Origin of the sequence: Streptococcus pluranimalium (assembly GCF_047785705.1) — a bacterium.
GTDB lineage: Bacteria > Bacillota > Bacilli > Lactobacillales > Streptococcaceae > Streptococcus > Streptococcus pluranimalium_A.
This window is the reverse complement of sequence record NZ_JBLOJV010000007.1, coordinates 1-57,323: the sequence shown is the minus strand read 5'-3', so window position 1 is coordinate 57,323 and position 57,323 is coordinate 1. Positions and strand designations below refer to the sequence as shown.

General features: G+C 39.4%; 59 protein-coding genes and 7 pseudogenes (1 of these 66 running past the window's edge). 60 read left to right on the top strand and 6 right to left on the bottom strand.

Going from position 1 to position 57,323, the window contains the following annotated elements; translation table 11 throughout:
* The 8 genes and pseudogenes from ACMZ6Z_RS03250 to ACMZ6Z_RS03215 all read left to right on the top strand — a co-directional run.
* A protein-coding gene (locus tag ACMZ6Z_RS03250) for a DUF262 domain-containing protein (RefSeq protein ID WP_416131199.1) crosses the window boundary here: on the top strand, positions 1 to 609 show its 3' end. The gene continues 1,191 nt to the left of window position 1, outside the view; the window shows 609 of its 1,800 coding nt (coding positions 1,192-1,800); its start codon lies off the left edge, out of view; its stop codon occupies positions 607 to 609.
* A gap of 94 nt (positions 610 to 703) precedes the next feature.
* Positions 704 to 1,228: an SWIM zinc finger family protein gene (locus ACMZ6Z_RS03245; RefSeq protein WP_416131198.1), complete on the top strand. Its 525-nt coding sequence runs from the start codon at positions 704 to 706 to the stop codon at positions 1,226 to 1,228.
* A 569-nt stretch (positions 1,229 to 1,797) separates the two neighbouring features.
* Positions 1,798 to 3,183, top strand: a complete 1,386-nt coding sequence (gene vga(F) / locus ACMZ6Z_RS03240) for an ABC-F type ribosomal protection protein Vga(F) (RefSeq protein WP_416131197.1) — start codon at positions 1,798 to 1,800, stop codon at positions 3,181 to 3,183.
* A 309-nt stretch (positions 3,184 to 3,492) separates the two neighbouring features.
* Positions 3,493 to 4,515 carry an IS30 family transposase gene (locus ACMZ6Z_RS03235; protein WP_079851277.1) on the top strand — a complete coding sequence of 341 codons (1,023 nt, stop codon included), beginning with the start codon at positions 3,493 to 3,495 and terminating at the stop codon, positions 4,513 to 4,515.
* A gap of 176 nt (positions 4,516 to 4,691) precedes the next feature.
* Positions 4,692 to 4,775, top strand: a complete 84-nt coding sequence (locus ACMZ6Z_RS03230; protein WP_001814874.1) for a 23S rRNA methyltransferase attenuation leader peptide — start codon at positions 4,692 to 4,694, stop codon at positions 4,773 to 4,775.
* Between the two features lie 124 nt (positions 4,776 to 4,899).
* Entirely contained in the window at positions 4,900 to 5,637 is a 738-nt protein-coding gene (gene erm(B) / locus ACMZ6Z_RS03225; RefSeq protein WP_416131196.1) for a 23S rRNA (adenine(2058)-N(6))-methyltransferase Erm(B), read from the top strand.
* Positions 5,638 to 5,641: 4 nt separating this feature from the next.
* Positions 5,642 to 5,710, top strand: a pseudogene (locus ACMZ6Z_RS03220) (rRNA adenine methyltransferase); the annotation flags it as partial.
* A gap of 347 nt (positions 5,711 to 6,057) precedes the next feature.
* Positions 6,058 to 6,249: an Imm26 family immunity protein gene (locus tag ACMZ6Z_RS03215; RefSeq protein ID WP_416131195.1), complete on the top strand. Its 192-nt coding sequence runs from the start codon at positions 6,058 to 6,060 to the stop codon at positions 6,247 to 6,249.
* A gap of 575 nt (positions 6,250 to 6,824) precedes the next feature.
* Here the strand turns inward: ACMZ6Z_RS03215 and ACMZ6Z_RS03210 are convergent.
* On the bottom strand, positions 6,825 to 7,499 hold the full coding sequence (locus ACMZ6Z_RS03210; RefSeq protein WP_416131204.1) for a S24 family peptidase: 675 nt from the start codon (positions 7,497 to 7,499) through the stop codon (positions 6,825 to 6,827).
* Between the two features lie 89 nt (positions 7,500 to 7,588).
* On the opposite strand from ACMZ6Z_RS03210, the gene ACMZ6Z_RS03205 reads away from it, so the two are divergent.
* Entirely contained in the window at positions 7,589 to 9,379 is a 1,791-nt protein-coding gene (locus tag ACMZ6Z_RS03205) for an ImmA/IrrE family metallo-endopeptidase (protein WP_416131194.1), read from the top strand.
* A 347-nt stretch (positions 9,380 to 9,726) separates the two neighbouring features.
* The gene (locus tag ACMZ6Z_RS03200; RefSeq protein ID WP_416131193.1) at positions 9,727 to 10,296 is read left to right on the top strand and encodes a hypothetical protein; all 570 of its coding nucleotides are present in this window, start codon (positions 9,727 to 9,729) and stop codon (positions 10,294 to 10,296) included.
* Between the two features lie 39 nt (positions 10,297 to 10,335).
* Here the strand turns inward: ACMZ6Z_RS03200 and ACMZ6Z_RS03195 are convergent, their stop codons facing one another.
* The 5 genes from ACMZ6Z_RS03195 to ACMZ6Z_RS03175 form a co-directional block, all read right to left on the bottom strand.
* Entirely contained in the window at positions 10,336 to 12,291 is a 1,956-nt protein-coding gene (locus ACMZ6Z_RS03195; protein ID WP_416131192.1) for a DNA polymerase, read from the bottom strand.
* A 234-nt stretch (positions 12,292 to 12,525) separates the two neighbouring features.
* A complete protein-coding gene (locus tag ACMZ6Z_RS03190) occupies positions 12,526 to 13,074 on the bottom strand; it encodes a DUF2815 family protein (protein WP_204108528.1) in 549 nt (182 codons plus the stop codon).
* 4 nt (positions 13,075 to 13,078) lie between these two features.
* Positions 13,079 to 14,200 carry a DUF2800 domain-containing protein gene (locus ACMZ6Z_RS03185; RefSeq protein ID WP_416131191.1) on the bottom strand — a complete coding sequence of 374 codons (1,122 nt, stop codon included), beginning with the start codon at positions 14,198 to 14,200 and terminating at the stop codon, positions 13,079 to 13,081.
* Positions 14,193 to 14,516: a hypothetical protein gene (locus tag ACMZ6Z_RS03180; RefSeq protein ID WP_018374789.1), complete on the bottom strand. Its 324-nt coding sequence runs from the start codon at positions 14,514 to 14,516 to the stop codon at positions 14,193 to 14,195. The genes ACMZ6Z_RS03185 and ACMZ6Z_RS03180 overlap by 8 nt, the downstream gene beginning before the upstream one ends.
* Positions 14,491 to 14,697 (bottom strand): hypothetical protein, encoded by a 207-nt coding sequence (locus tag ACMZ6Z_RS03175; protein WP_416131205.1) that lies wholly within the window; start codon positions 14,695 to 14,697, stop codon positions 14,491 to 14,493. The genes ACMZ6Z_RS03180 and ACMZ6Z_RS03175 overlap by 26 nt, the downstream gene beginning before the upstream one ends.
* 216 nt (positions 14,698 to 14,913) lie before the next feature.
* Between ACMZ6Z_RS03175 and ACMZ6Z_RS03170 the strand changes: the two genes are divergently transcribed.
* The 50 genes and pseudogenes from ACMZ6Z_RS03170 (at position 14,914) to ACMZ6Z_RS02925 (ending at position 57,166) form a co-directional block, all read left to right on the top strand.
* A complete protein-coding gene (locus ACMZ6Z_RS03170) occupies positions 14,914 to 17,196 on the top strand; it encodes a phage/plasmid primase, P4 family (protein ID WP_416131190.1) in 2,283 nt (760 codons plus the stop codon).
* Positions 17,197 to 17,542: 346 nt separating this feature from the next.
* Positions 17,543 to 17,824 carry a VRR-NUC domain-containing protein gene (locus ACMZ6Z_RS03165; protein ID WP_014638132.1) on the top strand — a complete coding sequence of 94 codons (282 nt, stop codon included), beginning with the start codon at positions 17,543 to 17,545 and terminating at the stop codon, positions 17,822 to 17,824.
* Positions 17,805 to 19,181, top strand: coding sequence for an SNF2-related protein (locus ACMZ6Z_RS03160; protein ID WP_014638131.1), 1,377 nt, complete (start codon positions 17,805 to 17,807; stop codon positions 19,179 to 19,181). The genes ACMZ6Z_RS03165 and ACMZ6Z_RS03160 overlap by 20 nt, the downstream gene beginning before the upstream one ends.
* Positions 19,174 to 19,677 carry a hypothetical protein gene (locus ACMZ6Z_RS03155; protein ID WP_014638130.1) on the top strand — a complete coding sequence of 168 codons (504 nt, stop codon included), beginning with the start codon at positions 19,174 to 19,176 and terminating at the stop codon, positions 19,675 to 19,677. Before ACMZ6Z_RS03160 ends, ACMZ6Z_RS03155 begins: the two co-directional genes overlap by 8 nt.
* 198 nt (positions 19,678 to 19,875) lie before the next feature.
* Entirely contained in the window at positions 19,876 to 20,058 is a 183-nt protein-coding gene (locus tag ACMZ6Z_RS03150) for a DUF6900 domain-containing protein (RefSeq protein ID WP_014638129.1), read from the top strand.
* Between the two features lie 44 nt (positions 20,059 to 20,102).
* Complete coding sequence (gene metK / locus ACMZ6Z_RS03145; RefSeq protein WP_024399320.1) at positions 20,103 to 21,140, top strand: methionine adenosyltransferase; 1,038 nt, start codon at positions 20,103 to 20,105, stop codon at positions 21,138 to 21,140.
* 1 nt (position 21,141) lies between these two features.
* Entirely contained in the window at positions 21,142 to 21,507 is a 366-nt protein-coding gene (locus ACMZ6Z_RS03140) for an HNH endonuclease (protein ID WP_014638127.1), read from the top strand.
* Between the two features lie 298 nt (positions 21,508 to 21,805).
* Positions 21,806 to 22,267 carry a hypothetical protein gene (locus ACMZ6Z_RS03135; RefSeq protein ID WP_024399321.1) on the top strand — a complete coding sequence of 154 codons (462 nt, stop codon included), beginning with the start codon at positions 21,806 to 21,808 and terminating at the stop codon, positions 22,265 to 22,267.
* Positions 22,239 to 23,117 (top strand): annotated as a pseudogene (locus tag ACMZ6Z_RS03130) (ParB N-terminal domain-containing protein); the annotation flags it as partial. The gene ACMZ6Z_RS03135 and the pseudogene ACMZ6Z_RS03130, both read left to right, overlap by 29 nt.
* Before the next feature lie 111 nt (positions 23,118 to 23,228).
* Positions 23,229 to 23,942, top strand: a pseudogene (locus ACMZ6Z_RS03125) (hypothetical protein); the annotation flags it as partial.
* A gap of 27 nt (positions 23,943 to 23,969) precedes the next feature.
* Positions 23,970 to 24,350: pseudogene (locus ACMZ6Z_RS03120) on the top strand (DNA-methyltransferase); the annotation flags it as partial.
* The gene (locus ACMZ6Z_RS03115) at positions 24,347 to 25,627 is read left to right on the top strand and encodes a DNA cytosine methyltransferase (RefSeq protein ID WP_416131187.1); all 1,281 of its coding nucleotides are present in this window, start codon (positions 24,347 to 24,349) and stop codon (positions 25,625 to 25,627) included. The pseudogene ACMZ6Z_RS03120 and the gene ACMZ6Z_RS03115, both read left to right, overlap by 4 nt.
* Positions 25,628 to 25,699: 72 nt before the next feature.
* Positions 25,700 to 25,948, top strand: coding sequence for a hypothetical protein (locus tag ACMZ6Z_RS03110; protein ID WP_416131185.1), 249 nt, complete (start codon positions 25,700 to 25,702; stop codon positions 25,946 to 25,948).
* 1 nt (position 25,949) lies between these two features.
* Positions 25,950 to 26,402 carry a DUF4314 domain-containing protein gene (locus ACMZ6Z_RS03105; protein ID WP_416131184.1) on the top strand — a complete coding sequence of 151 codons (453 nt, stop codon included), beginning with the start codon at positions 25,950 to 25,952 and terminating at the stop codon, positions 26,400 to 26,402.
* A 200-nt stretch (positions 26,403 to 26,602) separates the two neighbouring features.
* Positions 26,603 to 27,034, top strand: a complete 432-nt coding sequence (locus ACMZ6Z_RS03100) for a hypothetical protein (protein WP_416131183.1) — start codon at positions 26,603 to 26,605, stop codon at positions 27,032 to 27,034.
* Complete coding sequence (locus tag ACMZ6Z_RS03095) at positions 27,034 to 28,335, top strand: hypothetical protein (protein ID WP_416131182.1); 1,302 nt, start codon at positions 27,034 to 27,036, stop codon at positions 28,333 to 28,335. Before ACMZ6Z_RS03100 ends, ACMZ6Z_RS03095 begins: the two co-directional genes overlap by 1 nt.
* Positions 28,317 to 28,715 (top strand): hypothetical protein, encoded by a 399-nt coding sequence (locus ACMZ6Z_RS03090; RefSeq protein ID WP_222292048.1) that lies wholly within the window; start codon positions 28,317 to 28,319, stop codon positions 28,713 to 28,715. The genes ACMZ6Z_RS03095 and ACMZ6Z_RS03090 overlap by 19 nt, the downstream gene beginning before the upstream one ends.
* A complete protein-coding gene (locus ACMZ6Z_RS03085; RefSeq protein ID WP_044693299.1) occupies positions 28,699 to 28,989 on the top strand; it encodes a hypothetical protein in 291 nt (96 codons plus the stop codon). The genes ACMZ6Z_RS03090 and ACMZ6Z_RS03085 overlap by 17 nt, the downstream gene beginning before the upstream one ends.
* A gap of 59 nt (positions 28,990 to 29,048) precedes the next feature.
* Complete coding sequence (locus tag ACMZ6Z_RS03080) at positions 29,049 to 29,522, top strand: phage terminase small subunit P27 family (protein ID WP_416131181.1); 474 nt, start codon at positions 29,049 to 29,051, stop codon at positions 29,520 to 29,522.
* A pseudogene (locus ACMZ6Z_RS03075) lies at positions 29,519 to 30,861 on the top strand (terminase large subunit). The gene ACMZ6Z_RS03080 and the pseudogene ACMZ6Z_RS03075 overlap by 4 nt, the downstream one beginning before the upstream one ends.
* A 70-nt stretch (positions 30,862 to 30,931) precedes the next feature.
* Positions 30,932 to 31,189 carry a type II toxin-antitoxin system Phd/YefM family antitoxin gene (locus ACMZ6Z_RS03070; protein WP_024418899.1) on the top strand — a complete coding sequence of 86 codons (258 nt, stop codon included), beginning with the start codon at positions 30,932 to 30,934 and terminating at the stop codon, positions 31,187 to 31,189.
* Positions 31,186 to 31,557, top strand: a pseudogene (locus ACMZ6Z_RS03065) (type II toxin-antitoxin system death-on-curing family toxin). Before ACMZ6Z_RS03070 ends, ACMZ6Z_RS03065 begins: the two are co-directional and overlap by 4 nt.
* 140 nt (positions 31,558 to 31,697) lie before the next feature.
* Positions 31,698 to 32,981, top strand: a complete 1,284-nt coding sequence (locus ACMZ6Z_RS03060) for a phage portal protein (RefSeq protein ID WP_416131180.1) — start codon at positions 31,698 to 31,700, stop codon at positions 32,979 to 32,981.
* Positions 32,974 to 33,669: a head maturation protease, ClpP-related gene (locus tag ACMZ6Z_RS03055; protein ID WP_416131179.1), complete on the top strand. Its 696-nt coding sequence runs from the start codon at positions 32,974 to 32,976 to the stop codon at positions 33,667 to 33,669. The genes ACMZ6Z_RS03060 and ACMZ6Z_RS03055 overlap by 8 nt, the downstream gene beginning before the upstream one ends.
* Before the next feature lie 18 nt (positions 33,670 to 33,687).
* Positions 33,688 to 34,894 (top strand): annotated as a pseudogene (locus ACMZ6Z_RS03050) (phage major capsid protein).
* A 2-nt stretch (positions 34,895 to 34,896) separates the two neighbouring features.
* Complete coding sequence (locus tag ACMZ6Z_RS03045; protein ID WP_416131178.1) at positions 34,897 to 35,154, top strand: head-tail connector protein; 258 nt, start codon at positions 34,897 to 34,899, stop codon at positions 35,152 to 35,154.
* On the top strand, positions 35,154 to 35,492 hold the full coding sequence (locus tag ACMZ6Z_RS03040; protein WP_003054988.1) for a head-tail adaptor protein: 339 nt from the start codon (positions 35,154 to 35,156) through the stop codon (positions 35,490 to 35,492). Before ACMZ6Z_RS03045 ends, ACMZ6Z_RS03040 begins: the two co-directional genes overlap by 1 nt.
* The gene (locus ACMZ6Z_RS03035) at positions 35,485 to 35,853 is read left to right on the top strand and encodes an HK97 gp10 family phage protein (RefSeq protein WP_044679082.1); all 369 of its coding nucleotides are present in this window, start codon (positions 35,485 to 35,487) and stop codon (positions 35,851 to 35,853) included. The genes ACMZ6Z_RS03040 and ACMZ6Z_RS03035 overlap by 8 nt, the downstream gene beginning before the upstream one ends.
* A 6-nt stretch (positions 35,854 to 35,859) precedes the next feature.
* Positions 35,860 to 36,186, top strand: coding sequence for a hypothetical protein (locus ACMZ6Z_RS03030; protein ID WP_222348624.1), 327 nt, complete (start codon positions 35,860 to 35,862; stop codon positions 36,184 to 36,186).
* Position 36,187: 1 nt separating this feature from the next.
* A complete protein-coding gene (locus ACMZ6Z_RS03025) occupies positions 36,188 to 36,757 on the top strand; it encodes a major tail protein (RefSeq protein ID WP_024418890.1) in 570 nt (189 codons plus the stop codon).
* Positions 36,758 to 36,768: 11 nt separating this feature from the next.
* A complete protein-coding gene (locus tag ACMZ6Z_RS03020) occupies positions 36,769 to 37,188 on the top strand; it encodes a hypothetical protein (protein WP_416131177.1) in 420 nt (139 codons plus the stop codon).
* A 182-nt stretch (positions 37,189 to 37,370) separates the two neighbouring features.
* A complete protein-coding gene (locus tag ACMZ6Z_RS03015) occupies positions 37,371 to 40,229 on the top strand; it encodes a phage tail tape measure protein (protein ID WP_416131176.1) in 2,859 nt (952 codons plus the stop codon).
* Positions 40,226 to 40,948, top strand: a complete 723-nt coding sequence (locus ACMZ6Z_RS03010; RefSeq protein WP_105115043.1) for a phage tail protein — start codon at positions 40,226 to 40,228, stop codon at positions 40,946 to 40,948. Before ACMZ6Z_RS03015 ends, ACMZ6Z_RS03010 begins: the two co-directional genes overlap by 4 nt.
* Positions 40,948 to 45,495, top strand: coding sequence for a phage tail spike protein (locus ACMZ6Z_RS03005; RefSeq protein WP_416131175.1), 4,548 nt, complete (start codon positions 40,948 to 40,950; stop codon positions 45,493 to 45,495). The genes ACMZ6Z_RS03010 and ACMZ6Z_RS03005 overlap by 1 nt, the downstream gene beginning before the upstream one ends.
* Positions 45,496 to 45,507: 12 nt before the next feature.
* On the top strand, positions 45,508 to 45,714 hold the full coding sequence (locus tag ACMZ6Z_RS03000) for a hypothetical protein (protein ID WP_256797839.1): 207 nt from the start codon (positions 45,508 to 45,510) through the stop codon (positions 45,712 to 45,714).
* Between the two features lie 5 nt (positions 45,715 to 45,719).
* Entirely contained in the window at positions 45,720 to 46,088 is a 369-nt protein-coding gene (locus ACMZ6Z_RS02995; protein WP_024418884.1) for a hypothetical protein, read from the top strand.
* Positions 46,066 to 46,461 (top strand): holin family protein, encoded by a 396-nt coding sequence (locus ACMZ6Z_RS02990; RefSeq protein ID WP_416131174.1) that lies wholly within the window; start codon positions 46,066 to 46,068, stop codon positions 46,459 to 46,461. The genes ACMZ6Z_RS02995 and ACMZ6Z_RS02990 overlap by 23 nt, the downstream gene beginning before the upstream one ends.
* Positions 46,462 to 46,467: 6 nt before the next feature.
* Positions 46,468 to 47,937, top strand: coding sequence for a LysM peptidoglycan-binding domain-containing protein (locus ACMZ6Z_RS02985; protein WP_416131173.1), 1,470 nt, complete (start codon positions 46,468 to 46,470; stop codon positions 47,935 to 47,937).
* A 106-nt stretch (positions 47,938 to 48,043) separates the two neighbouring features.
* Positions 48,044 to 48,205, top strand: a complete 162-nt coding sequence (locus tag ACMZ6Z_RS02980) for an SHOCT domain-containing protein (protein ID WP_024388662.1) — start codon at positions 48,044 to 48,046, stop codon at positions 48,203 to 48,205.
* A gap of 57 nt (positions 48,206 to 48,262) precedes the next feature.
* Positions 48,263 to 49,498 (top strand): recombinase family protein, encoded by a 1,236-nt coding sequence (locus ACMZ6Z_RS02975; protein ID WP_039694886.1) that lies wholly within the window; start codon positions 48,263 to 48,265, stop codon positions 49,496 to 49,498.
* Positions 49,498 to 51,060, top strand: a complete 1,563-nt coding sequence (locus ACMZ6Z_RS02970) for a recombinase family protein (protein ID WP_039694888.1) — start codon at positions 49,498 to 49,500, stop codon at positions 51,058 to 51,060. The genes ACMZ6Z_RS02975 and ACMZ6Z_RS02970 overlap by 1 nt, the downstream gene beginning before the upstream one ends.
* Before the next feature lie 73 nt (positions 51,061 to 51,133).
* Positions 51,134 to 51,748: a CadD family cadmium resistance transporter gene (locus tag ACMZ6Z_RS02965; RefSeq protein WP_039694890.1), complete on the top strand. Its 615-nt coding sequence runs from the start codon at positions 51,134 to 51,136 to the stop codon at positions 51,746 to 51,748.
* Between the two features lie 11 nt (positions 51,749 to 51,759).
* A complete protein-coding gene (cadX, locus tag ACMZ6Z_RS02960; protein WP_039694891.1) occupies positions 51,760 to 52,098 on the top strand; it encodes a Cd(II)/Zn(II)-sensing metalloregulatory transcriptional regulator CadX in 339 nt (112 codons plus the stop codon).
* A gap of 446 nt (positions 52,099 to 52,544) precedes the next feature.
* On the top strand, positions 52,545 to 52,682 hold the full coding sequence (locus ACMZ6Z_RS02955) for a hypothetical protein (protein ID WP_158531099.1): 138 nt from the start codon (positions 52,545 to 52,547) through the stop codon (positions 52,680 to 52,682).
* 143 nt (positions 52,683 to 52,825) lie between these two features.
* The gene (locus ACMZ6Z_RS02950; protein WP_000567889.1) at positions 52,826 to 53,071 is read left to right on the top strand and encodes a single-stranded DNA-binding protein; all 246 of its coding nucleotides are present in this window, start codon (positions 52,826 to 52,828) and stop codon (positions 53,069 to 53,071) included.
* A gap of 102 nt (positions 53,072 to 53,173) precedes the next feature.
* On the top strand, positions 53,174 to 54,043 hold the full coding sequence (locus ACMZ6Z_RS02945) for a nucleotidyltransferase domain-containing protein (protein WP_000228166.1): 870 nt from the start codon (positions 53,174 to 53,176) through the stop codon (positions 54,041 to 54,043).
* Positions 54,024 to 54,758: a class I SAM-dependent methyltransferase gene (locus ACMZ6Z_RS02940; RefSeq protein ID WP_000662263.1), complete on the top strand. Its 735-nt coding sequence runs from the start codon at positions 54,024 to 54,026 to the stop codon at positions 54,756 to 54,758. The genes ACMZ6Z_RS02945 and ACMZ6Z_RS02940 overlap by 20 nt, the downstream gene beginning before the upstream one ends.
* 32 nt (positions 54,759 to 54,790) lie before the next feature.
* Positions 54,791 to 55,654 carry an aminoglycoside nucleotidyltransferase ANT(6)-Ia gene (locus ACMZ6Z_RS02935; RefSeq protein ID WP_002294505.1) on the top strand — a complete coding sequence of 288 codons (864 nt, stop codon included), beginning with the start codon at positions 54,791 to 54,793 and terminating at the stop codon, positions 55,652 to 55,654.
* A 43-nt stretch (positions 55,655 to 55,697) separates the two neighbouring features.
* Positions 55,698 to 56,225, top strand: coding sequence for a phosphoribosyltransferase family protein (locus tag ACMZ6Z_RS02930; protein ID WP_002294507.1), 528 nt, complete (start codon positions 55,698 to 55,700; stop codon positions 56,223 to 56,225).
* Positions 56,226 to 56,356: 131 nt separating this feature from the next.
* On the top strand, positions 56,357 to 57,166 hold the full coding sequence (locus tag ACMZ6Z_RS02925; protein WP_002294509.1) for an ANT(9) family aminoglycoside nucleotidyltransferase Spw: 810 nt from the start codon (positions 56,357 to 56,359) through the stop codon (positions 57,164 to 57,166).
* Positions 57,167 to 57,323 lie beyond the last annotated feature (157 nt).

The following is a 57,323-nucleotide window of genomic DNA, read 5'->3' as shown; positions in this document are numbered from 1 at the left end:
AGACAGATTCGAACTTTGCAATCTGCTTTACGTATAACATACACTTCTCCAAAAACAATGCATTGGATTTCATTGGTCTTATTGAGTTATTTTAATGATGAAAATGCAGATGTATTAGAGATTCTTGAAAATTATGCTCAATCAAAAGTTGATGCAACTAGATTTGAAACGGCTTCTGGATTTGGATTTGAACGAATCGTATTTAGTTATTTAGATTATTTGCTTTACCGAGATGGCTACTCATTCAATGGTCATGAAATAATACATCCGCTATCGAATGACTGGCAATTTCAGTTTAGAAGTTCAATTGAACATTTCTACCCTCAACATCCAACTGAATTGTCCCCTTGGGCTGATGCAGATCTGAATTGCTTTGGTAATTTAGCCTTGATTACGGTATCTGGTAATTCTACTTTTAATAATGCAATGCCTGTCGGAAAAGCAAGTACAAACCCAGGGATTATTGCGCAGAGTTTGAAGTTGAAAATCATGGCTGAAATGATGGGACAAAATAATAATATTTGGGATCAAAAATTGGCGCACATCCATCAGGACGAAATGTTTAATATTCTTAAATTTAGAGGGGGAAATAGAGTAGGTAACATTTAATCAAATAAGCTGTTTCAAAGGTCTATTAGTAGCTTAAACTCAAGAAATACGCTAGGGTTTTAGAAATAATTAACTAATAAAGGAAGGCAGTTCTATGAGTATTTGGGATGATTTAAAATTGGTTCATTTAGCCAGCCAAGCTTCTTTTAGTAGAGGATTTGGTTATTATCAAAGTAAATGTACCTTGAATAGTGAAGAAGTTGGAGAGGGGATTTATAAGGGGCAGGTTAGTGGTTCTAAGGATAAGATTTATGATGTTATCATAGATATCTATCATCCTAGAAAATCAATCTGTACCTGTCCATTTGCGACTGGAAGACGAGTAATTTGTAAACACATGGTTGCATTATATTTTTCCCATTTTCCAGAGCAAGCTGAAGCTGTAATTGCAGAATGGGAAGAGCAAGAACGTGAAAAAGAAAAACGTCACCAAGAATGGCAAGCTGAATATTCTGCTTTTCGACAGCAAAGGCTTGAGGAAGTTACGGCTTATGTTTGGAGCTTAAATAATGAACAAATCAGAGAAGAATTAATTAAATCTCTGATGAAAGAATTCGATAATAACTACCCAGATGATGATGAATATTTTTATGAAGATGAAGAGGATTACTATTTTTGATGGAAAGTTATTTCTTAATCTTGAAAAAATTTTCCTACGGTTATTTTTAGTAACTATAAATAGTATTGTATGATGCATGGCGTTTTAATGATTTGACAAATTCATTGAACTTGTTTAGAATAAATATATAAAATACGTGAGGTGAAGTTACATGAATAATTAAGCTGCTTATTAGTCGTTCTTAAAACTTGTTGAAAATCAATTATTTGATAATTTAGTCATTTAGTTTGCTTTTAGTACTTGCTCCAACAGTCTAGGAATAGACTGTTGGAGGTCGGAAATAGAGCGAATGATGTTCGCACCAAAAGCTGCAGGCTGTACTGAAGTACGGCAAAGCGAGTTCAAACAATCCAGTGGAGTGTTTGAAGTTGGAAATAAGGAAACGATGTTTCCTCTTACGTCTAAGTAATAAAAGATAAACTAAATGACTACACAAGGGATAAGACTGCTCATAAGGGCTTACTATTCGTGTGGCTTTTTCCATTGGAAAAGGTCATGTTTTGCATGGCTTTTTTCTTGTGTCATTTTTTGAAGAATAGAAGCCCTTTTTGTGAAGAAAAGAGGTCTATATGGAAGTAATGAAATGTATTCAATTAGAGAAGGAATTTGCGGGACGTAGTTTGTTTACAATCCAGCAGTTGAGCCTTCAAACTGGTCAAAAGGTTGGTTTGGTTGGAAATAATGGTGTTGGCAAGTCTACTTTTTTGAAAATCTTACTAGGACTGGATAGGGATTTTGCCGGTCAGATTGAGGTAAAAGCAGACTGGGCTTATGTACCCCAGTTACAGGAAAGGAGCTCGCTTTCAGGTGGGGAACAGGTTTGGAAGTCTATTCAAGAGGCTTTTGCCCAAAGACCACAGTTGTTAATCATGGATGAACCGACTGCCAATCTGGACCAAGAACACCAGGAAAAGCTAATCAAACAAATCAAACGCTATCGAGGTAGTCTACTAGTTGTTAGTCATGATCGGCATTTTCTCAATCAAATAGCCAGTCACATTTGGCATTTAGAAGAAGGAAAGGTTCAGGTTTATACAGGAAATTACGAGGCGTTTGTAGAAAGTCGCCGAGCTAGGCGAAAAGGACAGCAGGAGGCCTATGAAGCCTATCAGAAAAAAGTCGCTCAACTAAAAAAAGCCCAACAAGAGCGTCAGGTCAAGGCTCAGAAGATGGGGAAGAAAAAGAAAGGTATTTCTTCCTCAGAGTGGAAGGTTAGTGCTATGATGGGTTCCTATGATAGTCAAGCCAAGTCAATGGCTAAGTCTGCTAAACAGTTAGAGAAAAGGATTGAGAGGTTGGAAAAGGTTAGTCAGCCCAGAAGGGAGGCTCATATTAAAATGGAATCAAAAGGGGCCTTAGATACTGATTTACATAGACTATTTCTTTTGCAAGCAGGTCAAGTTTTGATGGATGAAGTGCATCTATTTGATTTCCCTCAGATAGGGATGACGTTTGGAGAGAAGTTAGCCTTAGTGGGGTCAAATGGCTGTGGAAAAACAAGTTTTGTTCGGAAATTGATTTCAAAAGAATTAGAAGGCTATTACAATCCAAAATTAAAAATTGCTTATTTTTCCCAGGGTTTGACAAGTCTCAATGAAGAAGAAACAGCCTTTGTGAATGCTAGCTCGACGTCGCTTCAAGATAGGGTAACGGTTCTCAATTTATTGGGCATGTTGGGACTTTCTTACGATAAGGCCCAGCAGAAGGTAGCAAATCTGTCTGGTGGTGAACGTGTTCGGCTTTCCTTGGCCAAGGTCTTGTTATCGGATGCCAATCTTTTAATTGTAGATGAGCCTACAAACTATTTGGACATTACAGCCATCGAAGCTCTGGAGAAATTTTTGCAGGAATACCAGGGAAGTGTCCTCTTGATTTCCCATGATCAGCGGTTTGTTGAGAGTGTTGTGCACAGAAAATGGTTGGTTGAGAATAATCAGCTAACTGAGCAACCATAGATGTACTCGCTTATTCTCTATTTTATGACATTGATGTATTGATATTTTCCTTAGAAGGAAAGAATTAAATATAGGGTATTTTTGATAGAAAGGCTTAGAATAAATAACGGCGTAATAGTAGAAAAGATTACAGGTAATTACCCACTATATTTTAGCGAGAAGTATGGCGTTAATTTAGAAGCTGAAAAGAAATTTGCAATTGTAACAATAAATAACAAAAATCCCGTGTTGTAAAATGAAGTGCAACAAAAAAGACATGCTCGTCTGATATACTAGAATTCCCCAACTCAGTATAGAAAGCAGATGAACATGTCCACTAATCATTCTACCAAAAAATCGTTATACTCACACCTTTCAGCCTCTGAACGCGGAGAAATCAGCGCCTATCTCAAGATGGGTAAGAACCCCTCTGAGATTGCTCGTCTGCTTGGGCGTCATCGCTCAACCATCAGTCGTGAAATCAAACGAGGAAGTGTTTCTCAGGTTCAAGATAAGAACGGGAAACGAATCTACTCAACGGTTTACTTTCCAGATAGTGGTCAACGTGTTTATGAAATCAATCGTCGAAAAAGTGCCTATCATAAACTATCATACTGCTCCCAGACATTCTTCAAGGAACTTGAGAAAGCCCTGAAAACGAAACCTCGTTGTCACAGTGTTGATAGCTTTGTTCAAACTTACCGAGAAAAACATCCACTGGAAGTTATCCCTTCCACCAAGACAGTGTATCGGTACATCAAAGACGGACTGTTGAGGGTTAAACCGATTGATTTACCTAAGATGGTGTGCATCCGAAAACGGTCTAAAGTAAGGCCTAAGGCCACGAAGAAAATCTTAGGAAAATCCATTGAAGAACGTCCAGAAACTATTACTAATCGCTCTGAATTTGGACATTGGGAGATTGATTTGGTTCTTGGCAAGAAGACCAAAGGGGAAGCTGTTGTCATGACTCTAGTAGAGCGTCAAACACGATTTGCCATCGCTGTAAAACTGGCTAATAAACAAGCAGAAACTATCAATAGGGCTGTTAAGAGCCTACTATCACAGTACCCTATTCGCTCTATCACATCGGACAATGGCTCAGAGTTCAGTAGCTTGTCAGACTTAAAAGGTGTGGAAGTCTATTTTGCCCATCCTTATGCTTCTCATGAAAGAGGAACAAATGAAAATTTCAATGGTCTCTTGAGAGAGTTTCTCCCAAAAGGTGTCTCTCTTAACTCACTAACGACAGAAGAACTCAATCACTACGTCTCTGCTATCAATGACAGACCTAGACGACTTCACAAGTATAAAACCGCAAATATTTTGTTTGGGCTAGCCCAAACAGCTTAACCTCTGGAACTCTAGTTATCAATGAACTTGTTGCACTTGACTTGACAAGTGGGGAAAATTTGAAAATTAAAGAAATGTAAAAAAAAAGCCTAGCAAAAAAAGCTAAAATTTTGTATAATAGGAATTGAAGTTAAATTAGATGCTAAAAATTTGTAATTAAGAAGGAGGGATTCGTCATGTTGGTATTCCAAATGCGTAATGTAGATAAAACATCTACTGTTTTGAAACAGACTAAAAACAGTGATTACGCAGATAAATAAATACGTTAGATTAATTCCTACCAGTGACTAATCTTATGACTTTTTAAACAGATAACTAAAATTACAAACAAATCGTTTAACTTCTGTATTTGTTTATAGATGCAATCACTTCAGGAGAGATTACATGAACAAAAATATAAAATATTCTCAAAATTTTTTAACGAGTGAAAAAGTACTCAACCAAATAATAAAACAATTGAATTTAAAAGAAACCGATACCGTTTACGAAATTGGAACAGGTAAAGGGCATTTAACGACGAAACTGGCTAAAATAAGTAAACAGGTAACGTCTATTGAATTAGACAGTCATCTATTCAACTTATCGTCAGAAAAATTAAAACTGAATACTCGTGTCACTTTAATTCACCAAGATATTCTACAGTTTCAATTCCCTAACAAACAGAGGTATAAAATTGTTGGGAGTATTCCTTACCATTTAAGCACACAAATTATTAAAAAAGTGGTTTTTGAAAGCCGTGCGTCTGACATCTATCTGATTGTTGAAGAAGGATTCTACAAGCGTACCTTGGATATTCACCGAACACTAGGGTTGCTCTTGCACACTCAAGTCTCGATTCAGCAATTGCTTAAGCTGCCAGCGGAATGCTTTCATCCTAAACCAAAAGTAAACAGTGTCTTAATAAAACTTACCCGCCATACCACAGATGTTCCAGATAAATATTGGAAGCTATATACGTACTTTGTTTCAAAATGGGTCAATCGAGAATATCGTCAACTGTTTACTAAAAATCAGTTTCATCAAGCAATGAAATACGCCAAAGTAAACGATTTAAGTACCGTTACTTATGAGCAAGTATTGTCTATTTTTAATAGTTATCTATTATTTAACGGGAGGAAATAATTCTATGAGTCGCTTTTTTAAATTTGGAAAGTTACACGTTACTAAAGGGAATGGAGATAAATTATTAGGTATAGGGCACCTCTAATAACTACCAATTAATTCACCTCAAAATGAAATTAGAAAAAAACAGCGAAATTTTTAAATCTATTTCTTATCGATACAAATTCCTCGTAGGCGCTCGGGACCCCAACATGAGGAAATGTTTTTATAAAAAAAGGTTTTAGTAGTTCTGATCAATTGGTCATTTGCGAATGTGAAGATGGTATGTTTTATTTCCAAAATCAAGATTCTTTGAATAATGAGTTACCTGTCTTTAGGGATGAGGAATATTATGCAAGTGATTTTATAGAGTTTCTGCTAAAAAGAATTGCGGAGTAACTGTTCTAGGAACCCCAACTTCATTGATTAGGAGATAAGTCAATGATAGATATACCTGATTATGATAATTTATTAATTCCTCCTGTTATAGTAAGTGATGATTATTGGAAAAAGGGGTATTTCTACACTATATCAAATATTCCTTTGACTGAGGAAGAAAAATCCATTGATTTTGGATTTTTAAAATTCATTTCAAAACTAATTTTTTCTGTAAAGAAAATGGGGAAATCCTAGAAAAGGAACCTAAATTATTAGGAATCCATGGATTAACAACTATTACAGGGATTGCGACTGATGTAGAGAGAGTTGATCATAGATCCCACATTACTAGAAATAACAAATGAAAAAGAGTAGTTGCTACTAGATAAATGTAGTTTTTAATCATAGTAGTTTACATTATGCTAGAAGCTGGCTATCTTCGAGAGTATTTGTTTTGATATTTTTGGATTTCTTTAAAAAGATAGTTTGGGATTCGATGGTTGATTTAAGAGGGCAAATTTGCCCTCTTTTTGAGTTTATTGTATAATATGATACTATTGCTTAAATATCCTAAAAATCTGTATCAGGTTGATGGTAGACAGGTAACAAAATTTAGAATACTGCTATAACTTCTAATGAAGAATCTGTTATTGCTGATTTGCCATTCAGAGAAGGGTTGGGGCGATTATCAAGCAAGGTGCTAAAGAGACCGATTCCCAGATTATTATAAACTCGATTAGCTATTCAGAGTTACATCAATTACTTGTTGGATAGGAAGTATTTATAAAATACTCAAAAATCCCTTGAAGAATTAATTTCTTCAAGGAATTTTACTGTTCCATAGGCATAAAGTTCCCAACTATTTTCCCCACAATCCTTGGTTCATCCTCTGCTAGGGCAAATTTGTCTGGGTAATCCTTATTGATGGAGACCAGACGGAAGCCGTTGTCTTCAAGGTAGACTTTCTTGATGTAAAGTTGTTCATTCCAGGCAATGGCGTAGACTGCCCCATCGTAGTCAAAGCCTCCCTCTCTGATGAGGACGACTTCCCCATCTTGGTAGACCGGCTCCATGGAATGCCCTGTGATCCAAGTTGCCACATCGTATAGGTAGTCCTTGTCCGTAAAGACTTCTCTGGTCTCATATTCGTCGTAGAAACCAGCCCCGTTGCCTGCAGAGAGGGCGATATTATCAAGAACCTGTACACTAAAGAGAGGCACAACTTTTTGTGCCCTGAGAAGGTCGTGAGTTAGCTCATCGACCTTCTTTTTGTTGACTTTGTTTAGCTGTTTGTAGAGGGTTATGTGTGGGTGCTCTTCCTGAAGGTCACTAGGCTTGATGTCTAGAACTTGAGCCAGTTCCTTGAGATGTTTCTTATTGGGGACAGTTTTGCCTGTCTCCCAAGCTGAAAGGGTAGCTCTCGTAACTCCTAGTTGATTGGCGATAGTGGTTTGAGATAGTTTTTTTGCTAATCGATGTTCTTTTAATTTATTGGCTGAAAACATGGTTTCTTCCTCTTTTGTCAAGTTATAACTTGACAATATTATATCATAGGATATAATAGAATTCAAGAGAAATGGAAGGCAGGTTTCGTATGCCGATTGTAAAGTTTGTGATTGAGCACTGTTCAAAAGCGGTTATTGAGGATATTAAACGTCTTATGGAGGAGAATAAGTCCCTCTTTACAGTGACTTCAACCCCTGGGCTTAAGGTTGTTCACGACATTTTTTATCAACGTGCAGGTGTGATTTCCGTGCATCCTCGATTAAAGACTGCCAATTTAATTTTACTTCATGTTAGTCTTCAAGTAGAATCGGAAGGATGTTTTGGCTTTGATGGTTATGATGACTGGTGTCAGGTGACTTCAGAGCTGACACTGGATTACTATTTGTCCTTTCATAAATCTAGTGGCTACGACTTACTATTCGTAAAAGCTAGGGCTGGTGTGAAAGACAATTATGATGAGATAAATTCTTTGAGGCAAGACCTGATTCCTTATATTTCATCTGCTCGTTATGAGGACGAGGCGGAGCGTTTTCTTCGTGAAATTTATCCAGAAGCTCTTGCTAGCCCCATGCCAATTGATGCCTTTGATGTGGCATCACGATTGAATCTGGAAGCTAAACCCCACGCTTTTGGTAGCTGCGGTCAGGTATTAGGAAGGACCTATTTTAAGTCAATCAAAGAAGATACTGGCATGGTTGCGGAAGGGACGGTTCTTTATGAGACTAATCATGGCAATGCTGGTCGTCTCAGTAATACGATTATACACGAGTGTTTCCATTGGTATAAACATAGGCACTATTTTGCCTTGAAGAACCTATTAGAGTCGGATCAATCTGTCTATAGTGATACGAAGACTGCATGGTATTGGTTGGAGAGACAAGCAAAGTCAATTACTCCTCGAATCCTCATGCCAAAGGAGATGTTTCTTAAGAAAGCCAATTCTTTGATAGAGGACTGGAAAACTTACTCTCATTTTGGCTATCTTTCTATTTTGGACCATGTGATTTCTGAGTTGGCTGACTTCTTTCAAGTATCCCGTCAGTCTGCTAAAATTCGATTGGTTGAATTAGGTTTTAGGGAAGCAAAAGGTATTTTAGAATACATTGATGGTGCTTACCTTCCTATCTTTGCTTTCGGAGATACGGAACTCAAGAACAATCAGACCTTTTCGATTTCACTTGCTGAACTGGAGCGGTTGATGGAAGAGGATGAATCGTTCGCAAAGGTGTTGAGTTCAGGTCTCTATGTTTACATCGAATCTCATTTGGTCATGAACTTGCCAAAGTTTGTGACAAAGGATGAATGGGGAAATTTAGTTCTTACAGAAGAGGCACGGTATCATTTAGATGAGTGCGCCTTGCTGTTTGAGTATCACCGTGCAGATGGCAATCAGAATGAGATTACCTACCAAGACTTTGTCTTGAACCGTGCTCAGTTCAGTAATATCTCCTTTGAGTTGGTCTATCACAATGGCTATGAAAATTCGACCAAGGAAAAACAAGAACAAGCCCTTATCAAGCAGTTGGAAGAGGAGGATCAGATTTATAATCAGTTATCTAACGATTTTGAAGCTTCGATGAAGGTTGTCAAGAAATGGCGGAAGGTGACTTACAAAGAAATTGGAGAAGAACTTAATTATACAGAAAAACAAATTAGTCGCCTTTTCAAAGGAGAGGGTAGCTTAGAATTATTTATTCTCGTTTGTGTATACCTGAACCTACCACCCAGTATTTCTAAACATCTGCTAGAGAAATCGAAGTGGAAATTAGATCCAGGTAACATTACTCACCGTCGCTATCAACTGGTATTAAATACATTGCATAGCCAATCAGTTCCCCAAGTCAAAGCATTTTTAGAAAAAATTGGTATTTCAATCTAAAAAACGGACATAAGTTAGTTCGTTTTTTGTACTTTTTGCATTCAATTTGGCAAGTATCCTAGTCATTTTTATGGGAAAGTATTATTTTTAGAAGGTTAGTGAATCGGACATCAAGGAGTCTGATTCTTTTTTTATTTGTGTGAGATACTAAAAATATAAACAAACCTAGTTCATGACTTGCTACTGATCCTAGCGAACCTCAAAGTTATGAAATAGGGTTACACAGTCAGTCTGTGAGGTTAGCTGACCGATAACATAGAGGAAAGTAACTATGCGGTCAAGAATATTTTTTGCATGCCTTGATTTGTCATGTGTGCTTTCGGTATTAACTGGGAAGCCAATTAATCATGACAATCAATGTCAACTTTTTCAACTACTGTCAAGCTCAATCTTCATCAACTGGAGTACATCCAACTGAAAGTGAAGTACTAGCACCTATGTTTGTACAGGATTACAACATGACCTCACACCATTCAGGGTTGCTACGTGGTACGTTTCGTCAATGTCGTATCATGGGTATTCCAATACTAACTGCTTTTGTTCCAGTTGCAGAAGAGGATTATGAACAGATGGTCTGGTGGTATAATAACTCAGTTAATGATTATCTCAAAGATTTTCGTAAGCCTAGTAAAAATGCCCCTAAGATTTCATCTTGGGAAGCATTCACAGAGAAACAAGATTTACCAAATATCGATGATGGGATTGAGCTTTATCTATTCATGGATCAATTTGAGTTTTTGAAATCAAAACTTGTAGAATCAAATTTTCAAGCACCAGAAATTTTGGAATTGCTATTTGATGGTTATGAAAATAAGGAAATCTTTGAAAAGCTAGGAGTACAGAAATCTGCTGGCTATAAGAAAGTAAAAAATACTCAGAAAGAAGGGTTAGAGCTTTACAAAGAATTAAATAAATAACAGATTCGCCATCTCAATTTCTGAGGTGGCGATTTTTTGCTAGTCCTTTTGATAGAATAAGCATTCGTATCCGTCGGCACGAAGGTTAATATCAGACATCCAGTCTGGTGCTATCCCCATCAACGATGCAATCTCATCAAGCTTTCGTTCCATTGGACATTCTATAATAACTTCATCATGTACATGTCCTACAATCTTGAATTCTTTTAGTTGTTTCAAAGCAAATGCAAGAATGTCTCTACTGATAGCTTGGACAATGTTCTCAACAAATTTTGGACCATAACTTTCTAGTCTCTCCCAACGTTTGGCAGTTCCAGTTCCTTCGTAAGTGACAGACTCTCCACCGAACTGGTTCTCGCCAATTCTTGGCTTGATATATGCTAGTTTGCGACCAGAAGGAAGGGTGATGAACAATATGCCACTTTTGACTTCAAATTGAATATTTTGAGTAGATGTTGGAAGTAGTTCCTTTACAGCAATCTTAACCGCTTTGTCGACATCCCACCATAAGAGAACGATATTGGGATTTGCTTGTCGCCAAGAGTTCACTAGTGGTTGGAGTTCTTCCTCCGATAGTCCCATATCAATTGCTCCCATGGCTTTGAGTGCACCGACTGAACCACCATATCCGCAAGCAAGTTCCGCAATTTTCCCTTTTTGTCTCAATTCAGAATTTTGTCCGTGTTTTTCAACTGGTACTCCAAACATCTGAGAAGCGGACATACAGTAGATGTCTTTTCCCAGTTCAAATACCTTACTACGCCATCTCTCCCCTGCCAAGTGGGACAGGATTCGAGCTTCGATAGCTGAAAAGTCGCAAACAATGAATTTCTTTCCTTTACTAGGGACAAAGGTCGTTCGGATAAGTTGAGATAAGGTATCTTGTGTGTCGTAGAGTAGCTCAGTAGCTTCTAAGTCACCTGTTCTGAAAAGTTCTCTAGCTTCCTCTAGGTCAGGAAGATGGTTCTGTGGTAAATTCTGAAGCTGTACCAAACGGCCAGCCCATCGACCTGTACGGTTAGCTCCGTAAAATTGAAACATCCCCCTTGCTCGACCGTCCTTACAAACACAGTTCATCATGGCTTGATATTTGGATACACTTGATTTGGCGGCTTGCTGACGAAGTTTAAGAACTTGAGCAGTCGTATGATCAACCATTTTGAGAAGTTCTTTCACCGCTTTTTTGTCGAGTGAATCTGTAGTTACTCCATGTTCACGTAGCCAGCCAATCATCTGTAGAACAGAGTTGGGATTTTCTAGACTTGTTAAAGCTTTCAGTTCCTCTTGGATTTGAGCTTTGCTCTCTGTATCAATTTTGATTGCTGCTTTAACAAAATCAACATCTATGCCAATACCTCGGTCGTTGATAATCTGATCCTGGAGGTACTCATCCCAAACAAAATCAGGTACTGGGAAGTTTTTCAGTCGTTCCTTGATGGCCAATTCGACCTCAACATCACGTCTGTTGTAATCGATAAAGGTAGCCCACTTGTCAGGCGCGTGATGAGGAAAGTTACGAACTCGCCCTCCATTGACTTTGGTAGGCTTACAAGGTACGCAAAAGTAGCGAATGAGGTCAGCCCCCTCTCTCATCTTTTTGTCTTTAAGTTTGAGAACTGTTCCAACCCCTTCTAAGGAAAGTGGGAGTCCTAAATAGGCGGACCAAATCATGCTACATCTCCATGAATTAGGCGAGAGAAATCCATCTGATAAGAATTCAGGATGATATTTCTTGAGCCAGTTGGATATGCAAATTCGCTCAAATGAAGCGTTGAATGCCCATTTTATGACACTATCATTCACCAAGGCCTCAAGGATATCTTGTGGAAATTTCTCTTTAGTTAAGTCATATACAGTAACTGGTCCATTATCGACAGATACCGCAAACAAAAGGATTTCAAAACTGTCATCTTCCGCATAGCGATAGACACCAGATTTTCGTAAGTCAATTTCACAATAAGTTTCGATGTCTATACTGATCTCTTTAATTGGCATAGTTTGTCCTTTCTGAAAAAGGTGACAGAAGTACTGCCACCTTGAGTTCTATTTGTTTTTTCGACTGAGTGGTGTTTGACTAAGTTTTTCTTTATTTTGCTTTGCCTTTCGTTCCATTTCATTTCGAATGTCATCTCTAATGGTCATATATCCGAAGTATAGTCCGATAAGCACCCAGAGGCTCATAATAGTACAAGTTAAAATAGTATACATCATTAATCTAATTCTCTCTTTCTAGTTCAAAAAGTCATCATCGTCTTCTGTCGCAAAATCATCTTCAGCACGAGTGCGACCACCGAGGGGCTCGCCATCACGCAATTTTTGCAAGTTATTCAAACCGCAAGCAATCCCTTTATTGCCATTGGAATTAAATGCGTAGAAGGTAATAGAAGCACGTCCGTAGATGCCTGAATACAATTCTGATGTATCAATGATTTCTTGACGATTTCCGTCAACCACCCCAGGTTTGTGTGGAGAGTTGGCATTCACAAAGTAAGCATTTTTGTATGCTTCATCATCAGGGCGTTCAAGGTCACCATCACGAAGTGGAGTTTTCAGAGTAGATAATGCAGGTACAGATTTACCGTTGCCCTTAAGTTTTGACTCACCTTCTTTGTATGCTTGCTCAATAGCGGCATTGATTTTGTTAATGGTTACGGTATCCTCTTTTGGGATGATGAGAGAGGCACTGTACTTGGGAGTGCTACCGTTAATCGACTTTGGCTCATTGGCATTTAAGTAGCTGAAGCGAGTGTTTGGTCCTGTAATTACTTTAGTTGTCATATAGTTAATCCTCTTTAAATTCATGTTTTGCTAGGTTCATCTCTTGACGGCTATCGTCAATTGGAACGAGTGTTGGTTTACCACTTGGCTTTACTATGAGACCACCAAGGAGGTCATTAAAGGTTTTCTTGCCGAGGAGTTTGGTCATGGCAGTGATAGTGAGCAGTTTCTTCTCGTAAGGGTCGAAGCCAGCTTCAATCACAGCTTGACTCACGGCAGCTTCGTCTGAAAATTTACGAACAGAGCGACCTTCAACCAGTTTGTATCCTGGGATGTGATGTCCTTCGGTCGCTTGATTTAAAGCATATGCTTTGATGTCATTTGCCCATGAAATCAACAAATCTAGTTTAGGCAAAATCTCTGCAATGTCCTCGTTATCTAGTGTTTCTGGCTTTGCAAACTCCATCTTAGCTAGTGCCAAATTATCCTCAGCACGTTTGCGACAGACATTCTTGAGTTTGCAGAATTGGCAGTGTTTACCAGACTCCATTTCTCCCTCACCTTTGAATGCAAGTTCAGCTTTTGGAGCGAGTTCATTTTCAGCCCATTCAAGCAACTCAGTCTTTTCTATCTCAAAGGTAGATATGTTATGTTTTCGTGGTTGAAAGATGGTCATGGTGACTTTATCAAAATCATAAAGCCCATCAAACATCTCAAGAGCACCGAGGGCATAACACATCATTTGTGGGTTATGGTCTGCATCAACTAGAACACCAAGTCCGTGCTTATAATCAATAACCTGAAGAAGTCCATCTGCCACAATAAGGCAATCTCCAGTTCCAAATCCTTCAGGTACCCACTTAGAAAAGTCCAGTCGTTGTTCGACAAGAACTGTAGGGTCACGAGAGTAACCTCTAGCTTTCTCGACTTGTTCCATGACATAGTTGCGATATTCTTCTGCGCAATACTGCATTTCCTCGTTGTAATATGCTAAATCCTCAGTTGGATCACGCGCATTCCTACCTAAAGCTTTCTCGACTAGATAAGCACATAACTCGTGAGCATCCGTACCTTCAAGGGCAAACTCAGAGTTTACATCTGGCATATCTTCTGTTAATCGAACAGATGGTGGGCAGTTCAACCATCGGTGTGAAGCAGATGCGGATAGAATGGCATGGTTAGTCATTACCAATCCCTCCAGCTTCTTCAAGGACTGCCGCAAAGTGTTTAGGGTCAAGAGCTGATAGAGAAGAAGCACCGTAAGTATTTAGAAGAGCGCGAACCTCATTTTTAAACCCGTCTTTAGCTTTGGTCGCAAGGGCTGCACGGACATCCTCCAATTGAATTTCCTTTTGTGGTTCAGATTTGGGTGATATTGGTTCAGGAACTGTTTCATCATCAGTAGATAGGAGTTTTTTGAACTCATCCACCAATCGAAGGTAGTACTTTGCGGTTTCTTCCATATCATGAATTAGTCTATTCAGTTCTTTCATTTTGCTCATTACTTTCTTCCTCCATAATTTTTTTAGCGAGTAGTTTTGAGATGACGCTGATAGCGATGAGAGTATCAGCTACGTCTTCATCAGGTTTGATGTATGGTCCGTTTACCATATTTGGTCCTCCTATCTTACTAAGTAAGGTTTTTATTAAATTTTCCACTTTGCAAGAGATTTTTTTAGACATACCTCTTACACATTACTAAGTAGAACCAAGTGATGTTTTTCCGTTAGATTTGAAAAAATTTTTGAATATCAAAAAAGTTTCCTGTGCAATTTAATAGGAAACTTCTATTTTTTTGAATGTTTTTTTCTGAAAGAGCGGAAAAATTTGTCAGATTCTTACTTAGTAAGTTAAGAAGATATATTTCTAAAATTACTGCAAAAATATGGAGGGTGCATAATGCAATTTACCTTATCTCATTCAGGACAGAATGGGGTTCAGACAACCACGGTCTATCCCAATCAAGTTACTATTACTGATGAAATATCGCTACAAACTGTTGCGCAATTTGACCATGTGGCAGGGCTGTTTTTAAACAATACACGCTCAAATGCAAATTTCATTAAGTCGGACGTTTTGGTCATGGATATTGATAATGACCATTCTGAAAATCCAGATGAATGGATGACGGTCGAGCGATTAAAAGAAATCTTTGCGGATTACAATTTTGCCTTGGTAACTAGTCGAAGTCATATGCAGGCAAAGGCAGGAAAAGCTCCAAGACCAAAATATCATATTTACTTCCAAATCAATGAGGTAACTGATAAAGATGTCTACGTAGCTATGAAGGAAGAACTTTGTAATCAATACAAGTTTTTTGATGATAATGCCAAGGATGCGGCACGTTTCTTCTTTGGAAATCCAAATGCACAGGTTATATGGCATGATTCATGGCTAACTATAGATGAAGATTTGTTTCAAACTGTTTCTATTGATGACGAGGAAGATTTCGATGCAGACTTCTATACTCCTCCAAGTGGACCGATCCAGCAAGGGAGTCGTAATTCAACGATGTCTGTATTTGCAGCTAAGATTGTCAAACGGTTAGGCGTGACCCAAGAAGCTAGGGATGGTTTTGATGAGCAGGCACAGAAATGTGTACCACCACTTGATAAAGCAGAGTTAGATTCCATCTGGGGTAGTGCTGTGCGATTTTACAATCGAACCATTAAGCAGTCACAAGATTATGTATCACCTGAGGCCTATAACCGAGAAGCCATGCGACCTGATGACTATACCGATATTGGTGAAGCAGGACTGTTAGCTCGTGAATATGGAGACCGAATTGCTTTTACTCGTGAGACTGACTATCTTGCTTTCAATGGGAAACACTGGGTGGAGGATGAGCAATTGGCCATGCGACAGGTTCATGTTTTCTTGGATGAGCAACTAGCAGTGGCAGATGCCAACCTAGAGGATAAGACAAAACGGCTCATCAAAACAGGTATTTCAGAGGAGCTGATTTTTAAGGGGGTTAAAGCCATTGAAAAAGCCCTTGATGGACCAAGTCAATCATTAGCCTTTAAGGAGTACAAGAAAGCATTTGACTTCCATAAATTTGTCATGAAATATCGTGATTATCGCCATCTCTCAGCTATCGTTAAAACCGCTAAACACATGGTTCGGATGAGTGTGTCTGAGTTTGATAACAATGAAATGTTGCTCAATACTCCTAAAGCCACCATTAACTTATCCCAGGGCTTAGCTGGTGTAAAAGATCATGATTCAACTGACTATATCACTAAGATGGCAACAGCTTCGCCAAGCGATAAGGGAAAAGGCTTGTGGCTAGAGACTCTAGCAACTTTCTTTTGTGGTAATCAAGAACTAATCGACTACGTTCAGATGGTGGTGGGTATGGCTGCTATCGGTAAGGTTTACCAAGAGCACCTTATTATCGCTTACGGCAGTGGGGCAAACGGCAAGTCTACCTTTTGGAATACCATTGCACGAGTGCTGGGCAACTACTCAGGCAAATTATCGGCAGATGCTCTAACCATGAGTGTCCGACGAAATGTTAGCCCTGAAATGGCAGAGTTAAAAGGAAAACGTCTTATTATTGCATCTGAGATGAGTGAGGGAATGCGGTTGAACACTTCAATGGTTAAACAACTTTGTTCGACAGATGAAATCTTAGCTGAGAAGAAGTACAAGGCACCATTTCATTTTGTGCCATCACACACGCTAGTTCTTTACACCAACCATCTACCAAAAGTAGGTGCGAACGATGATGGGATTTGGAGACGTCTGATTGTCATTCCTTTTAATGCCAAAATCACAGGTCGGTCAGATATCAAAAACTTTGCGGACTACCTGTACGAGGAAGCATCCGAGGCAATTATGTCATGGATTATTGAAGGTGCAGAGAAAGCAATCAATGCCAATTTCAAGTTAACTCTGCCAAAGGTTGTTGCTCAATCTGTGTCTGCCTATCGAGAAGCTAATGATTGGATGGGACAGTTTCTTGGTGATTGTTGTGAAATCGGCGACCAATTAACTGAGAAATCAGGAGAACTTTACTCAGCTTATCGAGCTTATTGTGCTGGTATCAATGAGTACACGCGCAGCACAACGGATTTTTACACAGCTCTTGCGAATGCTGGTTTCACCAAAAAAAGAACAAACAAGGGTGTTATGGTAAAAGGTCTACAGTTGAAATTAGATGACGATTTCCTTGATTAAATGTGTAAAGCAGTGAAAGTTGCCTCTAGCAATAGGAGGTGTTAGTGCATGTCGTGATAGTTAAGTCACAGAGCGATTATCAGAGTAGCTAAAAGTTGCTATTTTTAGTGAAGAGAAAAGTTTATACAAAACTGTCACGACTTACACTGGGGTTGAAAAGTGCATGTCGAGAATGTCACATACAAAAGTTGCCATAGGAAGATTTAAAGTGCAGGTTTAGTAGGTCTTTTCTATAACTTAGATATAAGAAAAAATAAAAAAGATAAAAGAGATATAGGAAAGTAATGTAACTGACTATCGTGAGATACACTTTTTCCTTGGCGATGTTTTGACGAGAGGATTTATTATGCGAGAAAAAATTGTAGAACAGAAGTTAGTGAGTGAAGTGAAAAAGCGTGGTGGAGTTTGTCCCAAGTGGGTATCACCATCTTTTTCTGGTGTGCCAGACAGGTTGGTGTTTTTACCAAAGGGCAAGTTTGGCTTGGTGGAAGTAAAAGCGCCTGGTGGAAAGCCACGGAAATTACAGGAAGCAAGGCATAGGCTGTTTGAGCGGTTAGGTTTTAAGGTTTATGTTCTTGACCACATTGAGATGATTGGAGATGTGCTAGATGAAATTGACATTACATAACTATCAAGTAGTCGCCAAGGACTTCATCATAAGTCACCCTAATGCAGCGGTCATCTTAGACATGGGGATGGGAAAGACAGCTACAACCTTGTCTGCGGTGAATGAGCTGATGTTTGATAGGTTTGAAGTCGCTAAGGTTTTGGTCATTGCCCCACTTCGTGTTGCAAACACGGTCTGGAGTGACGAGATTGAGCAATGGGCGGAGTTGCGTCACTTACGGTATTCGAAAATCGTGGGTACTCCCAAGCAACGAAAAGTAGCTCTTCAGAAAGATGCGGATATCTATATCGTCAATCGTGAAAACCTCCCTTGGTTGGTGGAACAATGTAGTCCCTATTTTAAGTGGGATATGGTAGTGATTGATGAATTGAGTTCTTTCAAGTCTTGGCAGTCCAAACGCTTCAAAGCTTTCATGGCAATGCGTCCTTACATGAAACGTATCGTTGGTTTGACTGGAACACCTAGTTCAAACGGACTAATGGACTTGTTCGCTGAGTTTAAAGTCATTGACGGAGGAGAACGTCTTGGTCGATTCATTGGTGAGTTTCGTAGTCGCTACTTTGAAGAAGGTCGTCGCAATGGAAACATTGTTTATGAATACATCCCTATGGATTATGCGGAGTGTCAAATTCAGGACAAGATTAGTGATATTACCATTTCCATGAAGGCTCTAGATTATCTAGATATGCCTGATTTGATTTCAACCAAGAAGCTGGTGCGTATGTCAGAAAAGGAAAAAGAAAAGTACAGTCAGTTTAAGAAAGAGTATGTTTTATCAGAGTTGGATGGATTAGAAGTAACTGCTGCCAATGCAGCAAGTCTTACGAACAAGCTAGTTCAGTTGTCCAATGGTGCTGTATATTCTGATGATCATACAGTCGTGCCGCTTCATGAACAGAAACTAGATGCCCTAGAAGATATCCTTGAATCCGCAAATGGAGAAACTGTCTTAGTGGCCTATTGGTTCAAACATGACTTGGCTCGGATTATTGGTCGTTTAGAAAAACTCAAGGTGAAGAGTCGGGTGTTGAAAACAGAAGAAGATATTCGCGAGTGGAACAAGGGAAATGTTCCAGTTGGCTTACTTCATCCAGCTGGAGCAGGTCATGGGTTGAACCTCCAAAAAGGTGGTCACCACTTGGTCTGGTTTGGATTAACGTGGTCTTTGGAATTATACCAACAAACCAATGCACGACTTTGGCGTCAAGGCCAGGAGGCTGAGACAGTTGTTATTCAACACATTGTGACTGAAGGAACGATTGATGAGGAAATCCTCAAGGCACTAGAAAACAAAGATGCACAACAAGAACGGCTGATTGCAGCTGTAAAAGCACAAGTAGGAGGGGCAGATGGATAAGGTGGATTATATTGCTAAGAACTATCAAGACATGAAAATGAAGTTACAGTTAGTTCAAGAGAAATTGCTCAACTATCGACCAATCTCAGAGGATAGTGTGATTCAGTCATTAGTATTTGAGAAGTCAGAGCAAGAAATGGTCAAGAAAAGTAAAAACCATGGTCGTAGTGAGCTGATTTCCCTTAATTTTAGAGAAAAACAAGAACAAGAGAATCAAGAGTACCTCAGTAGTTTGCTTAATACCTATTACTGCTTAAAAATGGATCTTTATTACTTTGAGTTTGTTATGGAGTTATTGCCTGAGGATTTGAAACCATTAGCTAATGATTTAATTTACTTAGGCAAGAGTTGGACTGAACTAGAAGAGATTTATGAAATCAGCCATTCAACACTTGCTTATCGTAGGCGTAAGATTCTAAAACAATTACGCAAGTGTTATCGTTGGACATCAAAAAGTCTTGAACTTAAGGTGGAAGATTATCACATTCCTATCTAGTGATGGTCGATTGCACTAAATTGGTACTAAATTAGCACTACATTAGCACTAAATTTGTACTGTTTTAGTACTGATTTTCAACCTAGACCTGTGATATACTTAAGATGTCAAAAAAGATAAAAAATACCCAGTAATGACTGGATATATCTCCTTTTTAGAGTTAATATGTACACAACAAAAGAAGAGGAGAACAATACAATGACAAAACGCCAAGAAGAAAAACTCAATGCACTTTTAACAGAGATTGCTAAAGAAGAACTACTAGTTGAAACCTTGGAAAAACGTTGGAGTGACAACCTCGATTTCTACGATGTTTCGGTTTGGGGAATCAAAAGAGCATTGGAGAGAGCCTACGAAGCAGGCCGACAATCAGTAAAATAAACCAAAGCCTAGCCCGAGGGTTGGGCTTTTTGCGTGGAGGAATTATGATTATTACTAGTGAACAAGTGTCGGTTGGACACCCAGATAAAATCTGTGACCAGATTTCAGATGCTATTGTGACGGAGTGTCTCAAGTATGACAAATCAAGTCGAGTGGCAGTTGAGACTTTAATAAAGGATAACCATGTTGTGGTAGCTGGTGAAATTTCTACTAAACATTACTTTAATCTCGAGAACATTGTTCGACAGGTTGTCGAGCCACTAGGTTTGAAGAATGTTCGGGTAACTAACCTACTTGGACTTCAGAGTTCCGATATTGCCCAAGGTGTAGACAATGGTGGAGCTGGTGACCAAGGAATGATGTTCGGTTATGCGACAGATGAAACACCTGAGTACCTGCCACTTCCTTATGTTCTAGCAACTCGAGTCCTTGAGAAACTGATGTCACTTGGTCACCCCTTACTTGGAAAGGACGCTAAAGCTCAGGTATCCTACGACTATGAGAAGAGACGGATTGATACATTTTTAGTTTCCATCCAACATACCGAAACGGCTGACCTTGACAAAGTGAAGCGAATTGTGATGGAAGCCATGATGTCGGTGGCTCATCGTTATCGTCAGAATCTAGATTTCAAAGTTCTAGTCAATCCAACTGGACGTTTTGTTCTTGGTGGCTCATTTGCGGATGCAGGAGTGACTGGACGTAAGATTGTGGCAGATACATATGGTGGTTTCGCACATCATGGTGGAGGTGCCTTCTCTGGAAAAGACCCAAGCAAGGTTGACCGCTCAGCCGCATACATGGCACGAAAGATTGCCAAGGATATTGTTCGTGAAGGCTATGCCAAACGTTGTGAAGTTCAGCTTGCCTATGCCATTGGAGTAGCAGAACCTGTGTCGGTTTACGTAGAAACCTTTGGAACCAGTCGCTACACCACACAACAACTGGAAGGAATGATTCGTGAGCGGTATGATTTAACACCAGGAGGTATCATTAAGAAACTTCATCTCTTGGATGTAGACTACACCGAGACAACTTGCTTTGGACATTTCACGAAAGACTATCTACCTTGGGAGAAGTAAAATGCCACGAAGACCAAGCATACCTTGTAAACAAAATGGTTGTCCTAACTTAGTATCATATGGTCAGAAGTATTGTGAGAACCATAAAGCAAACCACCAACTGGATTCCAAGTCAACCAAAGCCAAAGGATACAATGCCCAGTGGAACAAAGCACGACTTCGTTACTTAAAAGTTCATCCACTCTGTGTTCAATGCAAAGCCAAAGGTCGACTGACCAAGGCAACGGTCGTTGACCATATCACACCCCACCGAGGTGACCAAGAACTCTTTTGGAATCAAACCAACTGGCAAGCACTTTGTAAGTCTTGTCATGACAGAAAGACTAAGACGACTGATCGTTATGTGGAGTATTCGTATCGATTTTAGTCTTGGAGTTTCGTTACAAAAGTATCTCATTTTTCGCCCATTGGGGGAGGGGGGATAAAATCTCTAAACCCTTGGGAGACTAAGACCGACGCCCCCTCAAACGTGCAATTTCGCAAAATTCGCAAGTGGGTACATTTAAATCGCTCAATTATTACGTTTGTTCCCACCGTTATCACGTTTCTAATGTGGGGATGTAGCGTTCCCTAGTATGTCATTTTGGTAATAAAATAGTGAAAAAGGCTAGAAACAATGTAGAAAATAGTTGTTTTTAGTCCTTTTTTGCTGGAAAGGAAAACAAATGGACGAAAGTCAACGCAAACAAATCTGGAAAATGCGAGCAGAAGGTCTTGGCTATGGCTTAATCGGTAAGGCTACAGGACTATCTAGAGATTCTGTTAAAAAATACTGTAAACGAAATCCAGCATTGCTTGGTCATGGAGCGGCGACAAAGCAAATGGCAAAAGCCGACCAGATTGATGGACTCCGTTGCCCTCAGTGTTATCAAACACTTAAAATTCATAAAGTAGGAAGACCAAAGAAGTTCTGTTCGGATAAGTGTCGTAAGGTTTGGTGGACAACACATTCTGACGAACACGATAAATCAAAAACCGCATATGAAGATTTGACTTGCCAGCAATGTGGCAGGTCATTTTTATCTTATGCCAATCCAAATAGGAAATTTTGTAGCCATTCGTGTTACATTCAATCACGCTTTTATAAAGGAGAAACCAATGACAAGCCAACCAACAATGGAAATTAGAGAAATTCGATTGTCTGAATTACACCCAGCCTCCTACAATCCTCGAAAAAAACTTAAAAAGGGTGATAAGGAGTATGAAAAGATTAAGCAAAGTCTACTCAAGTTTGGCTACGTTGACCCCATCATCGTCAATAAAGACTTGACGGTAATTGGTGGCCATCAACGATTAACTGTATTGAAGGACTTAGACTATGAAACCGCCAAATGTGTCATTGTCGATTTATCTAAAGAAGATGAAAAGGCACTGAACATTGCCCTTAACAAAATCACCGGTCAATGGGACGACCAACTTTTGGCGGACTTGCTTTTGGATTTACAGGAATCGGATTTCAATCTCGACCTGACTGGTTTTGAACCACCAGAAATTGACGATATCCTGTCGAATGTTCATGATAAAGACCTATCAGATGATGACTTTGATGTTGAAGAGGAATTGAAGAAACCCACCTTTTCAAAACGAGGGGACATTTGGCAACTTGGTAAGCATCGAGTGATTTGTGGAGACTCTACGAAAGCTGAAACTTATGACCAACTTTTAGGTGATAAAAAGGCAAATTTGGTTGTGACAGACCCTCCCTATAATGTTGATGTAGAAGAAACAGCTGGAAAGATTCTCAATGACAATATGCCTGATAGTGACTTTTACCAGTTTCTTTTTGATATGTTCACTCAAGTAGAAAAACATATGGAGTCTGATGGTTCAATCTATGTATTCCATGCGGATACAGAAGGACTGAACTTCCGAAAGGCATTTAAAGAGGCGGGATTCTACCTCAGTGGGTGTTGCATTTGGAAGAAGAACTCCTTAGTTCTTGGACGTAGTCCCTATCAGTGGCAACATGAACCATGTCAGCCAGCAGGTACGATTGTTCAAACTATAAATGGTCCCGTTCCAATAGAAGACTTAAAGGATGGTGATAGGGTCATTAGTTACAATTCCTATTCAGGAACAATTCTGGGGATGCGTAATGGTGGCTATGAGATAAAAACAGCTTCTCGATATTATAATGGCACCTTATACGGTATAAAAATTGGAAATAAAATAACGTGGGCTACGGATAACCATCAGTTTTCGGTTCGTTTTAATGAATCAACAAAAAACAATTATTGTACCTATCTTATGCGTAAAGGAGACCGTTGGCGTGTAGGGATTACTGAACTCTATAACTCGAGGGGATTTGGTTTGAAAACGAGACTTCGTGGAGAGAAAGGTGAAGAGGCTTGGGTCATTGATGTATTTGATGATAAAGTAACAGCCCAGTGCCACGAACAGTTATTAGCCCTCAAGTACGGTATTCCTTATACTCATTGGGAAATGGATAGAGGACTTCCAAAGAAAGAAACTCAACGCACATCTCATCATGTCGATATGATTTATGATAACTTGGATAGCCAAATTCAATTAGATAATGCTAGACGTTTGCTTGTTGACTATGGTCGAAATATCAAATACCCACTCATTCACAAAGGAAATGGACATGAGGCATTTAGTAAACGAGTAACTGCTCGCATCAATGCTTGTAATCTGATCCCTCAAATTATGCAAGTTCCAATTCCAAAAACTTATGAAAAGGAAACGAGAGAAAATTTTTACTGGGGCGTAATTGATGAGGTTCTTACAAAAGGATTCAGTGGACCTGTTTATTCTCTTGCTGTTGAAAAATATGAACATTATATTGCAGATGGAATTGTTACTCATAACTGTCTTTATGGCTGGAAACAAAAGGGAAAACATCAATGGTTCAGTGACCGTAAACAAACAACCATTTGGGAATATGACCGTCCAAAATCTAGTAAAGACCACCCAACGATGAAACCAATTCCGCTCATGGCCTATCCTATTCAAAATTCATCGATGCGAGGAACGCTTGTCCTAGATCCATTTCTTGGTTCTGGTTCAACCCTAATGGCTGCAGACCAAACTGGAAGGGTTTGTTACGGCATTGAGTTGGATGAGAAGTTTGTGGATGTCATTGTCAAACGTTTTATAGAGTCAACAGGAAATGACAACGTGACGGTATTGCGTGATGGCCAGACTTTGACCTTTGATGAAGCCTATTCAATGATGGAGGAGACGGTATGACCTTAACTTTTCTTGATTTCTTTGCAGGAGTGGGTGGTTTTCGTCGTGGTTTGGAATTAGCTGGTTTCAAATGTATCGGTTACTGTGAAAAGGATAAATTTGCAAGAAAATCTTACGAAGCAATGTACGACACGAAAGGAGAATGGTTTCATGACGACATCACAAGCATTGACCAAACACAACTTCCAAAAGCAGATCTCTGGTGTGCGGGAAGCCCTTGTCAAAATGTGTCTATCGCAGGAAAGCGAGCAGGCCTATACGGTGAGCGAAGTGGACTATTTTTTACATTTGTTGACATCCTCCAAAGCCAAGAGGAAGAAGATAAACCCGAGTGGATACTCCTTGAAAATGTTAAGGGACTTTTATCAAGTGGCGGGGGACGAGATTATCTCGACTATCTCTCTATCTTGGATGAAGCAGGGTACGACCTCGAGTGGCAAGTGTTCAATTCAAAAGACTACGGAGTTCCCCAAAATCGAGAACGCATCTACACTCTCGGACATCTTAGAAGCAGAGGTCGACGAAAAGTACTACCTATCAGCGGAGAAAGCGGTAGCCATCTTAAGCAACTTGTAGGTGGCATGCAAAGCTATCGTGTCTATGACCCGAGTGGAATTGCTACAACTCTTGTTGGTGAGGGTGGAGGACTGGGTGCTAAGACAGGTCTTTATCTTATTGACCAATCTTTGACAGAACCAAAGTTGACAGATGAGGCACGATGTATCACCGCACGATATACTGCTGGAGCTACAAAGCGGACTGCGATGAATTCTGGAGTACTCGAAATTCAACCCATTCTGACACCAAATCGAATCAACAAGCGGCAAAATGGACGTAGGATCAAGGAACAGGATGAGCCAATGTTCACATTGACCTCTCAAGACCGCCATGGCGTTCTTGAAGGTATCAAGGTCAGAAATGGTACAAAGCAAGGTTATCAAGTTGCAGAGGTTGGAGATTCGGTGGATTTATCTTATCCCAACTCTCCAACGAGACGAGCAAGAGTTGGGAAAGGAATCGCCCATAACCTCTCCTGTGGTGGTCAAATGGGCGCTGTGGTTTGGAATGATCGAGTTGTAAAAATCAGACGCTTAACCCCTCGAGAATGTTTTCGACTACAAGGTTTTTCGGATGATTTATTCGAGAAAGCCCAGGCAGTAAACTCCGATGCCCAACTGTATAAACAAGCTGGAAATGGAGTGACGGTAACAGTTGTCTATGCCATTGGATGTGCCATTCTAGCAAGCGAAGAATTATCGAAAATATCATCAAAATAATCGAGAAATGACTGGATATATGTTTCCTTTAGAGTTAATATGTACACAACAAAGGAAGAGGAGAACAAAACTATGACACCAACACTTGAAAAACTTTACGAAATCTATCCAGCAACGGAAAGCATCATTCCTTACAAAGATTGGGTCATCGTTGCATCGAATGGATATAAAGGAACAGAAGTTGAGATTTATGAAATCGTTGATAGCCTTGAAGAATTTGAATTATTTGAATGCCGACTTAACCGCATATACAAGGAATCAATAATTGTTACGGATCTTGGTCACGCTGTCAAGTGGGCATTCGATATGTTTGGAGAATAACATGGACACAAAAATTTTCAATAACCTAAAGACAATCTATCCGGTTGGTACAAAGGTTAGATTAGTAAAACTGGATGATCCACATCCAGTTCCTAAAGGAACACTTGGTACAGTTATTGGAGTGGATGACATTGGCTCACTCTTAGTTAAGTGGGAAAATGGCAGTTGCCTGAATGTTTTATATGGAATAGACCAAGTTGTTATTGTAGAACCTCAGAAGGTGGCCTTTATCCGAGTGATTTATGACTATCTGATTCATGGTTATAATGGGTTTGTCTTTGATAGTGGAAAACAGCCAGTTCCCTTAACCCATGAAGAGGTGATTGCTTTAATGACTCGAAAAGATGCAAAAGAAGAGATTGATGTGTATGTGGACGAGTGTTCTTATTTTCATCTCGAACCAAGCCTTCAGTTAACGATTGAGGAGATTGAGCGAGTGATTCGGCAAGAATAATCAACGAAGTTTTTTAATTTAATAAAAAACTAAGATAATGCTCTCAATTCAGTGTAAATAGTGTATCGGAGGCTCATATGACACGTAAGCATTTATTGACGATGAGTATGTTAACAGAAACATAGAGAGTAATAAGGACTTAAAAATTATTACTACACTTTAAAAATAATGTATAATAGAAGTACAAGGAGGTCTATCAGATGAAACGACTGATTAGTATTGTAGCTAGTATTTTAGTAGTGGGGGGATTAGTGATGTTTTTTAGTTTGAATGGTGATAAGCAACTGAGTAAAGAAGAACAACGTAACCGTGAGTATGAAGTGAGCCTAGTTAAGGCCTTGAAAAATAGTTATCGAGATATTGAAGAAATTCGTCTCAGTGAGCCGTATTATTCTGAAAAGCCAAGATCATGGTCTTGCACTGTTAATATTATTTTTGAAGATGATCAATCAATCACATATGGAATCAATCATAATTTGACATACGATAAAAATTTCGACGGAATAATGTATAGTGATAAAGATGAGGAGATTGATGCATTATGGAAGTTTTTGAATTCTAGAAGAGGTCAGACACAAGCAGAAAATAAAGTAAGAATAATATTTTCTAATGGAGAGAGTGGAGTTGAATAATGACATTTGAGTATACTGATGAACAACTAAACAAATTGAATTGGGATAAAAATGTTTATAGTGTCAATAAGGATTTTTCAAATCGTAACAAGACGAAGCAAATAGTCAAGGAACCTAATAACTCTGACCAAAAAAATATCATTGAGATTAGTTCTCAACAATTTCAAGTCGTTGATACAAAAGTTGATTCAAAGACTGGCTTCGATGGTATGGCAGTGGCGCCTATAGTTAACGGTAAACCTGATTATAACAGCGTAGCGGTGATTGTGGCTGGTACTGATCCAAATGCAAAGGATATTGGAATATCTCGTATTCATGTAGATCCAATAGGGAATTTAAAAGTTTCAGAATATAAAACATCACGTGATTTAATAACAGCTGGTATCGCTACTTTTTCCAAATCTGGTTCACCACAATATAGTGTTTTAGATGGCTGGATAGATGAGCTACAAAATAAAGAAGACTACAATATTATTAAACTATCAGGTTATAGTCAAGGGTCCTATGTCATAAAAGCAGGAGCTAAGTATGGTATTCCAACAACGACGTTCAATGCGTGGTTTCGGTATAGTTCTTTAACAGTAGAAGAGCAGGAGTTTATCCGAACACATCCTGAATTATTTATTGATTATCGTAGAAGAAAAGACAGTGTGGTAGCTTGGAATGATAGTAATGATCCATATATTACAGGATATGATGATAGTTTTGGCACAATTCGCTGGTTAGATGGAGATGATCATGATATAAAGGCGTGGGAAGATGATCTTGATTCAAAGACTGGCCGAGTTATAGATCCGAAGACGGGTAGGCCTCTTGTTGAAACTACGATTAGTGCTCTTCAATCCCATTTTTGGGCGATGCAATCTTTTAAAGGACTCCAATCTAAATGGTCGACTAATAATTTTAGTTTCGGAGAGGAAGAACAGTTCCTTGATGTTGCTCAAAGTTATGTGATTGGTAAATCCATGGCTGATGCGGCTAAGGCAGGTTTGGATGAACTGACCTCTCTCAAGACCAAGGCGGACGCTGAGGTAGAATCTATTTGGACCAAGGTTGATTTTTCTATCTACTCTGAGTTGTCAGCTTGGGAAGTCAGAGATATCTTTGCTTCATATGGTGTGACTCACCAAGAAATTGTTAGTGACTTTCATGATTATACGCAGAAAAAAGTCAAGAAGATGGAAAAACTGTCTACGGCATTTGATACCTTAAAAACCAAGCTAGATGAGGCTGTTGAGTCAAAGAAAGCTTTAGATGGTAAATTGGCAGGAGAGTTTAGCGCATGGCACGAGAGTCTGTAGAAGAACGAACACTTATTATCCGTCAAAAAGAGCGTGAATTGATGGAAAAAGAAGAAGGTTATTATCGTCATAAGCGACTACTGGAAGAACGCTCGGTTGATTTAGACGACCGTCGCCGTCGACTCTCTCATTTACTGGAACAGGAGAGAGAAAAGATGAGCTTGCTTCTGAATCGCTATCAAGCTCATCCTGATGAAGCCAGTGATTTTTATCGAGACCTTCAAGGATTAGAAGAGGCATCAGAACAGGTCTATAGGCAATCGATTCAAAACTTAGAGGAAGAAAAGCAAGCGGCAATGCGTCGTTTCCATTTAGAAAAAGATCAACTAGAGACAGAATTACAAGGTTTGAGGAGGGAAGAAGATGACGACACTAACTAGTTACTATACACAAGATGATAGTGATGCGGAATTGCGTGAGCTTATTCGCTCATTGCAAAAGCGTGCTGCCCATGTCCAAGCCAGTTTGATTCGTGGTGATTATAAAAAGGTCAAAAAACAGTTTAAGGCAGATGGCAAGGATATTGTTTTGAACACACAGACGGCTTTGAACACTATCAATTCTCAGATTGATACAGCTATTAGAGGTCAAGCAGGGACGGCACTCCAACAAACCGTTGAGGAGACTCTGCCAAAGTATGAGGATGTTTTTTAATAATAGGTATGAGGCTTCAAAATTGAGGCCTTTTCTTTTGTCCTAAAGGAGGTGAGTATGTGGCACAAAGAGGACGCAAACCAAAACCAACACCTCTAAAGCTCTTAGAGGGAAACCCAGGCAAACGCCCTCTGCCACAGGGGGAGGTTAGACCAGTCTCAAAAGCCCCACGTTGCCCACAGTGGCTTGAAGATGATGCAAAGAAGGAGTGGAAACGGATGGGAAAAATTCTCGAACAAATGGGAATTTTAACAGAAATGGACATGACTGCATTTGCAGGATATTGTCAAGCTTACGCACGCTGGAAAGAGGCAGAAGAGTTCCTTTCCAAGCATGGCTCCATTATCAAAACTCCTAATGGCTATCTCCAACAAGTCCTTCAAGTCTCTATCAGCCAGACCAACCTCAAAATCATGCTTAAATTTTGTGAACAATTTGGTTTGACACCTTCAGCCCGTAACCGTCTAGCAACGATGGATACGGAAGTTGGTACTGGTGATGAAATGGAAGATTTGTTAGGAGGAATTTTATGAGCTATCATTATGAACCAAGTCCATTCATGCTTCCAACCTCACACTATGATAAGGCAAAGGCTGATAGGGCAGTAACATTTATCAATAACCTCTCCCACACCAAAGGCAAGTGGGCAGGAAAGCGATTTGATTTGTTGCCGTGGCAGGAACAGATTGTCCGTGACTTATTTGGAATTGTCAAGGAAGATGGCAATCGCCAATTCCTAACAGCCTACATAGAAATTCCAAAGAAGAATGGTAAGTCTGAGCTAGCAGCGGCTATCGCTCTTTATCTACTATATGCGGATAATGAAGCCAGTGCGGAAGTTTATGGTGCGGCTTGTGACCGAAACCAAGCGTCAATCGTGTTTGATGTGGCCAAGCAGATGGTGCAGATGAGTAGCCCCTTGGATACGAGTTGCATTCCAAAGCATTGGATATTCTGAATGGTAGAAAGAAGGATACGTCATTCTATCCAGTGGTTTATGGATTATCCGATGAAGATGATTGGAATGATGAAGCAAACTGGAGAAGAGCCAACCCTTCACTAGGGCATACTATTGGTATTGACCGTGTTAGAGAAGCCTACCAACAGGCACTTGATAACCCAGCAGAAGAAAATGTCTTTAAGCAGCTTCGTCTAAATATGTGGACAAGTTCCAGCGTGGCTTGGATTCCTGAACATGTCTATGCCAAGGGAAATGATCCTATACAATATGAAAGCCTCAAGGGTCGTAGTTGTTATGCAGGTTTAGACCTTTCTAGTACGTCAGATATAACAGCTTTAGTCTTGGTATTTCCTCCTAGATTCGAAGAGGAAAATTATATCGTACTGCCTTACTTTTGGCTACCTGAGGATACACTGGAACTGAGATGTCGACGTGACCATGTTCTATATGATGTTTGGGAGCGTCAGGGCTACATCAAAACTACAGAGGGTAATGTTGTTCACTACGGTTTTATCGAAAAATTTATTGAAGACTTGTCAGAAATTTATCATATCAAGGAGATAGCCTATGACCGTTGGAATGCGACACAGATGGTTCAGAATCTAGAAGGGATGGGCTTGACCATGGTGCCTTTCGGTCAGGGATACAAGGATATGAGTCCACCATCAAAGGAACTTTATAAACTTATGATGGAAGGCAAGATTCAACATGGTGGGCATCCAGTTCTGAAATGGATGGGACAAAACGTAGTCATGAGACAAGACCCTGCTGGTAATATCAAGCCTGATAAGGAAAAGTCAGTCGAGAAGATTGACGGTATTGTAGCACTCATTATGGGACTGGACCGTTGTATTCGTCATCAAATCGATGAAGGAAGTGTGTATGATGAACGTGGTATTTTAAGTTTTTAGGATGAAAATAACCTAAATAGGTTGAATATATCCTAAAAAGTGGTAGAATAGAGAAAAGGAGGATATTACCATGCAAATCAATATTGAAAACTTAGTCTCTATTTCTGAAGCAAATCAAAACTTTTCTAAGGTAGCTCGTATGGTCGATACGAATGGTACTGCAGTAATTTTGAAAAATAACACCCCAAAGTATGTATTAGTGGACTATCAGAGTCTAATTAAAGAGGAACAGGCAAGCCCTACGGTTGTTGAACAATCAACTTTGGATGAAGTTGCGACTTCGGTTTTATCACGCCATCTTGATGCATTTAAGGAATTGGCAAAATGAAAGTATTAACTGTTGAACAGGTTATTGAATTACACACTAGGTTAATTCAAGCTACTGGGGGTTTAGATGGTGTTAGGGATGTTGGTTTAATAGAATCTTCACTATCTTCAGCTTTTAGTACTTATTTTGGTGTTGAGAAGTATCCAAGTATTGAAGAAAAGGCTGCTAGACTTTGTTATTCGCTAGTTAATAATCATGCCTACCTTGATGGGAACAAGTGAATTGGAGTTTTTGTCATGATTATTTTCCTAGAATTAAATGGCATTGTGTTAAATCAGACTGATGATGAAGTAGTGAAGCTAGGACTTGGAGTAGCTTCATCAGAATTAGATTATGATGCAATTTTAGAATACATTCGGAATCATTAAAACTTTTCTTATTGAGGATATAACTTCAAGAAAGTGATAGAACATGGTATCTTCTTGAAGAAGGAGAGATGAAAACCATCTAAGAATAAACGATAAGCACTTCAATCGAGGTGCTTTTTTCGTACTCAAAAGGAGGAACTATGGGACTACTAGATTTACTGGGACGTAAGCGTGCTAGAGATAAACCACGAAATAGTTATGAAGGTCAGGATTTTTCATATCTGTTTGGACGAACGAGCAGTGGGGAGAATGTGGATGAGTTTAAAGCTATGCAGACGACTGCTGTTTATGCTTGTGTCCGTATCTTAGCTGAAGCGGTAGCTTCACTACCCATTCATGTTTATGAGAGAACGGCAACTGGTAAGGAGAAAAAGGTGGAACATCCCCTTTATTTTCTCTTGCATGATGAACCTAACCCTGAGATGTCATCCTTTATCTTTAGAGAAACCTTGATGACCCATCTATTGATATGGGGCAATGCCTATGTCCAGATTATCCGAGATAGGAGTGGACAAATTATCAGTCTTTACCCACTTTTACCAGATAAGATGTCTGTTCATCGAGACGAGAGTGGTAAGCTCTATTACAAATACAAGCGTCAGTCAGAAGAAAATCCTAACTTTAAGGAAAAGGGTGATGCTATTTTGAAAGCAGAAGATGTTCTCCATGTTCCAGGTCTGGGATTTGATGGATTGATTGGCTATTCTCCAATTGCCCTTGCAAAAAATGCTATTGGTATGACTTTGGCTACGGAAAACTATGGGGCATCATTCTTTAAAAATGGTGCAAATCCTGGTGGCGTTTTGGAACACCCAGGTATTCTCAAAGATCCCAAACGAGTGAGAGATTCATGGAATGCAGTCTACAATGGGGTAACCAGTGCCCATAAAGTGGCAGTTCTTGAGGAAGGGATGAAATACACTCAAGTAGGCATTCCACCTGAAGAAGCCCAGTTTCTCCAAACTAGAAAATTCCAAATTAATGAAATTGCAAGGCTCTACCGCATTCCACCTCATATGGTTGGCGATTTGGAGAAATCCTCATTTTCAAACATTGAGCAACAATCTCTAGAATTTGTTAAATATACCTTAGACCCTTGGGTAGTTCGTCTCGAACAGGCTTTCAAGAGGTCTCTTCTTTTACCCGAAGAAAAGAAAACCTACTTTGTGAAGTTTAATGTGGATGGTCTTCTTCGTGGTGATTATCAGAGTCGAATGAATGGCTATGCGATTGGGAGACAAAATGGCTGGCTATCGACAAATGATATACGTGAACTTGAGGACTTAAACCTCCTCTCAGATGAGGAAGGAGGTAATCTCTACTTGATAAATGGAAACATGACGAAATTGAAGGATGCGGGTTGCTTTATGAAACAAGCACCGGTAGAACAAGAAACTCAATCTGAGGAGGATACGGATGCATAAGTTTTGGAATTTTACAGAAGATGATAGTGGTCGCACACTTCGAATAGAAGGACAGATTGCTGATGAGACGTGGTTTGGCGATGAAGTCACGCCACAAGTATTTAAAAATGATTTACATGCAGGAAACGGAGACATCACCCTCTGGATTAATAGTCCAGGGGGTGATATTTTTGCGGCGGCTCAAATCTATAACATGCTGATGGATTACAAAGGTGATGTCCATGTAGTGATTGATGGTTTAGCCGCAAGTGCTGCTAGTGTCATTGCCATGGCAGGTACAACGGTTTCTATGAGTCCTGTTGCCATGATGATGATTCACAACCCTTGGACTGTGGCACAAGGTGAAGCCAAGGACATGCAGAAGGTCATTGAAATGTTGGGAGAAATTAAGGAATCCATTATCAATGCCTATGAACTAAGAACGGGACTGTCAAGAACCAAGCTTTCGCATCTAATGGATTCAGAGTCTTGGTTCAATGCCAAAAAGGCTGTTGAACTGGGCTTTGCGGACAAGATTCTCTTTGACAAACAAGGGGAACATGGAATGGATATTGAGAGTTATTCTTTTAGTCGAACTGCTGCCCAACAAGATTTACTTGTAAAAATGCAGGCGAAACTTGAAGTCCAACAACCAAAGAATACAATCCCTATCAATCAGTTGGAAAAACGATTGAATTTGCTCAAATAACGAAAGGAATATGAACTGATGTCTAAATTACTTGAATTGAAAGAAAAACGTAACCAAGCTTGGCAACAAGCAAAAACCTTCCTTGATTCTGTTCGCTCAGAAGACGGACTGGTATCAGAGAAGGATTCTAAACGCTATGATGACATGGAAGCAAAAATCAACCTCTACAATCAAGAGATTGCCCGGTTGGAGCGACAAAGAAAAGATTGACCTTGAACTTGCTCAACCAGCCTCATAGGCTCTAATTGGGCAGCCCACTACAGTTTTGAATAACAAGACTACTGAAGAGGAAAAGAAAGGTGTGGCTTCAGATAGCTATGCCAAGACTTTTTGGACAAGTGTCCGTAAGCGTCACTTCTTTGATGTCAAAGACGTCCTTCGAGTAGGGGAAGATACCGAAGGTGGTCATCTTGTTCCTGATGAGTATGAGAAGAAACTGGTTCAAGGATTACAAGAAGAGAATTTCTTCCGCACCCTTGCGACTGTTATCAAAACATCTAGTGGTGAGCGTAAGATTCCTGTTGTGACAGGACATGGTTCAGCATCATGGATGGATGAAAATGGACTTTACCCTGAAAAAGAAGAAAACTTTGGTCAGGTGACACTCGACTCTCATAAGATTGGTACTGCCATTCGTATTTCAGAAGAGTTGCTAAACGATTCAGTCTTTGACCTTGAATCCTATATGACAGCTGAATTTGCTCGTCGAATTGGAACGGAAGAAGAAAAGGCATTCTTGATTGGGGATGGTTCTAAGAAACCGACAGGTATCTTTACTCAGGCAGAAGTTACAGGTCCAACGACTGCTACAAAGGATATTACCTTTGATGACATGATTGAACTGTATCATTCTCTACCAGCACCATATCGTAAGAATGCAGTTTGGATTTTACATGATACGACTGTCAAAGCTATCCGTAAACTCAAGGACAATAATGGCAATTACATCTGGCAGCCATCCACTCAAGCTGGACAACCAGATTTGATTCTAAATCGTCCATACTATACATCAACCTTTGCCCCACTTCCTGAAGCAGGAAACAAGGCCATTGCATTTGGTGATTTCTCATATTATTGGATTGCGGACCGTCAAGGTCGGACCTTCAAACGTTTGAACGAACTCTATGCCAATAATGGACAGATTGGTTTTCTTGCTTCACAACGTGTTGATGGTAAGTTAGTCCTAACTGAAGCCGTGAAGACACTAACAGTAAAGGCTAAGTAGTCATGGTTAGTTTAGCAGAAGCAAAACAGTATCTCAAAGTGGAACACGAGGATGAGGATGGGCTGATTGAGCAGTTGCTTGAAACTAGTCAACAACTCTGTGAAGATATTTTGCGACAATCAAATTATTCAGAAGTTCTAAAGACGGCAATCCTATATGGGGTTGCCTATCTTTATGAACACAGAGAAGATGCCAATCATAAGGAGTTGAAAGAGACTCTCTATCATTTGCTGCTGGCTGAACGAAAGGATGTGTTCTGATGAAGATTGCACCCTTGAGAGAACGCTTGTCATTTCAGATTCGACAGATTGTTCAAGATGAGATTGGCAATGAAACTTCGACATGGATACCTTTATTTGACCGGTGGTGCTCTTGTCGTCCTCTCACCTTGACCGAAAGGGATGGGAGTGTGACGAAACTGGAACAAGAGAAAGTCCAGTTCACCCTCAGGTATGAAAAGGCAATTCTTGGACTTCATTCTTTAACGACTCACATTCAATTTCGTGGTCAAACCTATGAGATTGAGTCTATTGATGGAGATACAGTGCCAAGGCAACTGATTTACATCGTCGCCATTAGGGAGGAGAGTTATGACTAGAATTGAACTAGATGCACTTGAAACTGCCATCGCAAATGAGCTAGCTGAGTATGTAAAGGATACCGCAGAGGTGATGCGTGAAGTTGTAGAGGAAGTCACAGATGAATCCATTGAAACCTTGAAAGCAACGTCACCGAGAAAGAGTGGATCCTATGCCAAAGGGTGGAAGAGTAAAGCAACGATTGATACCAGTACAGGTCTAACCAAGACCATTCATAATCGAACGCCAGGCCTGACGCATCTGTTAGAAAATGGTCATGTCAAGAGCTCTGGTGGGCGAGTTGAGGGAATTAAGCATATCGCACCTGTTGAGAAACAAGCGATACAATCCTTAGAAGAAAAGCTGAGAAAGCGAGTGTGATATGACATGTTACTGAGCGAATTGTACACCCTTCTCAATGAATTACAGTTTCCTCTTGCATACCATCATTTTGAGGAAGGGAGTCATCCAAGACCACCGTATATGGTTTATTTGGTCACTGATTCAGATAATCATGGTGCAGACAATTGGACTTATCATAAGCAAAATAATCTGCAATTGGAACTCTATACCACTAAGAAAGATTTAGCAACTGAACAAAAGGTGGAGTCATTATTTGACAGCCACCTTATTTATTTTGAAAAAGTAGAGACCTATATCTCATCAGAGAAACTCTACCAAATAACCTATTACATCACATTACATGGAGGATAATATGGCTGAAAAGAATAAGGTCACCTTTGGACTACAAGATGTCCATTGGGCAGAAGTTACAAGCGAAGGTTCTGATGGTACATTGACATACGGCAATGTAGAACGACTTCGTGGTGCTGCAGAATTAACCCTTGAACCAACAGGAGACAAGGGTTCTTATAAGGCAGACAATATCAATTTTTATACAACGGAGTCAAACGATGGTTACGAAGGAACACTAAAAGTTGCTCTTCTAACGCAGGAATTTTTGACTCGAGTCCTCGGAGAGCAGTTGGATGCGACGACAAATACCATTTCAGAAATCGCAAACAGCGAAAAGAAAAATTTTGCGTTGATGTTCCGTTTCGAAGGGGATAAAAAAGAAACATTACACGTTTTGTATTATTGTTACGCATCTCGTCCGACTGTTGGTTCAAAAACCAAGTCTGGTTCAGATATCAATGAGGTAGAGTTGACCTTTACTGCCAGCCCTCGCCCACTTGATAAGGTTGTACGTAGACGTACAACGGAGGAAACGAGCGATGAGATTCGTGAAAACTGGTTCAAGGCAGTTTTTGAACCTCGTAGGTAAGGGAGAAGGCAATGAGAGAAAGTATTACCATAGCAGGCACGACCTACGAGTTAGCAACCAATGCCTATACCCCAATCGCTTATAAAGGGCAGTTTGGTAAGGACTATTTTCAAGATTTATTCTCGATGGTCAATAGTCAAGCAATCTTAGCAAAACTTGACCAGTTAGAAGATGGAGAGGAATTACAGGCACATCATATTGATGTTTCTATTCTGTCTGATTTTGATATGACATTTTTCCATCGAATCTTTTGGGTCTTTGCGAAGTCAGCCAATCCACGAGTGAAACCATTTGTGGATTTTTATATGGAGATGGAAGAATTTCCAGTTCAGGAAGTAGCCCCTGTCTTGATGAATATGTTGAACCAAGGGATGTCAACCAGAAAAAAGCAGATGAAACAGAAACAGCGAGTGAAGAAATCTTCACAGTAGAGAGTTATTTCTCCTGTTGTAAGGAGACTGGTCTGACCATTGACGATTTAAAACATATCTCTATTGGGATGGCACTTGACTACCAAACGGACTATGTGGAGATGCGTACTCGAGAAACTTCTCAAACACGCCCAGCAACTCAAGCTGATTTTGATAATTTCTGATGGTAGAAAGGAGGGACTATGGCTGGAAACATAAAGGGAATTACGATTGAAATTGGTGGCGATACCCAACCCTTACAAGATGCACTTAAGGGTGTAAACAAACAAGCATCTGAAGCTACCAAAGAACTAAGACAGATTGATAAGGCTCTCAAGTTTGATACAGGAAATGTCACTCTTCTGACGCAAAAGCAGGAAGTCTTGGCAAAACAAGTCGAGACAACCAAAGAAAAATTGGCAACGCTCCGTCAAGCCCAATCACAGGTGGAAGCTCAATTTAAGGCTGGAGATATTGGGGCAGACCAGTACCGTGCCTTTCAACGTGAGGTGGAAACTACTCAAAGGCTGCTAACGTCCTATGAAACTAAGTTAGCTGATGTGTCATCAACACTTGAGAATCACGGTCGAGCTAGTAGTTCAGCGGCTCAACAATTAGATAAACTCCAAGTGGAGCAGGGGCAGTTAGCAAGTGAGATGAACAAGGTCACATCTCAATTTGAGTTACAAGAAAGTGCTTTGTCATCCAATAGTTCCGAAGCAGAACGCAATGCTATAGCTCAACAAAAGATTGGAGCACAGTCAGAAATTGTTTCTAAACAGATTTCCAATCTCGAAAAGCAACTAGCCCTGACAAAGAGTGAATATGGTGAGAATTCCATTGAAGCGAATAAGATGGAAGCTGAGTTGAATCAAGCAAAGACCGCACTCAATAACCTGAACAACGAGATGGATGAGACTAAATCCTCTGCCGATGGTGCTCAGGATGGCATGAAAGCCATGTCTGACACCATTCGGGCTGAGGCACTTCAAGCGACCAGTGAGAAGCTAGCAGACATCTCTCAGAAAATCTTCGAAGTCGGAACAGAGTCCATGTCTGCGGCAGCTCAACTTCAAGCCAGCAATGCCCAATTCTCTACCGTATTTGGGGATATGGAGAATGCTGCTAAGGTTGCCCTCAATAAGATTGGGGAAGAGATGGACATTGTTCCAGAGCGTCTTCAAGGCTCCTTCACTCAAATGGCTTCCTTTGCCAAAACCTCTGGAATGGATACGGCTCAGGCTTTGGATCTGACCACTCGTGCCACCAGAGCAGCGGCTGATGGGGCAGCATTTTACGACAAATCCATCGAAGAAGTCACCGAAAACCTGCAGTCCTTCCTCAAAGGAAACTATGAAAATGACGCAGCTCTGGGTATTTCTGCGACAGAAACCACTCGTAATGCAGCGGCGAATAAGCTCTATGGAAAGTCCTTCAATGAACTATCAGAAGCTCAGAAGCAGTTAACCCTCCTTCAAATGGTAGAGGACGGAAATGAACTCTCTGGAGCCTTGGGACAAGCTGCAAGGGAATCAGACGGACTGGAAAACGTTCTGGGTAACTTAAGACAGTCTGGAACTAATGCTCTAGCAGCAATCGGTCAACCGATTCTGGAGATGCTTATTCCAGTCTTTCAAAGTTTGGCAGACATTGTTAGTCAACTAGCAACTTGGTTTACCAACTTATCCAGTCCCATCAAGGGAGTCGTCATTATCTTCACAGGTATTTTAGCCGTGGTAGGTATGTTACTTCCTATTTTCTTGGGCTTACAGGTTGCTGCAGCCGCTATGGGGACAACCGTTGTTGGAATGATAACGGCATTTTTGCCGATTGTGGGGATTATTGTTGGTATTGTAGCTGCCATTACCTTGCTGATTGTTGGGTTAAAAGAACTCTGGACGAATCACGAAGGCTTTCGAACGGCTGTGACGGAAATCTGGAATAGTATCTATGCCTTTCTGTCCATGATCAGCCAGCAGATTTCTAGTTTTGTTATGTCCATCTGGGGAACGCTAACCACATGGTGGACTGAAAACCAGCAATTGATTCTAAATGCTACAACGACGGTATGGAATGCCATCACTACGGTTATTCAAACGGTGATGACTATTCTTGGACCGCTCATCCAAGCAAGTTGGGAGAATATCAAACTCATCATCACAGCCGCTTGGGAGATGATAAAGATTGTGGTCGAGACTGCTATCAATGTGGTACTTGGTATCATCAAGGCAGTCATGCAGGTTATCACTGGTGATTGGACTGGCGCTTGGGAAACCATCAAACAGGTCTTGTCGATGGCATGGGAGGGCATCAAGTCCCTTATTTCCTTAGCCCTCAATTTCATCGCCCAGTACATCTCAACTGCTTGGACAGGTATCAAGAATACCATCTCAAATTTACTGACAGCTATCAGTTCAGTCGTTTCATCCATTTGGTCAGCAATCCAATCAACCATATCTAATATCTTATCCAATATTGGAGTCACGGTATCCAATATTTGGAACGGTATCCGAAACACGGTCTCTAGTGTCTTGAATGGCATTTCAAGCACGGTGTCATCTGTTTGGAATGGTGTCAAGAATACCATTTCAAATGCCATCAATGGTGCAAGAGATGCCGTGAGTAATGCCATCAATGCCATTAAAAATCTTTTTAACTTCCAAATCAGATGGCCACATATTCCCCTTCCTCATTTTCGAGTATCAGGTTCAGCCAATCCACTCGATTGGTTGAAGGGCGGAATTCCAAGAATTTCTATAGATTGGTATGCCAAAGGAGGAATTTTAACCAAACCAACCGCATTTGGAGTAAACGGCAATAGCCTAATGGTAGGTGGTGAGGCTGGAAAAGAAGCAGTCTTGCCTTTGAATGAACAAACGTTAGGTGCCATTGGTCGGGGGATTGCCAAGACCATGACCAGTAACCTCCCCGCCATTCAGATAACCATCACAGGCAATACCGTGAGGGAAGAAGCTGACCTTCATCGGCTTGCGGAATTGGTTGGTGAGAAGTTAGTCTATGAACTGGAACGGCAACAAGGATTGAGAGGAGTGACACCATGATTAGACATAATGCATTAACCATTGGTGGAGTGTCCACGAGTTCTTTTCCTTTTAAGGTAATCGTGGAAGATAGTCCTTCAATCACAGTAAGCGAAAGTAAGACGCAATTGATAGAACACCAAGGCCTATCAGGAGCGGTTCTTCAAACCAATCCTCGCAGAAGTGTCATGGAACTGAGCTACACCCTCTATCTTGTAAAACCTAGTGAAGAACAGTTATTATCCTTTTTGAAGCTATTTTTGAAAGAAGGATTTTGGCTTGAGAACGCTAGTTTCAAGACCATTCGCTTTTGGTGTTACAAGGTACACCATACTCCAGTTCAAAAGGATAAGCTGGGGGTGTATGAGTTTAAGGTTACATTTTCTTGTCACCCAACCAAGTGGTTCAAAACGACGACCTCGCAGGTGTTTAGGACTAGTGGTACTTTGAGAAGTCAAGGTTCAGCCATTGCTTTTCCGAAGATTACCATAAGTGGCAACTCGACTAGTGAAACTAGCTTTACGATTGGGGATGATGTCATCCGCTTGGAGCGATTACAAGAAACACTCATTATGGATAATAATCCTAGTCAGCCAAGTTTTAAGACACAAAGAGGTCAGCCTGTAAAATGGTCTGGCGATTTTATTTCCATTGATGCGGCCAGAAATGACTCGGTTGGAGTTGTCTTAGGTGCTGGCATCACATCATTAACAATAGAAATGAATTGGGGGTGGGCTTAGTGTTATCATTATTGGACAAAACTGTTCGAACGGCAAAATGGCATGGAAAACCACTTCCTGAAACCATTAAGGCAAGTGTCAAGGAAACAATGAATGGAGATTTTGTCCTGAACTTTACCTATCCGATCACAGATAGCGGTCTATTTCGAGAGTTAAAAGAGGACTACCTCGTTCGTAGCCCAGTTCCAGTATTGGGACACCAGTTGTTTCGGATTAAGAAAGTTATCGAAGGAGACACCAGTCATGAAGTTGTGGCCTATCACATAACAGATGACATCATGACTAGATTAGTATCGCCATTTAGGTGTGAACAGGTACCCTGTGCAACAGCACTATCAAGCATGGTCATGGCAAGCAAGTCTCCATTGGGAGATTTTTCTTTTACCAGCGACATTGTCAAGAACAGAACCTATACAACAGATAAGGAACAGACGCTATATTCCAGCCTGTTGGATGGCAAACATTCTATTATTGGAACTTGGGAGGGGGAACTGGTTCGTGATAATCTTGCCCTAACTATAAAGAGTGAGCGAGGACAAGACCGTGGGGTAGTCATCTCTACTCACTACAATTTGAAAAAGTATCAACGAACCAAAGAAAGTTCACAGGTTATCACTCGTATTCATGCCACTTCAAGCTTCAAACAAGAGGGGCAGGATAGGGAGACTGTACTTCAAGTCACTGTAGATAGTCCGTTGATTAACTTCTATCCTTTCATCAATGAAGTGACCTATACAAATAATAGCGTCAGATCTCGTCAAGAGTTAATAGAGTGGGCTAGTAGCAAGTTTCGCTTAGAGGGAATTGATAAGCCAAAAGATGCCATCATCATTGAGGCATTTGAGTTAGATGGTCAAACGGTTCATCTAGGCGATACAGTGACTTTAAAAAGCAAGCTACACGGGATTGATGTGAGGAAGAAAGCCATAGCTTATGATTATGATCCTTTAGCTAAGAATTACCGCTCTATCACATTTGATGATAAGGCAGGTATTGGTACAGGTAAAACTGGCGGTAGCTTGACTACCCTAGTAAATAATCTCCTTGATGGGAATAAGCGGAGTGAGGATGTTACCGTTGAAATTGCCCTTGAAAATGCCAACAGAGCCTTTGATGCAGAATTTGAGAAACGTCAAGTAGCCATTGATAACGCTATTGAACAGGCTCAAAGTCATGGGGAGTTCTATGCGGATCGATTAAAGGCTAGCTTTGATAGTGAACTTTCTACTATTCACCAACAGATGCGACAACAGGAAGAGGAGCAGCAACGCACAACTCGTGATTTATTGGCAAAGGCTGGGGTAAACACCAACCTAGCCACAGAAGCCAAACTGAAGGCAGAACAGGCTCAAACTGGGGCCACAGAAGCCATCAGAAGAGCAGAACAAGCCAAGCTTGATGCCATTAAAGAAGCTAACCGATTGACTTCAACGGAGCGTAGTCAGACAGAGACAAAGATTGCGACAGCTAAATCACAAGCTATCTCTGAAGCCAGTCGATTGGTTGATGTAGCAAAATCACTATTAGGGGGACAGTTGGCTACTGTAAGTACCAATCTGTCACAAACCAAGGAGGATATAAAACTTCTTGCGAGTAAGCAACTGGTGGATAGTCTGACTGGTCGAGTATCCGGTGCAGAATCCATGATTCAAGTACAAGCAGACCAAATTTCCCAGCGTGTAAAAACCAGTGATTTTAACCAAGCGAAACATAGAATCGAAACTGCCGAGTCGTCTATTACGCAATTGGGGAATCGCATAACAACTGAAATCAGTCAGGTGGATGCGAAAATTCCAACTAGCCTAGATGGCCTAAATTTGATGACTGGTACACGTGATTGGTCGAATAAAGGAAATGCCTGGCATTTAGGAAACAATTGGTCCACTGAAACAGAGCATTTTAGGGGACTAGTAGTTCGTTCGACCCAATCGGGTTATAACGGAAGTCATCAGAATATTGTTGTGAAAGCAGGAGATGTCATTACTTTTAGCTTTTATGCCAAAGCAAATCAGCCACTTTCCTCCATCAAAGTTTCAGCGATTTGGTCCGGTTCTAGTGTCTATCGTGCTCCAGTAGCAAGGGTGAGTGAATCGGACGATATTATATCCGTCACAAGTGACTGGAAACGCTACTGGAAAACAGTCCATGTCTTATCTGATGGTTCGCTTCAATTTCGGACAGAGTACAATGGCAGCACTATCCCAAATGGCAATAAATTCTATGTGGCAGGATTGAAAGTCGCTAAAACCTCCCTGGATACAGGTTATTCGGAAAGTCCATCAGATATAGCTGGTGAATTGACCACCCAACGGACACTCATCACTCAAACGGCTTCTGGTGTGGAGCAGGTTTCTACAAGATTAACCGAGACAAATGGAAAGATTTATAGTAGTGAGACACAAATTCGACAATTAGTTTCGGATGTATCCTCAAAGGTTAGTCAAACAGACTTTAATCCAGTAAAACGAATAGTTGAAGGACATACTACATCCATCCAACAAACGCAACAATCCATCTTGCTTAAGGCAGATAAGACAGTTCTTGAAGGGGTAAAAACAACCGCTGATAATGCCTTGGCTAAGGCCAACATAAACGCTAGTCAGATTACCCAAACCAAGGCTGATTTACGGATTGCCAATGATGCCATCTCACAGAAAGTCGCAAGAACTGATTTTAATAACTTGACTGGTCGAGTAACAAGTGCAGAATCCACTATACGTACACAGGCTGGGCAAATTGAACAACGACTAACAAGTACGCAAGTTGAATCAGCCATTAACTCAAAAGGCTACCAAACCAAGTCTCAGGTCGATTCCAATATTACTGGGCGTGGCTATCTAACCAGCAGTTCTCTCCAACCCTATGCGACGACAACTAGTATGCAGAATTTGGTTAGAACCACCTCTGATAGTTTTACCCAGCGAATCAGTCAAACGGAAAGTAGAATCCCTACCTCAGTTTCACATCGTAACTTGATAGCTGGTACTTCGGATAGATGGAGTGCTTATCAGACGATAAATGTGAGTAGTAACTGGATAGCATCTTTAGGAAGAGTTCAATTTGGAGATAGTAGTGGTATCTATGTTGGATCAAAAGTTCATTTATATGTTCATGTCTCAGCGGATGAGATTACATTTGACCCTGCGGTGACGACTCGTTCTATGAAACTCCAAGGTCCAATCTTAGATAATCAAAATTCTTGGACATGGACCAACTGGAATTTGTATCACCCTTTCTACAATAAGTGGAGCAGTAATCTGACAACGGGTAATAATTATCGGTTAATCAAACTAACCTCTACCGTCACTCAAGAGATGTATCAACACTCTAAAGGATTTGAACTTCAAGTCAGAGTTGATGGGGTTAAAACTGGTAAGTTCCATGTAAGAGCTTTAATGATATCAACTGGTGATATCTTTCCAGACTATTGGACACCGTCATTAGACGACTTTACGACAGTAACCGACTTTCATGAAGTGCGGGATACTGTAAGTAGTCACACTCGAACAATTGGAGATCACACCAATCAAATCAGTCAGGTTGTTCAAACGGCAAATGGGATTGTGACACGAGTGGGCAATCTAGAAACAAGTCGAGCGACAACGGCTGCCGTCAATGCCATTCAAACTCAAGTTTCAACTCTTGCAGGGTCGTGGTCGGTTCGAAATTTGACCAGTGCAGGCACAGTTTTGAGTCAACTTAACCTCAATAAGGATGGCACAGTCAAGATTGATGGAAAACTCGTCCAAATTACAGGCACTACCTATATCCAAGATGGTGTCATTGCAAGTGGTAAGATTGCAAGTCTTGATGCAGGCAAGATTACGACAGGTATTATCTCTGCAGCTCGAATTGGAGCAGAAGCAATCACTGCGGATAAATTAAAGGTTGACCAAGCATTCTTTACCAAGTTTATGGCAACAGAAGCCTATCTTAAGCAGTTATTTGCCAAATCAGCCTTTATAACCCAAGTGCAGTCAGTAACACTATCTGCCAACAACATTTCTGGCGGAATCTTGTCAGCAATCAACGGAGCCATGAAAATCAATCTGTCACTTGGGAACATCAAGTTCTTTACAAACTCTCCATCCATTTCTCGTGAGGTTAGTGGTTATCCTCACCAGTGGGTTTCATTTGAAACAGGTACCTCAAACGGCAAGCCATGTGGTGTAACCATTATCGGTTCCAATCGATGGAACAACTGGAATGCCAATGACGGTGGCTTTGTAGGAATTCGAGCATGGAACGGTACAGATACCGACCAAATTGATGTGGTAGGCGATAAGGTACGTTTAGCTAGTGCTCCCTATACCAATCCAGATGGTTGGGAAATAGTAACGTTGCCTAACCGACTGAGTATTGATGCCTTTAAAGCATCTGACCGACCAAGTTCAATTTTGAATATCGGAGATATCCGCATCTATCGAAACGGTACAACCTACGTCAGTTTGAAAGATGTTCTTCATCAATTCAATCACAATTTTAAACACTTAGTAAACATCACTGGTCGAGGTGACGTCATCTTGACATGGGATACGATTAAATAAAGGAGTTCACAGATGAATCTAGAACAAATCAACCAATCACTAAAACTAACTATTCAGGAGCTTGTCACAAAGCTATCTGATGAAATCACCGCTAAGAACCTCATTGCCATCCAATTGGTGGAAAAGGATGAGGAACTTAGCCTATTGCGTAAAGAAAAACAGGAATTGACTGAGTTATTGGAAGTTCAGACAAAACCTGAAGAAGAGAAAGGAGAATAGTTGCTATGGCACTACTCAATATTGACAAAGTAACAGAACCGTTTGATTTGGAGACAGCTCTCGCTTACATGCGTAAGAACGGAGAGTTCATACGTTGTAAGACCGCAGAGCAGGATTTTTACATGTATCTTGAAGAAGTAAGGCGACCTGCCATTAAAAATGGAAAGCGGCAGTTGGTTACAACAGAAACAGTTTGGGCATTTAATCAGTGGGGCAGTACCACATTAACACTGAACCTTTCTGATCTGTTCCATGATTGTTTCTATCTGATGCGGTTTGATGAGAACGGTCAACCAGATTGGTCAGACCCTTCCATTGTGCAGGAAGGTTCAGTAGAAAGTGAGGTGACCGATGAAGGAATTGTTAACACTTAATAAGATTTTATTTTCCATGATTGGAGGCTTGATTGGTAGTCTATTTGGAGAGTTGGACGGTATCCTATACGCTCTACTGGTCTTCATTATTATTGACTATCTAACAGGAATTTTTGCGGCAGTTGTAGAAAAACAATTGTCTAGTAGTATCGGTTTTCGTGGCATCTTTAAAAAGATAGCCATTTTATTTTTAGTTTCATTAGGTCATATGATTGATACAGCTATTATCAAGCAGGGTGGAACAATTCGAACCATGGTTATATTCTTTTATCTCAGTAATGAGGGGGTAAGTATCTTAGAAAATACCGTTCGAATTGGTCTACCAATACCTGAGAAACTACAAGCAATCTTAAAACAAATCAACGAGAGGTGAGAAGATATGGGAAAACATCTAGTCATTTGTGGTCATGGACAGGGGCGAACAGGCTATGATCCTGGAGCAGTGAATGCCAAACTAGGTATCACAGAAGCTGGAAAGGTTCGAGAATTAGCCAAGTTAATGTCCAAGTATAGTGGACAACAGATTGATTTTATTACCGAACAAAATGTTTATGATTATCGGAGTATTACTAGTATTGGTAAGGGATACGACTCAATTACTGAATTGCACTTCAATGCCTTTAATGGTAGTGCCAAAGGTACAGAAGTCTTGATTCAATCTTCTTTAGAAGCAGACAAGGAAGATATGGCTATCCTATCTCTCCTTTCACGATACTTTCAAAATCGTGGCATTAAGAAGGTAGATTGGCTCTATAATGCCAACCAAGCAGCGAGTCGTGGATATACCTATCGTTTGGTGGAGATTGCCTTTATCGATAATGAACAAGATATGGCGATTTTTGAGAACAAGAAAGAGGACATTGCGAAAGGTCTTGTGTCAGCAATAACAGGAGTTGAAGTCAAGACAATAGTTCCCTCGCCCGCCAGTTCAATTGTTGGGAGTTCAGGAACTCCTTCAAAATCAATCTATCTTGTTGGTGATAGTCTTAGGGTGTTGCCTCATGCGACTCATTATCAGACTGGTCAGAAAATCGCTAACTGGGTCAAGGGGCGCACCTACAAAATCCTCCAAGTGAAGAATGTTCACCAGTCAAACAGTAAGAGAGCTTATCTACTTGATGGAATCATGTCATGGGTGCTTGAGCAGGATGTAGAAGGAACAACCAAAGGCCATAGTGAGCAGACCTATCAAGCACAGAAAGGCGATACGTATTATGGAATCGCTCGGAAGTTTGGTTTAACAGTTGATGCCCTTCTTGCGGTAAATGGCTTGAAGAAGGCGGATATTTTAAGGGTTGGTCAAACTCTAAAGGTCAACGCAGCTTCAAGAACAACAACCGCTATCCCAACCAGTGTTGCAAGCCGTGTGGTTGCGTCAGCATTATCTAAGGTCGGTCAAAAGGTGACTGTTCCATCAAACCCTTATGGTGGGCAGTGTGTCGCCTTGGTAGATAAAATTGTCCAAGAGTTGACGGACAAGAATATGTCCTATACTAATGCCATTGATTGTTTGAAAAAAGCAAAATCAAATGGTTTCCAAGTCATCTATGATGCTTGGGGTGTGAATCCTAAAGCAGGTGATTTCTATGTCATTCAAACGGATGGTTTGGTATATGGTCACATTGGTGTATGTGTGACAGATTCAGATGGAAAAAGTATTGATGGTGTGGAACAGAATATTGATGGGTATTCTGACCATAATAAGAACGGTATCAACGACCAACTGGAACTCGGTGGCGGTGGAATTACTCGTCGAGTGAAACGGCAATGGATGGCAGATGGTACACTCTACGATTCAACTGGAACAGTTAAACTCGGAAAAGTTGTTGGTTGGTTTAGAATTTCATAATTTAGTTATAAGCCTGGTGGAAACATCAGGCTTTATTTTTTTGCCTTTTTTTCAATAAGTGCGGAAAAATTACTCCCAAACCTACCTAGTAAGGTAGGAGGATTATATGGACGTTCAAAAAATTAATAATGAGATGACCTACCAACTAACAATGATACAAGCAAAGGTACTTCTAAATAATGGAGCAATCACTATTGAGGAATTTGAACTTTTTAGGCAATTGATGCTTGAAAAATATCAACCGTTTATAAGTCAATTATCGACCTAATAACTGGATAATTTTTTCTTTTAGAGTGATATATAGTAGCGAAAGGAGTGTATTAATTTGAGAACAGTTAGAAGAATACAACCCATAAAATCGCCCTGCAAGCCAAGATTTAAGGTTGCGGCCTATGCAAGGGTTTCTGATAGTCGTCTTCATCATTCTCTGTCAACACAGATTAGCTACTATAACCGTTTAATACAAGCGCATCCTGGTTGGGAATTGGTAGGGATTTATTATGATGAAGGCATAAGCGGTAAAGAACAAAGTAATCGACAAGGCTTTCTAAATCTTATAAAGGATTGTGAAGATGGAAAGATTGATAGGATAATCACTAAGTCAATCGCTCGTTTTGGTCGAAATACAGTTGAATTACTAAACACTGTTCGACAATTACGTTTGAAAAATATTGGCGTAACTTTTGAGAAAGAAAATATTGATAGTCTTAGCTCAGAAGGTGAATTGATGTTAACCCTCCTCGCCTCAGTAGCTCAAGAAGAGTCTCTAAACCTGAGTGAAAATATAAGATGGCGAATCCAAAAGAAGTTTGAAAAAGGGATTCCGCACACTCCACAGGATATGTATGGATACCGTTGGGATGGAGAACAATATCAGATTGAACCTAATGAGGCAAAAGTTATTCGAAAAGTCTTTAAATGGTATCTGGATGGAGATTCGGTACAGCAGATAGTTGATAAACTCAATCAGGAACAAGTCTTAACAAGGCTTGGCAATCCATTTACCGTAGCAAGTATCAGAGAATTCTTCAAGCAGGAAGCATACTTTGGTCGGCTTGTCTTACAGAAGACCTATCGTGAGGCATTCTCTAGGAATCCGAAAAGGAATAAAGGGCAACGCAATAAGTACATCATTGAAAATGCACACGAGCCAATTGTTACAAAAGAATATTTTGATTTAGTACTTAAAGAGAAGGAACGAAGATATCAGTTAATGTGTCAAGAAAGCCACTTAAATAAAGGTATCTTTCGTGACAAAATTTCATGTTCAGAATGCGGATGTTTGATGATTGTTAAAGTGGACTCAAAACATGTTAATAAGACCGTAAGATATTATTGTAGAACACGTAATCGATTCGGTGCATCATCATGTTCATGTAGGACGCTAGGAGAAAAGCGACTTTTGGCATCGTTTAAAAGCAAGTTAGGCTTTGTCCCAGATAAAGAGTGGGTTGAAAATAATATTAAACACATCGAGTATGACTTTGGTCAACGTATCATCAAAGTAACACCAGTAAAAGGAAGGAAATATCCTATGGAAATTAGAGAGGGGCGATATTAGTGAAGAAAGTAATAACTATTGAGGCTACACCAAGTATTACTAGGTCAAGTTCAGATGATTTCACTTTGAAGAAGCGTAGAGTTGCAGGCTATGCCAGGGTATCAACTGACCATGAAGACCAAGCAACAAGCTATGAGTCACAGATGCGGTACTACTCTGAATACATTAATGGGAGGGATGATTGGGAATTTGTTAAAATGTACTCTGATGAAGGTATCAGTGGGACAAACACAAAATTAAGAACTGGTTTCAAAGCTATGGTGGAAGATGCACTCAATGGCAAAATCGATTTGATTATTACAAAATCTGTTAGTCGATTTGCGAGGAATACCGTAGACTCACTGACTACAGTTAGGCAGTTGAAAGAGGTAGGTGTAGAAATCTACTTTGAGAAAGAAAACATTTGGACATTAGATTCAAAAGGTGAGCTACTCATAACCATCATGTCTAGTTTGGCACAAGAAGAAAGTAGGAGCATATCCGAAAACGTAACTTGGGGCTTAAGGAAACAATTCGCAGAAGGGAAGGTTCATTTTCCTTATACAAATGTCTTAGGTTTTAAGGCAGGTGAAGATGGGGCAATTGTAGTTGATCAGGATGAAGCCAAAACTGTTAGGTACATCTTTCAGCAAGCGCTTATTGGAAAATCACCTTATCATATCGCAAAGGATTTGACTGAACAAGGTGTACCTTCGCCTAGCGGCAAATCTCATTGGAATGCAACCACAATCAAGCGAATGCTTAGAAATGAGAAGTATAAAGGGGATGCTTTACTACAAAAAACTTACACAATTGATTTTCTAACCAAAAAGAAGAACATCAACAGAGGTGAATTGCCTCAGTATTATGTGGAGAATAACCATGAAGCAATAGTAGATAGAGAGACCTTTGATGCAGTTCAACAAGTGCTCGATAATAAAGGCAGAAAGTCGAGTACAACAATCTTCAGCTCAAAACTAGTATGTGGAGATTGTGGTCACTTCTTTGGTAGCAAGGTATGGCATTCAACCTCCAAATACAGAAGGGTAATCTATCGATGTAACGAAAAATACAATGGCAGTAGTAAATGTTCTACCCCACACGTTACTGAGGAAGAGGTGAAACAGTGGTTTGTCTTAGCAGTTAATCAAGTAATAGATAATAGGTTTGAAGTCATTGACAATCTATCTGTATTACTTTCCATTGGAAGTCTTGAGGTAATTGACGAACAGATAAAGGTCCTTGAAACAGAAGCAGAAGTTGTCAGTCAGTTAGTTGCAAATCTAGTTTCGGAAAATGCCATCATAAGGCAAGACCAAGACAAGTACCTCAAAAAGTATAATCAACTGACTTCAAAGTATGAAGGTATAGTACAGGATATTGAATCACTAGAACAACAAAGGATGAAAAAATCCAAAAGGAATAAGGAATTGCAAGACTTTATCGGAACTTTAGAAAAGCTGGGGAAAGTATTAACCGATTTTGATGAATTATTATGGGAATCACTAGTTGAGAGTGTCATGATTAACGAGGATAAGGGAGCCAAATTTAAATTTAAAAATGGAGCGGTTGTAGTAATTTAGGCTATGACCTCTTTGACATCTACAAAGTTTAATGTTAAAATACATTCAAAAATAAATTTGAATGAGGTATTTTATGATTCAAAATGTTGTTACTTCAATAATCCTGTATTCTGGGACAGCCGTAGACTTACTTATTATCCTGATGTTATTTTTTGCCAAAAGAAAAAGCAGAAAAGACATCATTAATATCTATTTAGGACAATTTCTAGGCTCTGTTAGTCTAATATTGCTAAGTTTGCTTTTTGCATTTGTCTTAGATTATATTCCTAGTAAAGAGATTTTAGGTTTGCTCGGTTTGATTCCAATTTTCCTAGGCCTCAAAGTTTTGCTTTTAGGAGATTCTGATGGAGAAGCTATTGCCAAAGAAGGTTTGAGCAAAGATAATAAAAACCTGATTTTTCTAGTCGCTATGATTACTTTTGCAAGTTGTGGTGCTGACAATATTGGTGTCTTTGTCCCATATTTTACTACCTTAAATTTAGCAAATTTGATAGGGGCTTTACTTACCTTTCTATTCATGATTTATCTCTTGGTTTTCTCTGCCCAAAAATTGGCACAAGTCCCTTCTGTTGGAGAAACTTTGGAAAAATATAGCAGATGGTTTATTGCCGTTGTTTATTTAGGATTGGGGATATATATCCTGATTGAAAACAACAGTTTTGACCTGCTATGGACTGTGTTAGGCTAGGAGAAAATATTTTGAAAAAAGATAGTATCTGCCAAGTGAATGTTATAAATCAACAAAATGTTACAACCGCAACGAACTACCTTGAAAAGGAAAAAGTCCAAAAATCACTTCGCATTTTATCAAAGTTTACCGATAATAAACAGATAAATATCATCTTTTATCTCCTTGCTGTTGATGAACTATGTGTCTGCGATATAGCTTGTTTACTAAATCTCAGTATGGCATCTGCCTCCCACCATCTTCGTAAACTAGCCAATCAAAACATCTTGGACACTAGAAGAGAGGGGAAAATTATATATTATTTTATAAAAGATGAGGAAATCAGAGATTTTTTTAATCAACTAGGATAACAAATTGGCTATAGATTAGGGATAGACCGTCGTCAACCTGGTGGAGAGCTATATACTTATAGTTGGATTAAATCGGATAAGTTAGAACAATTAACAGGAGAATGACTATTTTCTTATCTAAAGTAAATAAAGATTTTTAATCGAGTTAGATGTTTTTGATACCTTTAGGACCCTATTATTAACAACATTAGGATATATTTTTGGAACAAGAAGTAATTCTGATAAGTAGAATCGTCTGAATTTATTCAGGCGTTTTTTTTGAACTCCTTAAATCTTGCAATGGTGAAATTGTATCAAAATGAGTACCCATACCGAAGTGTGAGTTCTGAAATTGATACAATACAACTTAACTTTTTTTGAAAAAAATTCGAAAATTTATTTTGCATTGCGAATATAATAAGTGAGAGCAAGTTGCTTACTTAATAATGATGAAGAGGAAAAGTAGAATGACAACAATTTTTTTAACAAAAACAAACTGCACTAATTGCGGAAAACAAAGTACTTTTGAAAGATTTGATACGGTATTTGATGATAAGCTCACTGTTGAATTTAAATCAGGTGTTGAAATAGATATTGAGATATAGGATATCAGAAATGGCGACCAATTGAGAGGTGTTACTTCCTTGATTGGTGGCTTTTCTTATTTACGGATTGACTTTGACTGTGAATATACGTATAATAATATCAACAATGTTGTTGATATTATTATTAATAAGGAGTGGACAACATGATTGATGTAAATGAGCTATTGGAAGAAGCTATTAGAGAAACTGAAAATCTAAATGATGGCGAAGTTTTTCTTGTTAAAGATTTATTCAAGGGATATGTGTGGAATAGGATACCCAGAAAGGATCGACTTCTGCTTGGAACGTTATTTTTAAACCATGTTAGCAAAATGAATGGTAATTTAAAGGCTATTGAAAAGACTTCATCTAATCAGCAGAGGTATAAAAAGACAATTGATAAGTTTTAACTATCTTTTGTGAAATTAAAAAAATTATAAATATGTTGAGTAGAAGCAAAAGATTTGGCTTGGAATTTTTACAGCAGTGAATCGATAAAAGGAGCATGCTTGATGGTAGATAATATTATTAAATCAGTAGCAGAGAAATTATCCTCTCTGTCTTATATAGAAGGTATTGTTTTAGGTGGTTCACGTGCAAGGGGCACCCATACAGAGGATTCGGATATAGATATCGGCATCTATTACAATTCAGAATCATTTGACATAAATACTATTAATCAATTCGCTACAAAGCTGGATGATGAGCATAGAAATAACCTTGTTGTACCTCCCGGAGCATGGGGTGATTGGATTAATGGCGGCGGATGGTTAGTCATAAACGGGTATCATGTGGATTTAATTTTACGTGATATTAAACGTGTGGAACAAATAATGAAAGATACAGAGCACGGAATTGTTACTGCCAATTATCAGACTGGGCATCCCCATGGTTATATTAGTGCAATGTATCGAGGAGAATTAGCGATTAGCAAAATACTATATGCTAAGAATGAAAGCTTATGCGAATTAAAAAAACAGGCAGAAACTTATCCCAATGCTTTGCAGAAAAGTTTAGTTAACTTTTTTATGTTTGAAGCAGGGTTCTCTTTAATGTTTGTAAAAGCAAATTCGGGAACAGACGATAAATATTATATTGCGGGTCATGTTTTTCGCATAGTTTCATGTTTAAATCAAGTGTTATTTGCATGTAATAATGCTTATTGTATCAACGAAAAGAAAGCTATAAAACTGCTTGAAACTTTTGAACATAAACCTGAAAAATATACCGAGAAGGTAAATCATATTTTTGAAGTACTCGGTATCTCACTTTTTGAATGCTACGACATGACCGAGAAGCTTTATAATGAAGTGAATGAAATTGTATCGGAGATAAATAACTTTTTAAACGAGGAGAGTTCAGATGAAAGAAAACAAATATGATGATAATATATTTTTTCAAAAATACAGTCAAATGAGTCGCTCGCAGAAAGGACTGGCTGGTGCGGGAGAATGGGAGACTTTGAAAAAGATGCTACCTGATTTTAAGGGTAAGCGTGTGCTTGATTTAGGATGCGGCTATGGATGGCACTGTATATATGCGATGGAAAACGGTGCTTCCTCTGTAGTAGGTGTTGATATTTCTCATAAAATGCTCGAAGTAGCAAAAGGAAAAACCCATTTTCCACAGATTGAATATGAATGCTGTGCCATAGAAGATGTGGATTTCCCAGAGGAGAGCTTTGATGTAATACTAAGTTCGCTTGCGTTTCATTATGTAGCAGACTATGAGAATTTAATAAAAAAGATATATAGGATGCTGAAGGCTGGTGGCAATTTAGTTTTTACAGTTGAACATCCTGTTTTTACTGCTCATGGAACACAAGACTGGTATTATAACGAAAAAGGAGAAATACTGCATTTCCCGGTGGACAATTATTATTATGAGGGCAAACGGACAGCTATGTTTTTGGAAGAAAAGGTTACAAAATATCATAGAACACTGACCACATATCTAAATACACTGCTTTCAAATAGTTTTATAATAAATCAGATTGTGGAGCCACAGCCGCCAGAGAACATGATGGATATTCCGGGGATGGCGGATGAAATGCGACGCCCAATGATGCTGATTGTATCGGCAAAAAAGAAGATGTAATAATATAGAAAAAATAAACGAGGAGTATGTAAATGAGATCAGAAAAAGAAATGATGGATTTAGTACTTTCTTTAGCAGAACAGGATGAACGTATTCGAATTGTGACCCTTGAGGGGTCACGCGCAAATATTAATATACCTAAAGATGAATTTCAGGATTATGATATTACATATTTTGTAAGTGATATAGAACCGTTTATATCTAATGATGACTGGCTTAATCAATTTGGGAATATAATAATGATGCAAAAGCCGGAGGATATGGAATTATTCCCACCTGAAGAAAAGGGATTTTCCTATCTTATGCTATTTGATGATTACAATAAAATTGATCTTACCTTATTGCCCTTGGAAGAGTTAGATAATTACCTAAAGGGCGATAAATTAATAAAGGTTCTAATTGATAAAGATTGTAGAATTAAAAGGGACATAGTTCCGACTGATATAGATTATCATGTAAGAAAGCCAAGCGCAAGGGAGTATGATGATTGCTGCAATGAATTTTGGAATGTAACACCTTATGTTATTAAAGGATTGTGCCGCAAAGAGATACTGTTTGCAATCGATCATCTGAACCAGATTCTACGGTTTGAACTACTTAGGATGATGTCGTGGAAGGTTGGGATAAAGACAGAATTTTCATTAAGTGTTGGGAAAAATTATAAGTATATTAACAAATACATTGATGAAGATCTATGGAATAGATTATTATCTACATATCGCATGGATTCCTATGAAAATATTTGGAAGTCATTATTTATATGCCACCAATTGTTCAGGGAAGTGTCCAAAGAGGTAGCAGAACTACTGGGGTTTGATTATCCAGAGTATGGTAAGAACATAACAAGATATACCGAGGACATGTATAAAAAATATGTTGAAAATGACTATTTTTAAAGATTAGCAAAGATTATTAACCATAAGCAAGGGGTGTAAATGTATGGAAAGTACTGATGTTATAAATGAAATTAGAGGTATATTACCTCGTAACTCAATTGGAAAATATGATTTACTAACTATTTTTACACATAAAACCGTTTTTGATAAAATTGTAAAAGTACTATCATTGGATTTTCAAAATAAAGTAGATTATGTGGCTGCCCCAGAAGCAATTGGATGGATACTAGGCACTGCCATAGCCAAAGAACTTGGAGTGGGGTTTATTGGAGTAAGAAAAGGTGATAAGCTGCCATACGCAAAAGAAGAGATTATTTCGACACATTTTACCGACTATTCAGGTCAAGATAAAAGCTTTGAAATATCTAAGAGTTCTATTGTGAGGAACAAAAGAGTTTTGATTGTAGATGATTGGATAGAGACAGGTTCTCAAATGAAGGCTTTAATAGCTTTGTTAGAGAAATTGGATTGCAGCATTATTGGGTTGGCTACTATTGGGATTGATATAAATGAGGTTACTCAAAAATGGATAGACAGCAGTTTTGTAGCTTATATTGGCTCAAACATATAATAAACCGAAAGAAAATCTTGAATCAAAATTTTGGATGGCGTTAATTTACAATACAACGAAAGATGTTTACTCTTTTTTTATAAATTTTAAGAGGCGTTAAAAAACAGTTTTCAGACGAAAGGAGATCGAAGTTGAGTATAGATTTAAGTAACAAAAAAATTCCGAAAGAAGCAATTCAAGCATTAAAAACTATAGCGGAACTACTTGATAATATGTTAATTGGGGTGTATTTGTATGGTTCGGCAGTAATGGGTGGTTTACGTATGAATAGCGATGTAGATATTTTGGTAATAACAAATCAAAGTTTATCTGAAAAAACTCGAAGGAATCTTACAAATAGGTTAATGCTTATATCTGGGAAAATAGGAAACATAAAAGATATGAGGCCTCTTGAAGTTACGGTCATAAATCAAAAGGATATTGTCCCTTGGCATTTCCCCCCCAAATATGAATTTATGTATGGCGAGTGGCTAAGAGAGCAGTTTGAAAAGGGAGAAATTCCTGAGTCGACTTATGATCCGGATTTAGCAATACTTTTAGCACAACTAAGAAAAAATAGTATTAACCTTTTGGGACCAAAGGCAACAGAAGTAATTGAGCCTGTGCCAATGACAGATATTCGAAAAGCAATTAAAGAATCGTTGCCCGGGTTGATAGCTAGCATTAACGGTGACGAACGCAATGTGATTTTAACTTTAGCCAGAATGTGGCTGACAGCATCTACTGGTGAAATTCGCTCAAAAGATCTGGCAGCTGAATGGGCGATACCTCAATTACCCGATGAGCATGCTACTTTACTCAACAAAGCGAGAGAGGCTTATTTAGGAGAGTGTGTTGACAAGTGGGAAGGAATGGAATCTGAGGTGGCTGAACTCGTTAATCATATGAAAAAGTCTATAGAGTCTTCCCTTAATATCCAATTACCTTTTCGAATAGTTTAAATATAACAAAGACTAGTTGTTAATGTGCATTATTGATTGCTTCGATATGTTCCCCCATATATCAGTTTCTTAAAAAATAATCAAAATACCGTTGATACGTTCCCGCGAACGAAAGGGTTAAAAATCAGCTTAAGACATCAATGCCATCAACTCGAGC

Bases quoted from the DNA above. Each gene is read 5' to 3' on its own strand.
- ACMZ6Z_RS02945 (WP_000228166.1), top strand. From the start codon at position 53,174: ATGGTAGATAATATTATTAAATCAGTAGCAGAGAAATTATCCTCTCTG.
- ACMZ6Z_RS02935 (WP_002294505.1), top strand. From the start codon at position 54,791: ATGAGATCAGAAAAAGAAATGATGGATTTAGTACTTTCTTTAGCAGAA.
- ACMZ6Z_RS03100 (WP_416131183.1), top strand. From the start codon at position 26,603: ATGAAACGACTGATTAGTATTGTAGCTAGTATTTTAGTAGTGGGGGGA.
- ACMZ6Z_RS02985 (WP_416131173.1), top strand. From the start codon at position 46,468: ATGGGAAAACATCTAGTCATTTGTGGTCATGGACAGGGGCGAACAGGC.
- ACMZ6Z_RS03135 (WP_024399321.1), top strand. From the start codon at position 21,806: ATGGACGAAAGTCAACGCAAACAAATCTGGAAAATGCGAGCAGAAGGT.
- ACMZ6Z_RS02990 (WP_416131174.1), top strand. From the start codon at position 46,066: ATGAAGGAATTGTTAACACTTAATAAGATTTTATTTTCCATGATTGGA.
- ACMZ6Z_RS03020 (WP_416131177.1), top strand. From the start codon at position 36,769: ATGAGAGAAAGTATTACCATAGCAGGCACGACCTACGAGTTAGCAACC.
- ACMZ6Z_RS03025 (WP_024418890.1), top strand. From the start codon at position 36,188: ATGGCTGAAAAGAATAAGGTCACCTTTGGACTACAAGATGTCCATTGG.
- ACMZ6Z_RS03215 (WP_416131195.1), top strand. From the start codon at position 6,058: ATGATAGATATACCTGATTATGATAATTTATTAATTCCTCCTGTTATA.
- ACMZ6Z_RS03190 (WP_204108528.1), bottom strand. From the start codon at position 13,074: ATGACAACTAAAGTAATTACAGGACCAAACACTCGCTTCAGCTACTTA.
- ACMZ6Z_RS02965 (WP_039694890.1), top strand. From the start codon at position 51,134: ATGATTCAAAATGTTGTTACTTCAATAATCCTGTATTCTGGGACAGCC.
- ACMZ6Z_RS03165 (WP_014638132.1), top strand. From the start codon at position 17,543: ATGCGAGAAAAAATTGTAGAACAGAAGTTAGTGAGTGAAGTGAAAAAG.
- ACMZ6Z_RS03055 (WP_416131179.1), top strand. From the start codon at position 32,974: ATGCATAAGTTTTGGAATTTTACAGAAGATGATAGTGGTCGCACACTT.
- ACMZ6Z_RS03115 (WP_416131187.1), top strand. From the start codon at position 24,347: ATGACCTTAACTTTTCTTGATTTCTTTGCAGGAGTGGGTGGTTTTCGT.
- ACMZ6Z_RS03090 (WP_222292048.1), top strand. From the start codon at position 28,317: ATGGCACGAGAGTCTGTAGAAGAACGAACACTTATTATCCGTCAAAAA.
- ACMZ6Z_RS03015 (WP_416131176.1), top strand. From the start codon at position 37,371: ATGGCTGGAAACATAAAGGGAATTACGATTGAAATTGGTGGCGATACC.
- ACMZ6Z_RS03140 (WP_014638127.1), top strand. From the start codon at position 21,142: ATGCCACGAAGACCAAGCATACCTTGTAAACAAAATGGTTGTCCTAAC.
- ACMZ6Z_RS03060 (WP_416131180.1), top strand. From the start codon at position 31,698: ATGGGACTACTAGATTTACTGGGACGTAAGCGTGCTAGAGATAAACCA.
- ACMZ6Z_RS02955 (WP_158531099.1), top strand. From the start codon at position 52,545: ATGACAACAATTTTTTTAACAAAAACAAACTGCACTAATTGCGGAAAA.
- ACMZ6Z_RS03230 (WP_001814874.1), top strand. From the start codon at position 4,692: ATGTTGGTATTCCAAATGCGTAATGTAGATAAAACATCTACTGTTTTG.
- ACMZ6Z_RS03210 (WP_416131204.1), bottom strand. From the start codon at position 7,499: ATGTTTTCAGCCAATAAATTAAAAGAACATCGATTAGCAAAAAAACTA.
- ACMZ6Z_RS03035 (WP_044679082.1), top strand. From the start codon at position 35,485: ATGACTAGAATTGAACTAGATGCACTTGAAACTGCCATCGCAAATGAG.
- ACMZ6Z_RS02930 (WP_002294507.1), top strand. From the start codon at position 55,698: ATGGAAAGTACTGATGTTATAAATGAAATTAGAGGTATATTACCTCGT.
- ACMZ6Z_RS03105 (WP_416131184.1), top strand. From the start codon at position 25,950: ATGGACACAAAAATTTTCAATAACCTAAAGACAATCTATCCGGTTGGT.
- ACMZ6Z_RS03040 (WP_003054988.1), top strand. From the start codon at position 35,154: ATGAAGATTGCACCCTTGAGAGAACGCTTGTCATTTCAGATTCGACAG.
- ACMZ6Z_RS03175 (WP_416131205.1), bottom strand. From the start codon at position 14,697: ATGTCTAAAAAAATCTCTTGCAAAGTGGAAAATTTAATAAAAACCTTA.
- ACMZ6Z_RS03110 (WP_416131185.1), top strand. From the start codon at position 25,700: ATGACACCAACACTTGAAAAACTTTACGAAATCTATCCAGCAACGGAA.
- ACMZ6Z_RS03085 (WP_044693299.1), top strand. From the start codon at position 28,699: ATGACGACACTAACTAGTTACTATACACAAGATGATAGTGATGCGGAA.
- ACMZ6Z_RS03195 (WP_416131192.1), bottom strand. From the start codon at position 12,291: ATGCCAATTAAAGAGATCAGTATAGACATCGAAACTTATTGTGAAATT.
- ACMZ6Z_RS03170 (WP_416131190.1), top strand. From the start codon at position 14,914: ATGCAATTTACCTTATCTCATTCAGGACAGAATGGGGTTCAGACAACC.
- ACMZ6Z_RS03160 (WP_014638131.1), top strand. From the start codon at position 17,805: ATGAAATTGACATTACATAACTATCAAGTAGTCGCCAAGGACTTCATC.
- ACMZ6Z_RS03000 (WP_256797839.1), top strand. From the start codon at position 45,508: ATGAATCTAGAACAAATCAACCAATCACTAAAACTAACTATTCAGGAG.
- ACMZ6Z_RS03045 (WP_416131178.1), top strand. From the start codon at position 34,897: ATGGTTAGTTTAGCAGAAGCAAAACAGTATCTCAAAGTGGAACACGAG.
- ACMZ6Z_RS03070 (WP_024418899.1), top strand. From the start codon at position 30,932: ATGCAAATCAATATTGAAAACTTAGTCTCTATTTCTGAAGCAAATCAA.
- ACMZ6Z_RS03245 (WP_416131198.1), top strand. From the start codon at position 704: ATGAGTATTTGGGATGATTTAAAATTGGTTCATTTAGCCAGCCAAGCT.
- ACMZ6Z_RS03095 (WP_416131182.1), top strand. From the start codon at position 27,034: ATGACATTTGAGTATACTGATGAACAACTAAACAAATTGAATTGGGAT.
- metK (WP_024399320.1), top strand. From the start codon at position 20,103: ATGATTATTACTAGTGAACAAGTGTCGGTTGGACACCCAGATAAAATC.
- ACMZ6Z_RS03235 (WP_079851277.1), top strand. From the start codon at position 3,493: ATGTCCACTAATCATTCTACCAAAAAATCGTTATACTCACACCTTTCA.
- ACMZ6Z_RS03010 (WP_105115043.1), top strand. From the start codon at position 40,226: ATGATTAGACATAATGCATTAACCATTGGTGGAGTGTCCACGAGTTCT.
- ACMZ6Z_RS03205 (WP_416131194.1), top strand. From the start codon at position 7,589: ATGCCGATTGTAAAGTTTGTGATTGAGCACTGTTCAAAAGCGGTTATT.
- ACMZ6Z_RS03180 (WP_018374789.1), bottom strand. From the start codon at position 14,516: ATGAGCAAAATGAAAGAACTGAATAGACTAATTCATGATATGGAAGAA.
- ACMZ6Z_RS03200 (WP_416131193.1), top strand. From the start codon at position 9,727: ATGACAATCAATGTCAACTTTTTCAACTACTGTCAAGCTCAATCTTCA.
- ACMZ6Z_RS02995 (WP_024418884.1), top strand. From the start codon at position 45,720: ATGGCACTACTCAATATTGACAAAGTAACAGAACCGTTTGATTTGGAG.
- ACMZ6Z_RS02940 (WP_000662263.1), top strand. From the start codon at position 54,024: ATGAAAGAAAACAAATATGATGATAATATATTTTTTCAAAAATACAGT.
- ACMZ6Z_RS03150 (WP_014638129.1), top strand. From the start codon at position 19,876: ATGACAAAACGCCAAGAAGAAAAACTCAATGCACTTTTAACAGAGATT.
- ACMZ6Z_RS02950 (WP_000567889.1), top strand. From the start codon at position 52,826: ATGATTGATGTAAATGAGCTATTGGAAGAAGCTATTAGAGAAACTGAA.
- ACMZ6Z_RS03030 (WP_222348624.1), top strand. From the start codon at position 35,860: ATGTTACTGAGCGAATTGTACACCCTTCTCAATGAATTACAGTTTCCT.
- ACMZ6Z_RS03185 (WP_416131191.1), bottom strand. From the start codon at position 14,200: ATGACTAACCATGCCATTCTATCCGCATCTGCTTCACACCGATGGTTG.
- ACMZ6Z_RS02980 (WP_024388662.1), top strand. From the start codon at position 48,044: ATGGACGTTCAAAAAATTAATAATGAGATGACCTACCAACTAACAATG.
- ACMZ6Z_RS03155 (WP_014638130.1), top strand. From the start codon at position 19,174: ATGGATAAGGTGGATTATATTGCTAAGAACTATCAAGACATGAAAATG.